The organism is Vibrio glycogenivorans, assembly GCF_051660965.1.
GTDB lineage: Bacteria > Pseudomonadota > Gammaproteobacteria > Enterobacterales > Vibrionaceae > Vibrio.
On sequence record NZ_JBPVIS010000019.1, the window covers coordinates 1 to 56,303 of the forward strand.

Annotated in this window: 45 protein-coding genes, 1 tRNA gene, 3 rRNA genes and 1 other RNA gene; 35 read left to right on the plus strand and 15 right to left on the minus strand. The window is 50.2% G+C overall.

What is annotated here, in order from left to right:
* The 4 genes from ACSTTG_RS22185 to rrf (ACSTTG_RS22200) form a co-directional block, all read left to right on the plus strand.
* Positions 1-89: ribosomal RNA gene (locus tag ACSTTG_RS22185) — 23S ribosomal RNA — on the plus strand; the annotation flags it as partial.
* An 85-nt stretch (positions 90-174) separates the two neighbouring features.
* Positions 175-290: ribosomal RNA gene (rrf, locus tag ACSTTG_RS22190) — 5S ribosomal RNA — on the plus strand.
* A 59-nt stretch (positions 291-349) separates the two neighbouring features.
* Positions 350-425 (plus strand) — tRNA-Thr (locus ACSTTG_RS22195).
* Between the two features lie 55 nt (positions 426-480).
* Positions 481-597, plus strand: a 5S ribosomal RNA gene (rrf, locus tag ACSTTG_RS22200).
* A 243-nt stretch (positions 598-840) separates the two neighbouring features.
* Here rrf (ACSTTG_RS22200) and ACSTTG_RS22205 read toward each other — a convergent pair.
* From ACSTTG_RS22205 to leuA, 5 genes are all read right to left on the minus strand, one after another.
* Positions 841-1,620 (minus strand): DUF547 domain-containing protein, encoded by a 780-nt coding sequence (locus ACSTTG_RS22205; protein ID WP_438461334.1) that lies wholly within the window; start codon positions 1,618-1,620, stop codon positions 841-843.
* A gap of 117 nt (positions 1,621-1,737) precedes the next feature.
* Positions 1,738-2,340: a 3-isopropylmalate dehydratase small subunit gene (leuD, locus tag ACSTTG_RS22210; RefSeq protein WP_438476380.1), complete on the minus strand. Its 603-nt coding sequence runs from the start codon at positions 2,338-2,340 to the stop codon at positions 1,738-1,740.
* A gap of 11 nt (positions 2,341-2,351) precedes the next feature.
* Complete coding sequence (leuC, locus tag ACSTTG_RS22215; protein WP_438476382.1) at positions 2,352-3,752, minus strand: 3-isopropylmalate dehydratase large subunit; 1,401 nt, start codon at positions 3,750-3,752, stop codon at positions 2,352-2,354.
* Positions 3,753-3,829: 77 nt separating this feature from the next.
* Positions 3,830-4,921 (minus strand): 3-isopropylmalate dehydrogenase, encoded by a 1,092-nt coding sequence (leuB, locus tag ACSTTG_RS22220; protein ID WP_438476384.1) that lies wholly within the window; start codon positions 4,919-4,921, stop codon positions 3,830-3,832.
* Between the two features lie 67 nt (positions 4,922-4,988).
* A complete protein-coding gene (gene leuA / locus ACSTTG_RS22225) occupies positions 4,989-6,536 on the minus strand; it encodes a 2-isopropylmalate synthase (protein WP_438461330.1) in 1,548 nt (515 codons plus the stop codon).
* 474 nt (positions 6,537-7,010) lie between these two features.
* Here leuA and ACSTTG_RS22230 point away from each other — a divergent pair, with 474 nt between their 5' ends.
* From ACSTTG_RS22230 to ilvN, 8 genes are all read left to right on the plus strand, one after another.
* On the plus strand, positions 7,011-7,664 hold the full coding sequence (locus tag ACSTTG_RS22230) for a TetR/AcrR family transcriptional regulator (RefSeq protein WP_438476386.1): 654 nt from the start codon (positions 7,011-7,013) through the stop codon (positions 7,662-7,664).
* 11 nt (positions 7,665-7,675) lie between these two features.
* Positions 7,676-8,986: an efflux RND transporter periplasmic adaptor subunit gene (locus ACSTTG_RS22235; protein WP_438476388.1), complete on the plus strand. Its 1,311-nt coding sequence runs from the start codon at positions 7,676-7,678 to the stop codon at positions 8,984-8,986.
* A complete protein-coding gene (locus ACSTTG_RS22240; RefSeq protein WP_438476390.1) occupies positions 8,983-12,087 on the plus strand; it encodes an efflux RND transporter permease subunit in 3,105 nt (1,034 codons plus the stop codon). Before ACSTTG_RS22235 ends, ACSTTG_RS22240 begins: the two co-directional genes overlap by 4 nt.
* 173 nt (positions 12,088-12,260) lie before the next feature.
* A complete protein-coding gene (locus tag ACSTTG_RS22245; RefSeq protein WP_438476392.1) occupies positions 12,261-12,788 on the plus strand; it encodes a phosphatase PAP2 family protein in 528 nt (175 codons plus the stop codon).
* Between the two features lie 3 nt (positions 12,789-12,791).
* On the plus strand, positions 12,792-13,835 hold the full coding sequence (locus ACSTTG_RS22250; RefSeq protein WP_438461325.1) for an MJ1255/VC2487 family glycosyltransferase: 1,044 nt from the start codon (positions 12,792-12,794) through the stop codon (positions 13,833-13,835).
* 274 nt (positions 13,836-14,109) lie between these two features.
* Positions 14,110-15,912, plus strand: a complete 1,803-nt coding sequence (locus tag ACSTTG_RS22255; protein WP_438461324.1) for an AMP-dependent synthetase/ligase — start codon at positions 14,110-14,112, stop codon at positions 15,910-15,912.
* A gap of 514 nt (positions 15,913-16,426) precedes the next feature.
* Positions 16,427-18,190 carry an acetolactate synthase 3 large subunit gene (locus ACSTTG_RS22260; protein ID WP_438476393.1) on the plus strand — a complete coding sequence of 588 codons (1,764 nt, stop codon included), beginning with the start codon at positions 16,427-16,429 and terminating at the stop codon, positions 18,188-18,190.
* Between the two features lies 1 nt (position 18,191).
* Complete coding sequence (gene ilvN, locus ACSTTG_RS22265) at positions 18,192-18,686, plus strand: acetolactate synthase small subunit (protein ID WP_438461322.1); 495 nt, start codon at positions 18,192-18,194, stop codon at positions 18,684-18,686.
* Positions 18,687-18,781: 95 nt separating this feature from the next.
* On the opposite strand, the gene serA is transcribed toward ilvN, so the two are convergent.
* The 5 genes from serA to ACSTTG_RS22290 form a co-directional block, all read right to left on the minus strand.
* Positions 18,782-20,014 carry a phosphoglycerate dehydrogenase gene (gene serA / locus ACSTTG_RS22270; RefSeq protein WP_438461321.1) on the minus strand — a complete coding sequence of 411 codons (1,233 nt, stop codon included), beginning with the start codon at positions 20,012-20,014 and terminating at the stop codon, positions 18,782-18,784.
* 260 nt (positions 20,015-20,274) lie between these two features.
* On the minus strand, positions 20,275-20,931 hold the full coding sequence (rpiA, locus tag ACSTTG_RS22275) for a ribose-5-phosphate isomerase RpiA (protein ID WP_438461320.1): 657 nt from the start codon (positions 20,929-20,931) through the stop codon (positions 20,275-20,277).
* A gap of 208 nt (positions 20,932-21,139) precedes the next feature.
* A complete protein-coding gene (locus tag ACSTTG_RS22280; RefSeq protein WP_438461319.1) occupies positions 21,140-21,766 on the minus strand; it encodes a 5-formyltetrahydrofolate cyclo-ligase in 627 nt (208 codons plus the stop codon).
* Positions 21,767-21,801: 35 nt separating this feature from the next.
* A non-coding RNA gene (gene ssrS / locus ACSTTG_RS22285) (6S RNA) lies at positions 21,802-21,986 on the minus strand.
* Between the two features lie 30 nt (positions 21,987-22,016).
* Positions 22,017-22,334 carry a cell division protein ZapA gene (locus ACSTTG_RS22290; RefSeq protein ID WP_438461318.1) on the minus strand — a complete coding sequence of 106 codons (318 nt, stop codon included), beginning with the start codon at positions 22,332-22,334 and terminating at the stop codon, positions 22,017-22,019.
* A 249-nt stretch (positions 22,335-22,583) separates the two neighbouring features.
* Between ACSTTG_RS22290 and ACSTTG_RS22295 the strand changes: the two genes are divergently transcribed.
* The 3 genes from ACSTTG_RS22295 to ACSTTG_RS22305 are packed head-to-tail and all read left to right on the plus strand — an operon-like array spanning position 22,584 to position 25,639.
* Complete coding sequence (locus tag ACSTTG_RS22295; RefSeq protein ID WP_438461317.1) at positions 22,584-23,159, plus strand: YecA/YgfB family protein; 576 nt, start codon at positions 22,584-22,586, stop codon at positions 23,157-23,159.
* A 41-nt stretch (positions 23,160-23,200) separates the two neighbouring features.
* On the plus strand, positions 23,201-24,394 hold the full coding sequence (gene ubiH / locus ACSTTG_RS22300; RefSeq protein WP_438476395.1) for a 2-octaprenyl-6-methoxyphenyl hydroxylase: 1,194 nt from the start codon (positions 23,201-23,203) through the stop codon (positions 24,392-24,394).
* Between the two features lie 15 nt (positions 24,395-24,409).
* On the plus strand, positions 24,410-25,639 hold the full coding sequence (locus ACSTTG_RS22305) for an FAD-dependent 2-octaprenylphenol hydroxylase (protein WP_438476397.1): 1,230 nt from the start codon (positions 24,410-24,412) through the stop codon (positions 25,637-25,639).
* A 49-nt stretch (positions 25,640-25,688) separates the two neighbouring features.
* Here the strand turns inward: ACSTTG_RS22305 and ACSTTG_RS22310 are convergent, their stop codons facing one another.
* From ACSTTG_RS22310 to ygfZ, 3 genes are all read right to left on the minus strand, one after another.
* The gene (locus tag ACSTTG_RS22310; protein ID WP_438461314.1) at positions 25,689-25,892 is read right to left on the minus strand and encodes a DUF1107 domain-containing protein; all 204 of its coding nucleotides are present in this window, start codon (positions 25,890-25,892) and stop codon (positions 25,689-25,691) included.
* A gap of 544 nt (positions 25,893-26,436) precedes the next feature.
* Positions 26,437-26,913 (minus strand): aminoacyl-tRNA deacylase, encoded by a 477-nt coding sequence (locus tag ACSTTG_RS22315; RefSeq protein WP_438461313.1) that lies wholly within the window; start codon positions 26,911-26,913, stop codon positions 26,437-26,439.
* Complete coding sequence (gene ygfZ, locus ACSTTG_RS22320) at positions 26,906-27,871, minus strand: tRNA-modifying protein YgfZ (RefSeq protein ID WP_438476399.1); 966 nt, start codon at positions 27,869-27,871, stop codon at positions 26,906-26,908. The genes ACSTTG_RS22315 and ygfZ overlap by 8 nt, the downstream gene beginning before the upstream one ends.
* 180 nt (positions 27,872-28,051) lie before the next feature.
* Between ygfZ and ACSTTG_RS22325 the strand changes: the two genes are divergently transcribed.
* Positions 28,052-28,312, plus strand: a complete 261-nt coding sequence (locus ACSTTG_RS22325; RefSeq protein WP_438461311.1) for an FAD assembly factor SdhE — start codon at positions 28,052-28,054, stop codon at positions 28,310-28,312.
* Positions 28,313-28,732: 420 nt separating this feature from the next.
* Here ACSTTG_RS22325 and nadB read toward each other — a convergent pair whose 3' ends face one another.
* The gene (nadB, locus tag ACSTTG_RS22330) at positions 28,733-30,346 is read right to left on the minus strand and encodes an L-aspartate oxidase (RefSeq protein ID WP_438461310.1); all 1,614 of its coding nucleotides are present in this window, start codon (positions 30,344-30,346) and stop codon (positions 28,733-28,735) included.
* 377 nt (positions 30,347-30,723) lie between these two features.
* On the opposite strand from nadB, the gene rpoE reads away from it, so the two are divergent.
* The 11 genes from rpoE to acpS all read left to right on the plus strand — a co-directional run bounded on the left by rpoE (position 30,724) and on the right by acpS (position 39,971).
* Positions 30,724-31,302 carry an RNA polymerase sigma factor RpoE gene (rpoE, locus tag ACSTTG_RS22335; protein WP_438461309.1) on the plus strand — a complete coding sequence of 193 codons (579 nt, stop codon included), beginning with the start codon at positions 30,724-30,726 and terminating at the stop codon, positions 31,300-31,302.
* Between the two features lie 39 nt (positions 31,303-31,341).
* Positions 31,342-31,968: an RseA family anti-sigma factor gene (locus ACSTTG_RS22340; protein WP_438476401.1), complete on the plus strand. Its 627-nt coding sequence runs from the start codon at positions 31,342-31,344 to the stop codon at positions 31,966-31,968.
* Positions 31,965-32,927, plus strand: a complete 963-nt coding sequence (gene rseB, locus ACSTTG_RS22345) for a sigma-E factor regulatory protein RseB (protein WP_438461307.1) — start codon at positions 31,965-31,967, stop codon at positions 32,925-32,927. The genes ACSTTG_RS22340 and rseB overlap by 4 nt, the downstream gene beginning before the upstream one ends.
* Positions 32,924-33,400 carry a SoxR reducing system RseC family protein gene (locus ACSTTG_RS22350; protein ID WP_438461306.1) on the plus strand — a complete coding sequence of 159 codons (477 nt, stop codon included), beginning with the start codon at positions 32,924-32,926 and terminating at the stop codon, positions 33,398-33,400. Before rseB ends, ACSTTG_RS22350 begins: the two co-directional genes overlap by 4 nt.
* Positions 33,401-33,514: 114 nt before the next feature.
* Positions 33,515-35,308 carry a translation elongation factor 4 gene (gene lepA / locus ACSTTG_RS22355; RefSeq protein WP_438461305.1) on the plus strand — a complete coding sequence of 598 codons (1,794 nt, stop codon included), beginning with the start codon at positions 33,515-33,517 and terminating at the stop codon, positions 35,306-35,308.
* 143 nt (positions 35,309-35,451) lie between these two features.
* Positions 35,452-36,348, plus strand: a complete 897-nt coding sequence (lepB, locus tag ACSTTG_RS22360; RefSeq protein ID WP_438461304.1) for a signal peptidase I — start codon at positions 35,452-35,454, stop codon at positions 36,346-36,348.
* 35 nt (positions 36,349-36,383) lie between these two features.
* Positions 36,384-37,061, plus strand: a complete 678-nt coding sequence (gene rnc / locus ACSTTG_RS22365; RefSeq protein WP_438461303.1) for a ribonuclease III — start codon at positions 36,384-36,386, stop codon at positions 37,059-37,061.
* Positions 37,054-38,028, plus strand: a complete 975-nt coding sequence (gene era, locus ACSTTG_RS22370) for a GTPase Era (RefSeq protein ID WP_438461302.1) — start codon at positions 37,054-37,056, stop codon at positions 38,026-38,028. Before rnc ends, era begins: the two co-directional genes overlap by 8 nt.
* Before the next feature lie 97 nt (positions 38,029-38,125).
* A complete protein-coding gene (gene recO / locus ACSTTG_RS22375; protein ID WP_438461301.1) occupies positions 38,126-38,848 on the plus strand; it encodes a DNA repair protein RecO in 723 nt (240 codons plus the stop codon).
* A complete protein-coding gene (pdxJ, locus tag ACSTTG_RS22380) occupies positions 38,845-39,576 on the plus strand; it encodes a pyridoxine 5'-phosphate synthase (protein ID WP_438461300.1) in 732 nt (243 codons plus the stop codon). Before recO ends, pdxJ begins: the two co-directional genes overlap by 4 nt.
* 17 nt (positions 39,577-39,593) lie before the next feature.
* Positions 39,594-39,971: a holo-ACP synthase gene (gene acpS / locus ACSTTG_RS22385; protein WP_438461299.1), complete on the plus strand. Its 378-nt coding sequence runs from the start codon at positions 39,594-39,596 to the stop codon at positions 39,969-39,971.
* Positions 39,972-40,161: 190 nt separating this feature from the next.
* Here the strand turns inward: acpS and barA are convergent, their stop codons facing one another.
* A complete protein-coding gene (gene barA / locus ACSTTG_RS22390) occupies positions 40,162-42,936 on the minus strand; it encodes a two-component sensor histidine kinase BarA (RefSeq protein WP_438476403.1) in 2,775 nt (924 codons plus the stop codon).
* A 129-nt stretch (positions 42,937-43,065) separates the two neighbouring features.
* On the opposite strand from barA, the gene rlmD reads away from it, so the two are divergent.
* The 8 genes from rlmD (at position 43,066) to ACSTTG_RS22430 (ending at position 56,089) form a co-directional block, all read left to right on the plus strand.
* Positions 43,066-44,403 carry a 23S rRNA (uracil(1939)-C(5))-methyltransferase RlmD gene (gene rlmD, locus ACSTTG_RS22395; RefSeq protein WP_438476405.1) on the plus strand — a complete coding sequence of 446 codons (1,338 nt, stop codon included), beginning with the start codon at positions 43,066-43,068 and terminating at the stop codon, positions 44,401-44,403.
* Between the two features lie 141 nt (positions 44,404-44,544).
* Positions 44,545-46,764 (plus strand): GTP diphosphokinase, encoded by a 2,220-nt coding sequence (gene relA, locus ACSTTG_RS22400; RefSeq protein WP_438460901.1) that lies wholly within the window; start codon positions 44,545-44,547, stop codon positions 46,762-46,764.
* Positions 46,765-46,833: 69 nt separating this feature from the next.
* Positions 46,834-47,634: a nucleoside triphosphate pyrophosphohydrolase gene (gene mazG, locus ACSTTG_RS22405; RefSeq protein ID WP_438460902.1), complete on the plus strand. Its 801-nt coding sequence runs from the start codon at positions 46,834-46,836 to the stop codon at positions 47,632-47,634.
* 169 nt (positions 47,635-47,803) lie between these two features.
* Positions 47,804-49,444, plus strand: coding sequence for a CTP synthase (pyrG, locus tag ACSTTG_RS22410; protein WP_438460903.1), 1,641 nt, complete (start codon positions 47,804-47,806; stop codon positions 49,442-49,444).
* A 79-nt stretch (positions 49,445-49,523) separates the two neighbouring features.
* A complete protein-coding gene (gene eno / locus ACSTTG_RS22415) occupies positions 49,524-50,825 on the plus strand; it encodes a phosphopyruvate hydratase (RefSeq protein ID WP_438460904.1) in 1,302 nt (433 codons plus the stop codon).
* 369 nt (positions 50,826-51,194) lie between these two features.
* Positions 51,195-52,277, plus strand: a complete 1,083-nt coding sequence (locus ACSTTG_RS22420; protein WP_438476407.1) for a hypothetical protein — start codon at positions 51,195-51,197, stop codon at positions 52,275-52,277.
* Positions 52,274-54,187, plus strand: coding sequence for a DUF3857 domain-containing transglutaminase family protein (locus tag ACSTTG_RS22425; RefSeq protein ID WP_438476409.1), 1,914 nt, complete (start codon positions 52,274-52,276; stop codon positions 54,185-54,187). The genes ACSTTG_RS22420 and ACSTTG_RS22425 overlap by 4 nt, the downstream gene beginning before the upstream one ends.
* Positions 54,188-54,346: 159 nt before the next feature.
* Positions 54,347-56,089 (plus strand): RCC1 domain-containing protein, encoded by a 1,743-nt coding sequence (locus ACSTTG_RS22430; RefSeq protein ID WP_438476410.1) that lies wholly within the window; start codon positions 54,347-54,349, stop codon positions 56,087-56,089.
* Positions 56,090-56,303 lie beyond the last annotated feature (214 nt).

Below are 56,303 nucleotides of genomic sequence, written 5' to 3' on the forward strand. Positions count from 1 at the left end.
GTTCGAGACTAGAACGTTGATAGGCAGGGTGTGTAAGCGTTGTGAGGCGTTGAGCTAACCTGTACTAATTGCCCGTGAGGCTTAACCATACAACACCCAAAGGGTTTTGATGGACTCAAGACAAGAACATGAATGTGTAGAGAACACAAACAGCTTTCCGAATTAAAGAATTTGCTTGGCGACCATAGCGATTTGGACCCACCTGATTCCATGCCGAACTCAGAAGTGAAACGAATTAGCGCCGATGGTAGTGTGGGGCTTCCCCATGTGAGAGTAGGACATCGCCAGGCTTTAAATTATATAAGATACGTTAATATAACGGATCTTAGTCCCAAGCGGACACCATGATGCTGATATAGCTCAGGTGGTAGAGCGCATCCTTGGTAAGGATGAGGTCGGCAGTTCGAGTCTGCCTATCAGCACCAGTTTCATGACAATTTAGCAGCCATCTCCATTTGAGGTGAGCAGCAACCCAATTTTCTTGGCGACCATAGCGATTTGGACCCACCTGATTTCCATGCCGAACTCAGAAGTGAAACGAATTAGCGCCGATGGTAGTGTGGGGCTTCCCCATGTGAGAGTAGGACATCGCCAGGTTCTATTTTAAAACCCGACCTAGTGTCGGGTTTTCTCGTTTCTGAGGAAACGAGACAAAGGGTGCGAGTACGTTGCACTCCGAGTACGCTATCGCTTCGGGGCGCGAGTAGTTCTTTGGTGCTTTACGAACGAAGATTGTTGATACTGTCTTTGTATGAGCTTGGCTACGATATATTAGTTTCTTAACCCCGCAACTCCTCGCTCCTCGTAGTGAAACGTCCTCGAACCTCGCCCCTAAGATGACTAGCGATCATTTAACGTCCAATCATACTCATAACTGACCTTCCCGCGATACCCCGCCAGATCCGGTCGGTATTTGCCGAGATGCTGGAAAAGCTTTTGTTGGGTGCCAAAATCATCGCTGAACCAGTCGTAGATCTCTGACAAGGTGAGTTTGCCGTTGCTGAGTGATGCGCCTTTTTCGCTATTGATAAACTCTGTTGCTGCTGCATCGAGGAGTGCTGGGGTATTTTGTGCGGTGAAGGCCTGAGGCTGAAGGTTTGGACAGCCTAGGCTGGCACAGTTTACAGCATAGTGGATGCGTGGGTCTTGCCAGATTGGGCGCAGGATTCGGTGCTCAATGTCATTGAGGGTGAGTGGCTTACCATTAATCGTAATGATCTCTTGCCCCCATGGCCCAAAGGTAAATAGTCCACCTAACTTAGTGATAGATTTGACCGGGTAGTTATCAATGATCAAATCAACCGTCAAAGCATTATACAAATTCACCCAATACGCATATTGCTCAGCACGAGGGTAATCACGTGGGTCGAGCTGGCTGAGTTGATTAAGATAACCTTTTAGTTGCTTGCGATCTTGCTGGGTGACAGCGCGATAATCAAACAGGCGATGCTGACCTCGCTCATGTAAATATTTATCAAGCGTGTTTTGCCAAGCTTGGTGAGAGATGGTTTGGCTATTGGCTTCGTTAGAGGCTGACCAGTATGGCCACAGTTCTGATTTCGGTGCTGCAAAGCTGGCAAAAGAAATAGTAGTCAATAAAAGGATGATAAAGCGCAACATAGGTAGGTCCGTGTCCGTGTTTGATACCTATATGACCCAGATAAATCTCAGGTTATTTCAAGCACAAACAAAAAAGGTTGGCCAAGCCAACCTTTTCTAATCTATCGCTTTTGTTGCTTAGCGCAAGAAGCTTGGGATTTTGTCCTCAAACTCGGCAATCTTGCTCTCATGTTGCAGAGTCAAACCGATATTGTCAAAGCCATTCAACAAGCAGTGACGACGAAACTCATCAATCTCAAATGAGTACTCTTTGCTATTCGCGCGTACTAGGTTAGCCTCTAGGTCGACCTCAACCTCTGCGCCCTCGTTTGCCTCAACAAATTGGAAGATTTCATCGACTTCCTGCTCTGTCAGGCGCACTGGTACCATTTGGTTGTTGATCGAGTTGCCGTAGAAGATATCGGCGAAGCTTGGCGCAATCATGGCTTTGATGCCGTAATCGGCCAGAGCCCAAGGGGCGTGCTCACGTGACGAGCCACAGCCAAAGTTTTCTCGTGCAATCAAGATCGAGGCGCCTTGGTAGCGAGGGGCGTTCATAACAAACTCTGGGTTTGGCTGCTCACCCGCATCATCAAGGAAGCGCCAGTCATGGAAGAGGTGCTTACCAAAACCAAGACGAGAGACTTTCTGCAAAAACTGCTTAGGGATGATGGCATCGGTATCGACGTTCGCGGCGTCTAGAGGAACCACCAAGCCTGTGTGTTGTTTAAAACCTGACATCTGTGCTCTCCTTAGTCCAATTCACGAATATCAACAAAGTGACCAGCAATTGCAGCGGCGGCTGCCATCGCCGGGCTCACAAGGTGGGTACGACCATCACGACCCTGACGTCCTTCAAAGTTGCGGTTTGAGGTCGATGCACAGCGCTCATGGGGACCTAGGCGATCGTTGTTCATAGCTAGACACATAGAGCAGCCTGGAAGGCGCCACTCGAAGCCTGCCTGTTTAAAGATCACGTCTAAACCTTCCGCTTCCGCTTGGGCTTTGACTTGCTCTGAGCCCGGAACAATCAAGGCTTGAACATTGTCTGCGACTTGGCGACCTTTCGCGACTTGGGCTGCGGCGCGCATGTCTTCAATTCGTGAGTTGGTACAAGAGCCAACAAACACCTTATCGACCTTATAGTCTGATAAGGCTTTACCGGCCTCAAGGCCCATATACGCGAGGGCTTTTTCAGCCGATGCTTTTTCTACAGGATCAGTAAAGCTCTCTGGTGCTGGGATCGGTTGATCAACCGCAATCACTTGACCTGGGTTAGTCCCCCAAGTGACTTGCGGTTTGATGTCTGCAGCGTTTAGGGTAACCACTGCATCAAACTCTGCATCCTCGTCGGTTTTGAGCGACTTCCAGTACTCGATGGCTGCCTCAAGGTCTTCGCCTTGCGGTGCGAACTTACGTCCCTTGATGTACTCGAAGGTGGTTTCATCAGGGGCAATAAGGCCCGCTTTAGCGCCAAGCTCAATCGCCATGTTACACACGGTCATACGACCTTCCATAGTGAGATCAGTGATGGCTTCACCACAGAACTCAACCACGTAGCCAGTACCACCGGCAGCAGTTGTTTTGCCGATAATTGCTAGAACGATATCTTTAGCTGTGATCCCAGGGGTAACCTTGCCCTTAACCTCGATCTTCATCGTTTTAGCGCGAGCTTGTTTCAGCGTTTGTGTCGCTAGAACGTGCTCCACTTCTGATGTGCCGATACCAAATGCCAGTGAGCCAAACGCGCCATGGGTAGCGGTGTGTGAGTCACCACAAACGATAGTCATGCCTGGCAGGGTAATACCTAGCTCTGGCCCCATCACGTGGACGATGCCTTGGTACTTGTGGTTTAGATCGTATAGGGTGACACCAAACTCTTCACAGTTCTTCGATAGTGTTTCCATCTGGATGCGTGCCATATCACCGGAAGCGTTAATATCTTTGGTGGTCGTAGACACATTGTGGTCCATAGTAGCGAACGTCTTACTGACTTGGCGAACGCTACGACCTTTTTCGCGCAGACCATCAAATGCTTGAGGTGAGGTGACTTCGTGAACTAGGTGACGGTCGATGTACAAAATTGGGTTTTCGCCCTCTGCTGCCACAGCAGCGTGAGCATCATAAACCTTTTCGTATAATGTTTTGCCCATTGTGATTTCCTTGGGATAAATCCATTGTTTACTCAGGCGTGAAGTGGGTGGTCACTCACGCCTCCAGTGTTTATAGCTTATGAGTTTAAGATGTAGCTTGCGATCTTATCGCCCATCTCTGAGGTTGATAGCGCTGGGTTATCGCCTGCCAAGTCACCAGTCAGTTCGCCGGCTGCCAGTGCTTTAGAAACCGCGGTTTCAATATCTTGCGCGGCACTCTCCTCACCAAGGCTGTAGCGCAGCATCAGTGCCGCTGATAGGATTTGCGCGACTGGGTTAGCGATGTTTTTGCCTGCGATATCTGGCGCACTGCCGCCTGCTGGCTCATACAGGCCAAACTTGCTCTCGTTAAGCGATGCTGATGGCAGCATGCCCATTGAGCCGGTGATCATCGCACACTCATCTGAGATGATGTCGCCGAAGATGTTTGAGCACAGCATCACATCGAACTGGGCAGGGTCTTTTATAAGCTGCATGGTTGCGTTGTCGATGTACATGTGGGATAGCTCAACGTCAGGGTAGTCTTTGGCGATCTCTTCAACCACTTCACGCCATAAAATTGAGCTTTGTAGAACATTGGCCTTATCGATAGAGCATACTTTCTTACGACGTAGGCGCGCAGACTCAAAGGCAATCTTAGCGATACGCTCAATCTCATAGCGATGATAAACCTCAGTATCAAAGGCTTTCTCATTCGCGCCTTCGCCCTCACGGCCCTTTGGCTGGCCGAAGTAGATACCACCGGTTAGCTCACGCACTACAACAATGTCAAAGCCACGGCCAGAGATGTCAGCGCGTAGAGGAGAGAATGCCTCGAGACCGGCGTGGATTTGCGCCGGACGCAGGTTACAAAATAGCTGGAAGTGCTTGCGCAGCGGCAGTAGTGCGCCACGCTCAGGCTGATCATTCGGCGGCAAGTGCTCCCACTTAGGGCCACCAACCGAGCCAAATAACACCGCGTCTGATTGCTCACAAGCGGTTACCGTTGAAGCTGGGAGTGGACAGCCGTGGTTATCGATGGCAATTCCACCCACATCGTGCTGCTCACACTCAAAGGTGATGCCGTGTTTGGTTTCAATCGCATCCAATACCTTGTTTGCTTGCGCCATCACCTCTGGGCCAATGCCATCTCCCGGTAGTACGGCAATCTTGTATGCTTTATCAGTCATGTTAATCCTTTAAATCTATTGTATTTGGTGAGATGAGCTGCATGGGTTACAGCTCATCAGAACTCGGTTAAACCGTGGCCACTTTCTTTTGCTTAATGGCTTCCACCTTATCGGCGCGATGAATGCTGTTGATCACGTGCAGTAGCGCTTGACCTGAGGCCTCAACAATATCGGTTGAGACGCCCGTGCCGTGGTACTTGCGACCTTTGTAGTTGGCGATGATATCGGCCTGACCTAGGCCGTCTTCGCCTTCGCCCTTGGCGGTTAAGTCAAACTTATCCAGAACAATATCGTAACCGGTCACGCGGTAAATACACTGATACAGCGCATCAACCGGGCCATTACCTACGGCTGCTTCGGCTTTTTCTTCATCACCACACTGCAGTTTGACGCTAGTGGTCGCCATCACACTGCCAGACTGCACGCTTAGGTAGTTAAGCTTAAAGAAGTCATCCTCTTCGCGCAGGTTGGAGAAATGCATCAAGGCTTCAAGGTCATAATCAAACACCTGACCCTTGCGATCAGCAAGCTTCAAGAAGGCATCGTATAGCGCATCCAAGTTGTACTCTTCGTCTTTATAGCCCATCGAGTCCATATGGCTTTTCACTGCAGCGCGACCTGAGCGGCTGGTAAGATTCAGCGCTTGGTTCTTAAGACCAATCGACTCTGGGGTCATGATCTCGTAGGTGTTCTTGTTCTTAAGCATCCCATCTTGGTGAATGCCTGAGGAGTGGCTAAAGGCATTGGCGCCGACGATCGCCTTGTTATCTTGGATTGGCATGTTGCATAGCTGGCTAACTAGCTTACTGGTGCGGTGTATCTCGTCGTGCTTAAGGCCGGTATGGACACCAAGTAGCTCCTGGCGGGTCTTGATGATCATCGCGATCTCTTCTAGCGAGCAGTTACCCGCGCGCTCGCCAATGCCATTAATCGTGCCCTCAACCTGACGTGCGCCCGCTTGTACCGCGGCGATGGAGTTCGCTACCGACATACCTAGGTCATCATGGCAGTGAACCGAAATTACCGCTTTATCGATATTCGGCACTCGGTTAAATAGGGTTTGAATGATGCCACCAAACTCGTTCGGCACGGTGTAGCCAACGGTATCAGGAATGTTAATCGTGCTCGCACCCGCATTGATTGCCGCTTCGACCATGCGGCACAGGTTATCGATTGGAGTTCGGCCAGCGTCCTCACATGAGAACTCGACATCGTCGGTGTATTGACGCGCGTGCTTGACGGCATTCACACCCATCTCAATCACATCGTCATAGCTACGACGCAGCTTGTCTTGCACGTGGATGGTTGAGGTTGAGATAAAGGTATGAATACGAAACGCTTCAGCGACCTTGAGAGATTCTGCTGCTACATCAATGTCTTTCGCTACGGCGCGCGACAGGGCACACACGCGGCTGTTCTTAATGTGCTTAGCAATGGTTTGTACCGACTCAAAGTCGCCTGGTGATGAGACAGGGAAGCCCGCCTCAATAACATCGACACCAAGACGCTCAAGTGCGAAGGCGATCTGCAGTTTTTCTTTTACGGTCAAACTTGCTGATAACGCTTGCTCGCCATCACGCAAGGTGGTGTCGAAGATGATCACTTGATCGTTCATGTGTGCTTCCTTTTCATGTGCTGCCGTTAAGGCTCGAGTAAATCGTTTTGTCCGGTCGATAACTACAAAAAAGCCCGCATCTTAGTGCGGGCTTGAGACAATTCTTGTGTGGTTGTCTTTCTTACACTGCTTACCCGCGCGAACTGGTCACGATAAGGAGGAGTTTGAGCAGGAGAGAAAAGCGCATAGCCATTGTTAATTGAATCCTACAGGCGTTAGTTAAACCACAAAATTTAGTTAATAGATTAGTACCGCACTCCAGCGAGCACGTCAACCCTAAAGCGTGATTTTTATGCATATCGGATCTCTTCAATAGGTGGCACGGTTAACGTAAAAATGAGTAAAAAGATTACCTTCTATAAATATCAATTAGTTATAATTCATCAGATGTTGGATAAATGATGAATATATTCGCTAGGTGCAGTCGGCTTGACTAACATAAAATTCAACGGTTGATGAATTTTGGACAAAGCTATGACAGAGATTCGAAAAGTGGGTCGCCCCTCAAGAAGCACCGATGTGCGTGGACAGTTAATCCATCAAGCGACCAAGCTGTTTGGCGCAATGCCGTATGACAAGGTATCGATTCGCTTGGTGGCACAAAAAGCGCAAGTGGATAGTGCGATGGTGCGATACTACTTCGGTAATAAGGAAGGGCTGTTTGAGGAGATGATGCGCGAAACGGCGCGGCCAATGCTCGATAGGATGAGTTCAGTCATGGCAAATGCTGATGATAAGAGCCTGGAAGAGATCATGCGCAGTCATTATGACACCATGCTCAAAATGCCGCGCTTCACGCGAGTGATCAGTCAGGCGATGTTGATGCCAGCTGACGATAAGTCGCGCCAATTAGTCGAGCGAGTGGTCAAACAGGTGGTAAAGCCCAGTGGTGACCTTATGTTCGCTCGTTTAATTGAGCAGGGGATCATCCGCTCAGACTTAGATCCTAACTTGTGTCGTTTGACATTCAAGAGCTTGTTGATGTTTCCCTTTATTGCGCCGCCAGCGTTAATGGCAGTGCTTGGCTATGAGCTTAACGAAGAATTTATCGAATCGCTGATTGAGCACAATATCCAGTTGCTTAAAGGTGGCATGCTGATGAGCGCTCAAAATCTAGATAATAAATAGGATTTTATTAGATGAAACTGAACCGCAAATTACTGTTTTTCCCTGCACTGGCGGTTGGAATTTTGGTCTTGGTGGTGGCGATCAAGATGCGCCCCGATCTGCCCTCGCGCCCTGCAGGAGAGCGGGCGAAGCTAGTCGATACCACACCGCTGTATCTTAAAGCTATCGCGCCAGAGGTGATTGGCTTTGGTCATGTGCGACCCAAAACCGAGTGGAAGGCCATTGCAGAGGTGTCAGGTAAAGTCGTTTTTCGTCATCCTGACTTGGAAAAAGGGCAGGTTCTTCCTGCAGGCACTGAGGTGTTGCGCATTGATCCGCTCGACTATGAATTAAAGCTGGCACAAGCACAGGCCGACCTCGCCTCCAGTCAAACCTCGTTAGAAAAGCTCAATCAACAGCAGCGCAATCTCGAGCAGTCGCAGGCAATTGAGAAAAATCGCCTAGAGATCACCCGCCTTGAGTTGGAGCGAAAACGCAACCTCAAACAACGCGGTTTGACCTCTGAGTCCGATGTGGATCAGCAGCAACAAAATGTGCTCTCACAGCAAAAGCTGCTGCAGGATATCGAAAATCAAATCGCTTTACTGCCCGATGAGCGCCGTGTGGCGCAAGCGGTGGTGAAAGTCAGCCAGTCAAAGCTTGAAGAAGCCCAGCGTGCCCTTTCTCGCACTAAGATCATTTTGCCGCAAGACTTGCGTATTGCCGAGGTCGAGATCGAGCAAGATCAGGTCGTAAATCTGCAACAGACGATGTTCGTGGCGCATGGCATAGATGTGATGGAGGTTGAGGCGCAGCTCTCTATCCATGATGTACAAGTAGTGATCAGCAGCCTAGGTCAGTTTGAGCGCAGCGGTGCGGGGATCCCACAAAGCGACGGCACCGACATTAGAGCCCATATTTCCTTAAATAGCGGCGCTCTGTCAGCACAGTGGCCCACGACGGTCGCACGCCTCTCTGAATCGGTTGACTCATCTCAAGCAACCGTCGGGGTGATCTTAGAGGTTGAGCAAGACCTCTCGAGCCTGACACCAGACTCTGTACCAGCGCTAGCAAACGGCATGTTTGTCCGCGCAACTATCGAAGGGCAGGAAAATCCGAGCTGGGTGATCCCTGAGCGAGCACTGCATGGTGATAGGATTTACATTATGAACGATGAGGATCGCTTGGATATCCGCCCTGCTACTGTGCTTTATCGACGTAATAACCAGGTTGTTATCGAGGCGGAGCTGACACAGGGCGAGAAATTGATTCTCAACGATTTACTACCCGCTATCGATGGCATGCTGGTGCGTGAGGAGAGCGATGCGGAGGCTGAGCAATGATCCGCTTTTTTGCTAGACACCCGACGGCTGCCAACTTAGTCATGCTGATGCTGTTGGTGCTTGGGATCTCCTCACTGGGTAATATCAAGCGTGAAACCTTTCCTGAGTTTAGCCCCCCGTATATTTTGGCCGCGGTTGTCTATCCCGGGGCATCACCGCAAGAGGTGGAAGAGAGCATCTGTGTCCGGCTTGAGGATGCGGTGGATGGCCTTGCTAATATCCGTGAGACGCGCTGTGAGGCGATAGAGGGCTCAGCACGCCTGACCCTGAAGCTGACTGACCAAGCAGATATTGGTCGCATGCTGGTGGATGTGCAAACCCAGATTAACGCGATTAATGATTTTCCTACTGAAATTGAGTCGCCAATTGTTCAAGAGCTGGATTGGAACGAGCCGGTGGTCGATGTGGCTATTACCGCGGACACGAGTTGGCCGCAGCTTAAAGCCTATGCTGAGCAGCTCAAGCGCACGCTGAAACTGGATTATGGTGTGTCTCTGGTTGAGGTCGGTGGCTTTTCGGATCACCAGTATCGTATCGAGCTCAATAGTGATGCGATCCGTCAGCTTGGGGTGAGTGTCAACGAGATCGCCAATCAGATTGGTAAGCAGAATATCAAGTTGCCCAGTGGTAATGTTGAGACGCCAGACAAGAACTTTTTGATCCGCTTTGACGAGCGCCGAGTGACACCGCAAGAGCTCGAGTCCTTGGTGATTGCTTCAGGGGAAAATGGATCGCTGATTCGCCTGCGTGATGTGGCTACCATTACCGACCGTTTTGAGCTCGATGAGCAGAAGATCATCTTTGATGGCAAGCCGTCAGCGGTACTAAAAATCAGTAAGAATAAAGAAGATGATGCGCTGCGGATCAAAGAGCAAGTCTCCAGCTTTGTTGAGGATCAGCGCCTTATCGCACCTGATGGCGTGACGCTTGAGATGACCAACGATCTCTCCTCGGTACTGTGGGATCGCTTGACCATGATGGTGCGCAATGGCTGGCAAGGGATCGTACTTGTTTTTGCCACCATGTGGTTGTTCTTTAGCTTTCGTTACTCGTTTTGGGTGGCTGCGGGCCTGCCGGTGGCTTTTCTTGGTGGCTTGTTCTTGATGGCCAACCTTGGCCTGTCGATCAATATTATGTCGCTGGTCGGGCTGTTGATGGCGATTGGTATCATGATGGATGATGCGATAGTGATCGCCGAGTCTATCGCGGCGCACCTTGATCGGGGCCAGAAGATCGAAGATGCGGTGATCAATGGGGTTAAGAAGGTCTTACCAGGGGTGGTATCGTCGTTTTTAACCACAGTGTGCATCTTTGGCAGCTTGCTCTTTCTCGAAGGGGAGATGGGGGCGGTGCTGCGGGCAGTACCCCAAGTGTTGATCTTGGTACTGAGCTTAAGTCTTGTCGAAGCCTTTTTGATCTTGCCGAATCACCTGTCGCACTCGCTGCATAAGGAGCGAAAAGATGGCCAACCGCTTAAGTTTAAGCGGGTGCTACTCGACAAGTTTGAGCAGTTTCGCAATACCACTTTGGTGACTGCCGTCGATAGGGTTGTACGTTATCGCTACGCATTTATTGGTGGCGTCCTGTCACTGCTGTTGATCTCGGTAGCGATAATTGCGGGAGGCGTGGTCAAATTTATCCCATTCCCTGAGCTAGATGGGGACATCGCTGAGGCGCGGGTTATTCTGCCGCCTGGCGCATCACTCTCGCAGACTGAGCGGGTAGTGGCTGAGATTGAGGCTGCGGCGCACCGCCTCGACAAGCGCTGGAGTGAAGAGGTTGAGGGAGGACGAAACCTCATACTGCATACTACCAGTCAGTATAACTTTAACCGTGATGCCAATGAGTCGGGCCCGCATATTGCCACAGTGCGACTTGATTTGCTCGGAGCAGAGCAGCGCAATACGGTGATCGACGAGTTTGTTAATGCCTGGCGTGAAGAGGTTGGAGAGCTTGCTGACCCTATCTCTTTGGTGTTTAAGCAGCCGACGATGGGACCAGGCGGGCGGGCAATTGAGATCCGCGCCAAGCATGATGATTTGGATGAACTGAAGTCCGCCTCCTTAGAAATCCAGAGCTACCTTAACCAATTTGATGGGGTGCATGGCGTGCTTGATGATATGCGCAAGGGTAAAGAAGAGGTGTTAGTCAGACTGCGCCCTGGTGCTGAGAGCTTTGGGGTTGATGGACAGACGATTGCTAGTCAGCTGCGTGCGGCATTCTTTGGTCAGACGGCAGATGAAATCCAACTTGGGGTGGAAAACATCAAGATCGAGGTTCGACTCGATAAGGTTGAGGCGGGCGACCTGCATCAACTCGCCAACTTCCCCGTTATTTTACCCAATGGCAGTCAGATCCCACTGGCGAGTGTGGCAACGCTCGACTTTCAACGTAATTATGTGCGCATCCAAAGGGTGAACGGTTTACGTACTGTGAGTGTGTTTGGCGACATTGATAATACCAAGGCCAGCTCGTCTGAGATCATTGCTCAATTTCGTCGTGATGAGGCGTCTAACCTGATGGCCAAATATCCTGGGTTGCGGTTTGATTTTGAGGGTGAGGCCAAAGATACCGCTGAGACCGGTGCATCGATGGGCAAGGGTTTCTTGCTTGGCCTGTTCGGTGTATTTGCCATTCTTAGCTTTCAGTTTCGCAGCTATATCGAGCCATTTGTGGTCATGCTCGCGATTCCCCTGGCCTTTATTGGCGTGGTGTTTGGCCACCTAGTGCTGGGGCACTCATTGAGTATGCCAAGCCTGATGGGCTTCGTTTCTCTGGCGGGTATTGTGGTTAATGACTCCATCTTGTTGGTGCAGTACATTCGCCACCATGTCGATGAGGGGGACTCGATTCATGACTCAGTGGTTAAGGCCAGTCGTGAGCGCTTTAGAGCGGTATTTATCACCTCGATGACGACCGCAGCTGGCTTGCTGCCACTGCTAACCGAAACTAGCCTACAAGCACAGGTGATCCAGCCACTGGTGATCTCGATAGTGTTTGGCATCTTCGCCTCTACCTTGTTGGTGCTGTTTATGATCCCTGCCGCGTACTCGATCTTGGCTGATTTTAATCTGGTGAGAAAACACCAACCGGTCACCTAAAACCCCATCGATAAACCTCTTCCCTGCTTGCCTCATGACGATGATCACACAGATCGTTGTCATGAGCGCAGGCTGGGAAAACTTCATTTGTTAGAAAACAAACCTTAACCGCTTCGTCATCTTGACTGATTAACTTTAAACCTAGTGGACCTCGGTCTAACAAGGAGTAAGTTATGCGAGTTATGAATCCCATTGCTAAGTTCGACTTGGCCTTTTCTCTATTTTGTTTACAGCATAAGTTTAACAATGAGGTTGCGCGCCTTAGCCGAGCTATCTCTCATACCGGTGATGGCCATTTATATGTCGTTATCGCACTGGTTGCGTACTTAGGTGATGAAACCCTAGGTAAAATCTTTGTCGGTTGTGGCCTGCTTGCCTTCCTAATTGAGCTGCCGATTTATTGGACGTTAAAAAACAGTTTCAAACGCCGCCGACCACCTGAGCTTAGTGAACAACTGGTCTCATTTATTACCCCTTCTGATCGCTACAGCTTACCCTCAGGCCATACTGCAGCTGCCTTTCTGATGGCGAGCTTGATCAGCCAGTTTTATCCATCGCTTGCGCCGTTAGCCTTGATTTGGGCCGCTCTGATTGGCCTATCACGCATTCTGCTTGGGGTGCACTTTATTACCGATGTATTGATCGGGATTGTATTAGGTGTTGGATGCGCCGAACTAGCTATGCAGTGGATTGGAGTTTAGACGATGAAAATTCTCTATGGTGTGCAAGGAACGGGAAACGGCCATATCGCTCGCGCCAGAGCAATGGCTAGGGCATTCGCCAACCAACCAATAGAAGTCGACTTTCTCTTCTCGGGGCGTGAGTCCGATAAGTATTTCTCTATGAGCGATTTTGGTGACTATCAAACTCGTCGCGGGGTGAGCTTTGTGTGCAAAAATGGCGCGGTTGATCACATGGAGACGGTGCGCAAGAACGATCTCAAGCAGCTTTTTAAGGATATTCAGCAGCTCGATGTGTCGCAATACGACTTGGTATTAAACGATTTTGAGCCGATCACTGCCTGGGCCGCGAAGCGTCAGTCGCTACCGTGTATCAGTATCAGCCATCAAAATGCCTTTCGCTATTCCGTGCCTATACGCGGCGCCAGTTGGTTAGACAAAAGGCTGATCCACCATTTCGCGCCCGCAAATCACAATCTTGCTTTACACTGGTATCACTTTGATCAACCGATCTTGCCACCGATCATTCAAGCTGAGCATGGCAAGGTGGAAACGGCGGGTTACGTCTTAGTGTATCTGCCCTTTGAGGGTTTCGATGAGATCATCGACTTACTGATTCGGTTCAACAAGCACCAGTTTATTTGCTTCCACCCAGAGGTGAAACAAGATATGGATATCGAGAATATTCGTTGTCGTCCGCTTAACTATGATCGTTTTCAAGACGCATTGCATAGCTGTGATGGTGTGATTGCCAATGGCGGTTTTGAGTTGCCATCCGAGGCGTTATCGCTGGGTAAAAAGTTATTGCTCAAGCCACTTAATGGTCAGTTTGAGCAGATGAGTAATGTGGCGACGCTAGAAATGCTTGGCTTAGCCTCAAGCATGGACCGGCTCGATTCGCTACAGGTGGGGCAGTGGCTTGAGGATCATGATGCCGAGAAAGTGCATTATCCAGATGTGGCCGGTGCGATTGCCAAATGGATCATCGCTGGAAAATTGGATGACTACGCTAGCCTGCACGATGATCTTTGGTCTCAGGTAGACTTTCCCGACTATGCAACATTCTAGTTAGTCATAACTTAATCTAACGATCTATGGCGATAGCCATAGATCGTTAAGCTTGCCGATGATTGAAATAAATAGTTACATACGCTTTATAAGTGCATTCATTCGAACTTCATGCTTGTTTTTTATACAGTTAGCTTATAAAAGCCTGTAAAGATCTGGTCTAACCTCACAGAATATTACAAATAACCACCGACTCGTTGTTGAGTTTTCACTAAGTGAATGTACACTTGTGCGCTGAAATTATAGCTTACATGTGTAAGCCAAAGGTGGACTCATGGCCAATATTGATTTTCATATCGTTAAATGTATTCGTGACCGAATTGCTCAAGGTGGTAACAAAGCTGCGCTGAAACACAAAGTAGGCTCGGCTTGGGAAAGTATCTCTTGGCAGCAGTTTGGTGAGCAACTTGATGCTGTATCCCTTGCTCTGTTGGCTCAAGGACTGAAAGTCCAAGAAAAGATCGGTATCTTCTCAAACAACATGCCAGAGTGGACTCTGGCAGACATCGCAGCGCTGCAAGTGCGTGCGGTGACCGTACCTATCTACCCGACCAATACCGCAGCACAGGCAGCGTACATCCTACAAAATGCCGATGTGCGCGTGTTGTTTGTCGGTGAGCAAGACCAATACGATGCTGCGGTCAGTATCTTTGACGAGTGTGAACAGTTAGAGCTGGTTGTTGCGATGTCAGAAGATATTGAGCTTGGTGAGTTCGCCCATGCAACGGACTGGAAAACGTTTGTCGCTGGCGCTCATGATGAGCAACGTGCCGAGCTAGACGTGCGAGTGGCACAGGCGAATCTTGATGATCTGCTTACACTTATCTACACCTCTGGCACCACAGGTCAGCCGAAAGGGGTAATGCTCGATTACGCTAATATTGCCGCGCAGCTGGTGGATCACGATGCACGCCTGAGCTTGAGCAGCGACGATGTCTCGATGTCATTCCTGCCTTTGTCGCATGTGTTTGAGCGCGCATGGACCTTTTATGTGCTTTATAAGGGCGCGACCAACTGCTACCTAAAAGATACGATGCAGGTGCGTGATGCACTCAGTGATGTACGCCCGACGGTCATGTGTGCCGTGCCGCGTTTCTACGAGAAGATCTTCTCTGCTATCCATGAGAAAGTCTCTAAGGCACCGTTTATTCGCAAAGTGCTGTTCACTTGGGCGGTCAACATGGGCGCAAGAATGGCAGCGTGTCATCAAGAGGGCCGTAAGCCTTCAATGATGCTTAAGCGCTCTCACGCGCTAGCCGATAAGTTGGTACTGAGCAAGTTGCGTCAGCTATTGGGCGGTCGTATTAACTTTATGCCATGTGGTGGCGCGAAACTGGACGAGACGATTGGTCGCTTCTTCCACGCACTGGGTATCAACGTCAAGCTTGGTTACGGCATGACAGAGACCACGGCAACGGTTTCTTGCTGGGATGATCGCGCGTTTAACCCTGACTCAATTGGCATGTCGATGCCAAGTGCTCAGGTTAAGATCGGTGAGAACAACGAGATCTTGGTTCGCGGCCCGATGGTGATGCGTGGCTACTACAAGATGCCTGAAGAGACAGCAAAGACCTTCGATGAGCATGGCTTCCTGAAAACGGGCGATGCCGGTCATATTGATGATAACGGCAACCTGTTTATTACCGATCGCATCAAAGAGCTGATGAAGACCTCAAACGGTAAGTACATCGCACCTCAGGTTGTTGAGGGCGCAATTGGTAAAGACCACTTCATTGAGCAAATCGCGGTTATCGCTGACACGCGTAAGTTCGTTTCTGCGCTGATTGTTCCATGCTTTGACAGCCTGGAAGAGTACGCCAAAGAGTTGAATATTAAGTATAAAGACCGTGTTGAGCTGATTAAACACCACCAAGTGGTAGAAATGATCGAAAAACGCGTCGAAGAGCTACAAAAAGAGCTAGCTAAGTTTGAGCAAGTGAAAAAGTTCAAGCTACTGCCAAAGGCTTTCTCAATGGAGCAGGGCGAGCTAACCCCAACGCAAAAACTGCGTCGTAAGGTAATTAGCGATAAATACCAAGATGAAATTGAAGAAATGTACACGGATAAGCAGAAATAAACGCAGTTTTTTCTGAGAAAATTTTCAATGTGAATAAAAAATCCCCACTTGCGGCTTTCGCTAGTGGGGATTTTTTTGTCCACCAGAAACACAGGTGCGGGGTACGGGTTTCACTTCGTTCCGAGTAGCGAGGAATTCACCACGCGCGGTGTTTTCCTCGCCACTCGTAGGGCAACGCCCGTCCCCGTACCTCGCACCTTTTTTTAGACGTAAGTTTCGTCTTTAGGAGGATTTTAGTGTTACTCGCTGAATATGTTCGATTGTTCATAACCTATCTCTAAGTCTGCTCTCTATTGCCAGATTATCCGCTGTCTGTGAGCTGGGTTGGGTTCGCAACCTTGCAAAGAAACAGTTACATTTGTTAGGTAACTTGACTGCTTGTTATGACAGGCTCAAGGCATAGCCAAACTGATGTTTTTAATAATTAGGCTACAAATAAGACCTAGACTATGTGAAACCAGTCCAAATCTGCTGCGTACAAGTGTAATTTGGGGAGCTGGTTAAGGAGAACAATATGACCGACATATCTCGCGATGATGGCCACGGGACGCAGGCGCTTGCTCAATTATCAGGTGCTGAAATGGTGGTGCAATCACTGATCGAAGAGGGCGTAGAGCAAATATTTGGATACCCAGGTGGGTCCGTTTTGGATATCTATGATGCCCTGCACGCAAAAACCGACTACATCAAACACGTTCTAGTGCGCCATGAACAAGCCGCAACGCACATGGCCGATGGCTACGCGCGCGCGACGGGCAAGACCGGTGTGGTACTGGTATGTTCAGGGCCCGGAGCGACCAATACCATTACAGGAATTGCGACCGCCTATATGGACTCGATCCCGATGATCGTGATTTCGGGTAATGTACCCAACAACCTTATTGGTAATGATGCTTTCCAAGAGTGTGACATCGTGGGGGTTTCCCGTCCGGTGGTAAAACACAGCTTTCTGGTAAAGAAAGCCGAGGATATCCCGGAAACGATAAAAAAAGCCTTTTACATTGCCAACACTGGACGTCCAGGCCCAGTGGTGATCGATCTGCCCAAGGATGTGATGAACCCGCAGATCAAATTCCCGTATCAATACCCTGAAACCATCAAACTGCGCTCTTACAACCCCACAACTGCGGGTCACAAGGGACAGATCAAAAAAGCACTCAAGGCATTGGTTGAGGCGAAAAAACCGGTGTTGTATGTCGGTGGTGGTGCCATCATTTCTGAGGCGCATGAGTACATTCGTGAGCTATCAGACCAGCTTAACCTGCCAGTAGTCAGCACCTTAATGGGGCTTGGCGCCTTTCCAGGCACGCACAAGAATTCACTAGGCATGCTTGGCATGCATGGTACCTATGAAGCTAACATGGCCATGCACGAGGCAGACTTGATCTTTGGTATTGGGGTGCGATTTGATGATCGTACGACCAACAATCTTGAGAAGTATTGTCCCAACGCCAAGATCATGCACATCGATATCGATCCATCATCGATCTCCAAGAACGTAAAGGTGGATCTACCGATCGTTGGCTCAGCGGAGAAAGTGTTGGCTACTATGGTAGGGCTGTTGCATGACAAACCACAAACTAACGATCAACAAGCGATTGAGCTGTGGTGGCAGGATATCGAGCAGTGGCGCGCACGCCAATGCTTGGCCTATGACACGACCTCTGAGCGAATCAAGCCGCAGCAGGTGATTGAGACGCTACACAAACTGACTAATGGCGATGCCTATGTTGCCTCTGATGTCGGTCAGCATCAGATGTTTGCTGCACTCTACTATCCGTTTAATAAGCCACGCCGCTGGATTAACTCTGGTGGCCTAGGCACCATGGGCTATGGCTTGCCTGCAGGTATGGGGGTTAAGTTTGCCAAGCCTGAAGAAGAGGTGGTTGTGGTCACGGGTGATGGCAGTATTCAGATGAATATCCAAGAGCTGTCGACGGCGATGCAGTACGATATTCCGGTTAAGATCATCAACCTTAACAACCGCTTTCTCGGTATGGTTAAACAGTGGCAAGATATTATCTATCAAGGCCGTCACTCCAACTCTTACATGAGTTCTGTTCCCGACTTTGCTGCTATTGCTGAGGCTTACGGTCACGTGGGTATTCGGATTGAAACCCCAGACCAGCTTGAGGCTGGCTTGCAGCGCGCATTGGATATGAAAGATCGCCTGGTGTTTGTCGATATCAACGTCGATGAAACAGAGCATGTCTACCCAATGCAGATCAAAGGGGAAGGGATGAACAACATGTGGCTGAGCAAGACGGAGAGAACCTAATATGAGACATATCATTTCATTACTACTAGAAAACCAGCCGGGTGCTTTGTCTCGCGTCGTGGGGTTGTTCTCTCAGCGCGGCTATAACATCGAGTCATTGACGGTCTCACCCACCGATGATGAGACGCTGTCGCGTCTCAATATCACCACGCTGTCGGATGAGATGCAGCTTGAGCAGATCCAAAAGCAGCTGCATAAACTGATTGATGTGCTTAAGGTGCAAGAGGTGTCGGAGCTTGAGCATATTGAGCGTGAGCTGATGATGGTCAAGGTCAAGGCGTCTGGGTTCGCTCGCGCCGAGGTCAAGCGTACTACTGATATCTTCCGCGGCCAGATTGTTGATATCACCAACTCGCAGTACACGGTTCAATTGACTGGGGCGAGTGAGAAACTGGATGCCTTTATTGAGGCGATCTCAGAGGTGACGGATGTGATTGAAGTTGCACGCAGTGGTGTAGTCGGTATCGCCCGTGGTGAACGAGCTCTCAAAGCCTAATATCTAGTCCTAATGTTAAAACAATAAGGCCACCGCAAGGTGGCCTTTGTTATGTCCAGCAATAATTTAGCTCAGTAACTTATTGGCGCAGTCATTTATGAGTGCAGAACACGAGCGCGAATGGTGCCCTCGATGCCCTTAAGCTTGTCCAGCGCTTCAACTGCACGGCTGGTCTCGACATCAATCACGACATAGCCAATCTCAGCAGAAGTTTGTAGATACTGCGCGGCGATGTTAATGCCATCCTCGGCAAAGATGGTGTTGATTTGCGTCAGGATACCTGGGCGGTTTTTGTGGATGTGCAATATGCGCGAACACTCGCGATGCTCTGGCAGAGAAACCTCTGGGAAGTTGACGCTCGATAGAGTTGAGCCATTGTCAGAGTACTTAGCCAGTTTACCCGCGACCTCAACCCCAATGTTTTCCTGCGCTTCTTGGGTTGAACCACCAACGTGTGGGGTTAGGATCACATTGTCAAATGGCTGCAGTGGCGACTCAAAGGTATCGGCGTTAGTTTTTGGCTCGGTAGGGAACACGTCCACCGCCGCCCCTGCTAAGTGACCCGATTCAATCGCTGCGGCCAAGGCAGGAATATCCACCACGGTGCCACGTGCGGCGTTGATAAAGATAGAGCCTGGCTTCATCAGCTCAAACTGCTCAGCGGCCATCATGTTCTTGGTTCCGGCTGTCTCAGGTACGTGCAGTGAGATCACATCACACTTATTGAGCAGCTCAGTCATGGTGTGTACTTGAGTGGCGTTACCCAGTGAGAGCTTGTTCTCGATGTCGTAGTAGTAGACGCGCATTCCGAGGTTTTCCGCGATGATACCTAGCTGGGTACCAATGTGACCGTAGCCAATGATACCCAGGCGCTTGCCGCGCGCCTCATAAGAGCTATCGGCACTTTTTTTCCAAACGCCGCGGTGAGCCAGGGCATTCTTTTCTGGAATACCGCGCAGGAGAAGTAGGATCTGTCCGAGTACCAACTCTGCGACACTGCGCGTGTTAGAGAAGGGTGCGTTGAATACAGGGATACCACGCTTGGCTGCGGCGCTTAAATCAACCTGGTTGGTACCGATACAGAAACAACCGATCGCCACGAGTTTTTCAGCCGCATTAATCACTTGCTCACTAAGATTGGTCCGCGAGCGAATGCCGATAAAGTGAGCGTCTTTGACCTTCTCTAGCAGCTCGTCCTCTGATAGCGAGCCCTTGTGATATTCGATATTGGTGTAGCCTGCACCTTGCAAAACCTCTACTGAAGAAGGGTGGAGACCCTCAAGTAGCAGTATCTTGATCTTCTCTTTTTCCAGTGAAACTTTGGCCATTGATTTCGTCCTTAAAATGCTAAAGGTGGGGCGCACTTGGAACAAACGGTTCCAACCTTGAGAAACGTGCCTTTTCGATCAGTTTCTGTTCATCCTTGTGCGTTATCTGGCTATTAAACTATCAGAAATTATTTGTCATGGGTAAGAAAATTACGGAATAAGAACTAACTTTTCGCCTGAAAACGACAAAAAACGGCGCCCTGGGGCGCCGTTTGGTCATCAAGTCACAAAAAACTGTAATTTATCCAGAATTGTCGAGATTAGTCCTCGATTTTTGCACCCTCAGGGGTACCCGTGATCACCACGTCAGCACCGCGATCAGCGAACAGGCCTACAGTGACCACACCCACGATCGCATTGATGGTGATCTCAAGGGCTTTGGGATCAGTGATAGCCAAACCGTGAACATCAAGAATGTCACAGCCGTTATCTGTTACCACGCCTTCGCGATACACGGGCTGACCGCCAAGTTTGGTTAGCTCGCGCGCCACATGCTCACGGGCCATTGGAATAACTTCAACTGGAAGTGGGAACTTACCCAGTACGTCAACGGCCTTAGTGCCATCAACGATGCAGACAAACTTATCTGAGATTGCCGCGACGATCTTCTCACGCGTCAGCGCGGCACCACCGCCCTTGATCATGTCGCGAGTTGGGTTGATCTCATCAGCGCCATCGACATAAACGTTAAGTTTCTCAACGTCATTACAGTCAAATACTGGAATGCCTAGTGCTTGCAGTTTCTCTGTTGAGGCAACCGAGCTTGAAACGGCACCTTTGATCTCATCTTTGATTGTGCCAAGAGCATCGATGAAGTGGTTGACCGTAGAGCCGGTGCCTACACCAACAATTCCACCTTTCTCTACATAGTCCAGCGCAGCCCAGCCCGCCGCTTTTTTCATTTCATCTTGAGTCATGCTCATCTCCAGGGTTTGAGTAAATAATCGCCTACGCAATCGTTTGGGTGGGATTATATACCCAAGTAAACTCAATATACAGGCTCATTTCCGCGTCAAATGACTTTAAAAGGGGCCTACCATTTCTACCGGCATTTATATCTTGTATGAGCCTGTATATTGACTCTGTAGTCTGTATCTTGAGATCACTTGGTGTAGCGATATAAACCTAGGATTTCCATGCCCAAATCTGGGTTGGAGTGATGATTTTGTCTAGCGGCACATCCCAGCTTTCAACAGGCAACTGCTCGACGCGTTGACAGTCATGGGCAAGGCCGATTGCTTTTGGGCCATCTGTAGTGTTTTCCCATTGGGCGAGGGTACGGTCATAATAACCGCCGCCCATACCCAAGCGTTGACCCTGTGCATCGAAGGCGACCAAAGGCGTGAAGATCAAATCGAGCTTCGCCACTGGGATGATTGCGTCAAGCGTCAGCCTTGGCTCGATGATACCGTAGCGGTTATAGCACAGGTCAGAGTCTGGCGTATAAGCGAGAAACAGTAAGTGACCCTTGGCAAAGGGATGAATGACAGGGACATAAACCGACTTGCCGGCTTGCCATAGTGCTTCAATCAAGGGCTGGGTATCTAACTCACCATCAGTGGCGATATACAGTGCGATATGCTGTGCTTGCGCTACTTCTGGCGTAGCCATGACCTGGGCGATCAAGTCTATGCTGGCTTGGTACTGCTCATCGCTGGCAAGTTGATTGCGCCTAACACGAATTTGCTTGCGCAGTTGGTTGCGCGTATCGGTTTTCGGCATGGATGGATTGGCTGAATGACTTGAGGCCATGGATTACCCTTGCTAAATAAAAGCGGGTATCGAGAGGATACCCCAGAGTGCCGTTGGGGAAGGTGGCCCTTGAACCAGCTGGTTCAAGGCGGATCAGCAATGTTAACCGTAGGCTTCTCGGTACGAGCCGAGCTTGCTCAATAGCTATCAAGTACTAACCCTTTAGTATTGCTTATCGGCTCAGGGACTTACATCCCGCTGACGCACACTCCAGGGTAAATTGTCGCTAACAGGCCAGAGCCTATCAGTCTTATTCGCTGTGTTGCGTTCCTTGCTTCACGTTGGTAAGCGCATTGTCGATGGAAAGCGTGAGCTGTTCAAGCTTTTTCGTCACCGACGCCAAATTTTGCTCAGCCTCACCACCTTTGTTATGCAGTTCATAGCAGATGTTCAATGCTGTAAACGTCAGCAGTTGCACTTCATTGGTGATCTTGGTTTTTGAGCTCATCTCTTTGAGACGACTGTCCAAGTCACGTGCGGCCTGGGCGAGAGACTCTTCTTGTCCGGCCGGGCAATTGACTCGGGTTAGCTTACCTAAAATCTCTACTTCTACCGCTTGGCTACTCATGATGACTTAACTCGTTTCGCGCTGTTTGGTCGCCCAACCTTGGGTGACCGAGGAGAAAACTATAGAAAAACCCCCATTAAGATTCAAGCTTTTCCTCTGCTTGGGTGGTGAAAGCGTAAGCGAACGAACACTTCTGGGTTAGTTCGTGCTCGCTTCGATTAAGCACTAATCAATTCTCAGCGCGAGAGTTTCTGCTCTGTAGTGAAAATGGTAGGATGTGTGCTCAACAAAATAACACTGGGGTTGACCATGACAACGAACTCACTACCTTCATACTTCGATGCTGCGCAAACCTTACAGCAGTCTTCTGTGGCCATTTCTCCAGCGGAGATGCACGGTTTGCTGGTGGGGATGATCAGTGGCGGAATCAATGTGAATGACCAGAGTTGGCACGGGGCACTATTCGATTATACCAATGAGGGGATGGGTTGGCCTCAAACGGCCCTGTCTATTGCTCAGGCAAGTTTTGATCTCAGCAAGACCGAACTGATGGGCAGTGGTATGGAGATCACCTTGTTGTTGCCTGAAGACGAAGAGGCCACGCTCATGGAGGTGGCGGACTCTGTGGCAGAGTGGGTCAACCATTTTATCTCTGGGTTGGGTCTGGCTAGCAACAGTTTGTCAAAACTGAGCAGCGATGCCAAAGAGGCGCTGAGCGACCTCGAGGAGATTGCTAAGCTTGGTATTGATGAAGACGACGATATGGAAGAGCAGGCGCTCCTGCTCGAGCAGGTGATTGAGCACGTCAAAGCATGTGTGTTGACGGTTCACGCTGAGCTTGGGCAAAAGCCAAGTCAGGACGCTGAAAAGCCAACTCTCCACTAACCAGTTCCCTAGGCAAAAAGAGCAGCAAAAGGATAGGCAGTATGGTCAAACAGTTCGATATCGTGATCTCGGGTGGTGCTATGGCGGGCGCAACCCTGGCATTGGCACTCAATCACGCTTTGGCAGGAAAAGTCTCGATCGCCATCGTTGAGTCTTACCAGGTTGATCATACTCAGCACCCTGGCTTTGATGCGCGGGCGATTGCTCTGGCTCATGGTACGGTAGAGATCTTGCGTGGCTACCAGTTGTGGGAGAGCATTCAAGATAAGGCCACCGCCATCAAGCACATTCATGTCTCGGATCGTGCCCACCTCGGCATGACTGAGATTGCGAGTGACGATATTCCTGTCCCAGCACTAGGCTATGTGGTCGAGTTGGCGGATGTCGGGCATGCCTTCCATCAATTGATTTCTCTGGCCCCCAATATTGAGCTGTTGTGCCCTGATGCGATTAGCCAAATTACTCGCCATTCGGATTATGTTGCCCTCGACTTAGACTCTGGAGAGTCGCTTGAGACTAAGCTGCTGGTTTCTGCTGACGGTGCAGACTCAGACTGCTGCGCCATGCTGAATCTTGCTCAAGAGTGTGTCGATTTTAATCAATCCGCTATTATCGCCAATATCGTTTGTCAGCAGCCGCATCAAAACCGCGCGTTTGAGCGCTTTACTGAGCACGGACCGGTGGCGTTGCTGCCGATGACGGACAACCGGATGTCTTTGGTCTGGTGCTTGCCACCGGAGCAAATTGATAGCGTGATGAAGCTTGGTGATGAGGCGTTTTTACACCAGTTACAGCAGGCCTTTGGCTGGCGTCTTGGCGCATTGACCGCAACGGGGCAGCGTAGCGCCTATCCATTAATGTTGCGCTACCGTGAACAGATTGTTTCTCATCGTTTTGCTGTCGTGGGTAATGCCGCCCAAGCCCTGCATCCGATCGCAGGACAGGGGTTTAATCTTGGTATTCGTGACGTGGCGAGCTTGGTCGATGAAATCGCCGCGGCTTATCATTCGGGGTTGGATGATCTCGGTGACTACTCAATACTGTCTACGTATCAAGCTCGACGTGGATACGATCGCACCGCCACCATGGCTCTCACCTCAGGTTTGGTTAGACTTTTTTCCAATGACTGGTGGTCAACTCGCTTGGGGCGTAACCTAGGTTTACTGGCGGCTGATAATTTGCCCCCGCTCAAACAGCCGTTATTACAGCGCACGTTGGGCTTAGTCGCGCGCTAATTTAAGGAAGTAACTATGATGCAAAGTGTCGATATCGCTATTGTTGGCGGTGGAATGGTTGGACTCACGCTCGCGGCGGCGTTGAAAAACACCGATCTCAGGATTGCGGTCATCGAGGGGCAGGAGCCACAAAGTGAACTGAGTGAGCTGCCAGATGTGCGCGTATCAGCGCTGAGTCGCTCAAGCGAAATGGTGCTAGAGAATATTGGCGCATGGCAGGGTATCGCCAGTCGACGTCTTTCTCCGTATATGGCGATGGAGGTGTGGGAGCGAGATAGTTTTGCTCGGATAGAGTTTAATGCCAAGCACCTTGCTCAGCCAGACCTTGGGCATATTGTCGAGAATTGTATAGTGCAGTTGGCCTTGCTCGAGCAAGTTAAAAACCAAGCCAATGTCAGCCTTTTTGTTGCCACGCGTTGCCAGTCGATGGTCATGAGTGAGCGTGAGGCATGGCTGACGCTAGATAACGGGCAGTCACTGACGGCAAAGCTGGTAGTAGGCGCCGATGGTGCTAATTCCTGGGTGCGCAAGCAGTCAGATATCCCACTCACCAGTTGGGATTACGGTCACAGCGCTATAGTGGCTAATGTGCGCACCGCAGAGCCACACAACAAAGTGGCGCGGCAAATCTTTACGCCTCAAGGACCGTTGGCATTTCTGCCCCTACAGCCCCCTCACCTTAGCTCGATTGTCTGGTCGATTGAGCCGAATCGCGCTGAGCAGTTAATGGCGATGAGTGACAGTGAGTTTAATAAGGCGCTGATGGTTCAGTTTGATAACAAGTTGGGCTTGTGCCAAGTCGAGGGCGAGCGTGCTGCGTTCCCGCTCAAAATGCGCTACGCGCGCGATTTTGTCGCCCAGCGAGTGGCGCTGGTGGGGGATGCGGCGCATACCATTCATCCATTAGCAGGCCAAGGCGTCAATCTTGGTTTGCTCGATGCTGCCAGTCTTGCTCAGGAAATTGAGCGCCTGTGGGCAGAGGGTAAAGATATCGGCAATCGCCAGCAGCTTCGTCGCTACGAGCGTTGGCGCAAGGCGGAAGCGGCGAAAATGATTGCGGCAATGCAGGGTTTTCGTGACTTGTTTAGTGGTGGCAATCCGGCGAAAAAACTCGTTCGAGGTCTCGGAATGCAGTTTATTGGTCATTTACCGGGGGCCAAAGATGAGATTATGAAGCGTGCTCTGGGATTAAAAGGTGACCTACCGGCCTTAGCTCGTCCCGACTACCACTCAGTGAAACCTTAAGAGTGACACAGATGAAAAAGGAGACCTTGAGGTCTCCTTTTTACCAAATCTAGTAAGCCAACCTGAGTTTCATTACCTCGCTGTTGACCTCATTGACAGCGCGAAAATGGCGCTGATCTGCCTTCTCTGGCAGGACCAATTTACCTTGGTCAAATTCAAACTTGCCGATGCCGTTGATGTATATTCTTCCTTTGAACAATCGAGTTACGTGTTTCGCTATTAAGCCTGGGAGATAGCGTTTGAACAGTCTCATTTATACATTTTCCTTATTCGCGAGTGCCGGACAATTATAAGAAAGTCGTCTCCAAAAAAGTGTGATTTATTGGACGTATCGGTTACAAAAACAAACCCGTTCGGATATTTGTGCTTTGTCAGACAATTTTTAGGTCATAAGTTCCATTTTGCGTGACCTGCCCCTCAAGTTTTTTTCTGATTTCTAACTCTATTATTACCGCCTAGTGAGCGGGCCCAATAGCTGCGGGGGGATGGGGCAGAAATAGTGTTAGCGAGCGGTGAAAAAAAGCCCGCACAGTGAAGTGTGCGGGTGAATAGTCACAGATGCATAACACAAAAGTGGATTTTTCTGAATAATCAGTGGATTCACTTTGATTGATGTCCAAGTCACACTTGGGCGGATACCGCAAAACTCCTCATCAACACGATTACGTTAACGAATTTTTAACCATTATGCTACATCTATTTTGTCTATAAATATCCACGTCATTAATGAGTAAGAAAAGTGTGACGAGTGATGCACTTTGGTCGGTGTGACAGAGTCTTATCCGGTTTTTAAGTCGTTAATCGCGGCAGATATCACCACAACTCGGTGAGCAAAGGCGGACCAGATCGGCTAGCTCAATCGCAAGCCCGGCCAGTCGCGTGCCACTGCTGATGGAGACCACCTGCTGCGAATCAAAGCGCTTATCGAGAATAATCGGCATCGGTTGCTTAAGTCTCAGCGGGGCAACGCAGCCAAGTTGATAGCCAGTGATCGCCTCAAGTTGGCTGTGATCAACACAGGTCATTCGCCGCCAGCCAAGCAGGGCTCGGACTTTTTTCGGGTCAACGCTTTGATCCCCAGGTACGCAAGCCAGCGCGTAGCGATCTGACATATCCCGCAACAGAATAGACTTGACCATTTGCTGACTATCAATGCCCCTGGCTTGCGCTGTGTCTTCGATTGTGATGGTTTCCTGCTTCTGGTTCAGCAGGCGATAACTCACCTGCTGTTGATCGAGGAAGTCCATCAGTGGAGTGCGAAACGGCTCACTCATCGTCTAGGCTGTAGGGTAGAGGTAATAATTGCCAGTGACTCTCGGCTTGCTGAGCAAGACGGAGCTGGGTATCTGGCTCAAGGTTATTGGGCACAATCGCCAGGCCAATGACTCGGCCATCAGCAAATTGATAGTGACATAGCAGGCGACCAAGCGCACGCCAGTTCTCACCCACAGAGCGCTCTAAGATAACCTCCTGCTCAAGCGTTTCTGCGGTTGTGCTTTGCACGATCACCATCTGGCGTTTGTTCATACCGCGGTATTTGGCGCGTGCGACTGTCTCTTGACCGGTGTAGCAGCCTTTAGAGAAGCTGATCCCCCCAACAGCGTGCAGGTTGAGTGCCTGTGGGATGTGCTCATTTTGCATGAAGTCTTCAACAACCGGTTGAGCCTCGCGGATATCCACCAAGGTCCAGAGTGCGCTATCTACCCAAAGCGAAGGGTGGAGCTTAGCAAGCTCGCCGGCTTGGGTTGGTTCAAGCGCCAGTAACCAGCGCTGCTGGCCGACTTTGACTGCCGTGCCGCCTGTGATCTGACGCACGTCGCCACGGTCTTCACTCAGTTGATCGACAAATTGCTCGGCTTGATCACCGATAACACCCAGCAAGGTGTCTTGACTAACTTCGATGGTGACCTTGGAAAATACCGCGTATTTTTTTAGCTCAGCGAGCTCCCTATCCACCGCTGACTGTGGCTGGAGCATGGCGTAGGTCTCACCATGGTGGAAGAGACGAAAAGCCGACCATAGCTTGCCCTTGGCATCACAATGTCCACCGAGCGTCGATTGTTCAGTGGCAAGCGACACCACATCACAGGTAACTTGACCTTGAAGGTACGACTTTCGGTCGTCACCGGATAGGGTGATAAGCCCCAACTGGTTTAGGTGACATAAAGACAGCGCCGGGAGCGCCTCTTCAGGGGTGAGGGGTAACGGTGTGTTGAGCTGATTCCAATCCATGCGCGCGTGACCTTTATGGTTAAGATTTTATTAATGGTAATCCTCAATGTGAGGGCGCATCAAGCTGCTTCAAGTTCACAGTGAGAAAAAATCTTCGGTTGGGCAGAACGTGATTTAGGTTGTGGCTTTTTCAGGGCGGGTTGATACACTCATTACACTGCAATTGGTAGAGGATTATCGATGTATACCCAAGAAGACAAGGCGCGTATTAAGTGGGCGTGTCGCCGTGGCATGTTAGAGCTTGATGTGGTGATCATGCCGTTTTTTGAAGAGTGCTTTAACTCACTGACTGAATCAGAGCAACAGGACTTTGTCTCGCTTCTCGAGTGTGATGATCCTGAGCTGTTCAGTTGGGTGATGGGGCATGGGCGCAGTGAGAACCTCAGTCACGCGTCGATGGTAGACAAGATTGTTGCCCATAACTTGTCCAAGGTACGTTAGTACTCAACCCAACTCCGATTCTCGCGCCCAACTGGTGATGGTGATTGTGACGCCATGGCTGATTTGGGCGCTGTGTGTTTTTTCCCCTTCTCTCGCGCTTAGCTTTTGTTTGCTCTACATCTGGCGGCAGCTGGTAAAAACCCGAGCGATTTTCCCACCGAGCTGGTCTGGACGAATACGCATCGACCCTAGCGGTGAGGTCGGTTTCTATTTAACGGCCTATCACGCGCAGAGTGTTAAACGCGTATTGTGCTGTTATGCCGACATTTTTGTCCTTGTCACCCTAAGCAACAACACGCGCTGGATTCTCTGGCGCACCAGCATGAAAGATCAAGATTACCGCCAACTATTACTCTGGCTAAGGCGAGGACATATACCTCGCCCCTCGTAGGGCTATGCCCGTCCCCGCATCTCGCCCCTTTATTTAAGCGGTTGACTCGGATCCAGAATCGTCGGCCCGCTATCCTTCGCAGGTTGAGGGTAATCAAGCGTGTAATGCAACCCACGACTCTCTTTACGCTGCATCGCACAGCGTACCATCAGCTCTGCGACTTGCAGCAGGTTACGCAGCTCGAGCAGGTTGTTTGAGACCTTAAAGTTACTGTAGTACTCATGGGTTTCTTGTTGCAGAAGTTGGATGCGGCGCAGCGCGCGCTCAAGGCGTTTATCCGTGCGTACGATGCCCATGTAATCCCACATAAACAGGCGCAGCTCATGCCAGTTGTGTTGGATGATCACCTCTTCATCGGAACACGAGACCTGACTTTCATCCCAAGCTGGAATTTTGTCGACCCACTCGACCTGGTCAAGGTGGCGCAGAACATCCTTGGCCGCAGACCAAGCGTAAACTACACACTCCAGCAGTGAGTTGGAGGCCATGCGATTAGCGCCATGCAAACCGGTATAGCTGACTTCACCAATCGCATAAAGGTTTTTGATGTCACTACAGCCTTGCTGGTCAACAATCACACCACCACAGGTGTAGTGCGCCGCTGGCACGATCGGGATCGGCTCTTGGGTCATATCGATGCCAAGGTCAAGCAACCGAGAATGGATGGTTGGGAAATGTTTCTCGATAAAGGCGGTTGGCTTGTGGCTGATGTCCAGGTACATACAGTCAGCACCGAGGCGCTTCATCTCAAAGTCTATCGCACGCGCAACGATATCACGTGGGGCGAGCTCTTCACGCGCGTCGAAGTCAGGCATAAAGCGGCTGCCGTCAGGGCGACGTAAGTAGGCGCCTTCACCACGCAGTGCCTCGGTAAGAAGGAAATTACGCGCCTCAGGATGGAACAGGCACGTTGGATGGAACTGGTTAAACTCAAGATTTGCCACGCGACATCCTGCGCGCCACGCCATCGCGATACCATCACCCGATGAAACATCGGGGTTAGAGGTGTACTGATACACTTTGGAAGCGCCACCGGTGGCCAGTACTACGAATTTGGCCTTAACGGTTTCAACGCGCTCTTTTATCCGGTTCCAAATATAAGCGCCAACCACGCGCTTTTGCCCGTCACTGCCTATTTGGGTAACCAAATCTAGGGCATTATGGCGTTCAAGTACGTGGATATTAGGGTGATTATGAGCATTATCTTGCAGCGAGGTTTGCATTGCCATTCCGGTGGCGTCTGCAGCGTGAAGAATACGACGGTGACTGTGACCGCCCTCGCGCGTTAAGTGATAGCGTGGCTGGTCGTCCGAGTCATCCTCTTCGCGATCGAACGGCACGCCACCATCAATCAACCATTGCACACATTTCTTAGCATTTTTGGCGATAAATTCGACCGTGTCCGCCTCACACAAGCCAGCACCGGCAATCAGGGTGTCCTCTACGTGTGACTCAACGCTGTCAGATTCATCAAAAACGGCGGCGATACCACCTTGGGCGTAAAAGGTTGCCCCTTCACTACGAGGGCCTTTACTTAAGACCATGACCTTGGCTTTGTTGGCCACTCTTAGCGCCAATGAAAGCCCTGCGGCACCACTGCCAACGACTAACACATCACATTGATGTTCTCGGTTTTCACTCATAACTTCAAATCCAATCTCCCAGGTCATCCTGAGCTGGGGCTGTACGGTTGTTGTCTGGCCCTGGCATCAAGGCAAGGCAAACCGCATCACAAATTTATCAATCGCCTCGTATACTAGCAGTTTAGGTCGCTCAGAGCAGTTGATTTCCGTTGCTTTTGTCATTGAATCGACCCAATATTGATATCAAACAGTAATTTTAACCAGCTCACGCTATTAACATCATGAAATAAATTTCTCGGCTCGAGGTGGAACTTTTACTTAGTGCCTGAGTCACAATAAGTGCTCACATACGCGGTGGTGTAGTGACTGCTAAAGCAAGATGACGCTCATATCTGTGAGGATAAGAGCCATAATAACAAATGGGAGTAGCCGCTCGAATGAACGAGCAGACTGATCAGGTTCTTGTAGAGCGAGTTCAGAACGGAGATAAGCAAGCATTTAACTTATTGGTGATTCGTTATCAAAATAAGGTGTGCAACCTGATATCTCGGTATATCAATAATTCTGGTGACGTTGCCGATGTCGCTCAAGAGGCGTTTATTAAGGCCTATCGAGCGCTGCCATCGTTTAGAGGCGAGAGTGCATTTTATACCTGGTTGTACAGAATCGCTGTCAACACGGCGAAGAACCACATCGTTGCCCAGAGTCGTCGGCCGCCAGCCACAGACGTTGATGCTGAAGACGCTGAATTTTACGAGACCGGCAGTGCGTTAAAAGAAATATCGAACCCTGAGAATCTGACGTTGTCCAACGAGTTGAAACGAACGGTTTTTGCGGCGATTGAAGCATTGCCAGAAGATTTGAAGACAGCAATGACCTTGCGTGAGCTCGACGGGCTCAGCTATGAGGACATTGCTGAAGTGATGGATTGCCCGGTTGGGACGGTGCGCTCGCGAATTTTTCGCGCCCGCGAAGCAGTAGAGAAGAAGATTGCCCCTCTATTGCAGCGACACTGACCAGGCAGTTAAACTAATCAAGATTTGAACCAATAAACAATGGTGAAAAGAATGGCTGACAAAGAAAAACTTTCAGCACTCATGGATGGTGAAGCGTTAGACGACGAGCAACTCATTGCTCTGGCTGAGAGCGATCAGGCCGCGCTAGAAAGTTGGAAGCACTACCATTTGATTGGTGATGTGATGCGTGGTGAAGGCCCTGAGCAAGCCAATTGGGATATTGCCAGTTCGGTTGCCATGGCGCTGGAAGACGAGGCTCCTCATCAAGGAGTCACGGTCGCTCCGATGCTTGAGGCACAGCCAGCGCCTGCGGTGGCGAAAAAGCAGCTTCCGGCGTGGCTAAGTCAGTTTGGTCAAGTGGCCGTGGCTGCGTGTGTCTCTTTTGTGGTGATCCTCGGGGTACAGCAATACAGTGGTCAAGATGGCCAAGCGACACCTGAAGTGGCGCAGTTGCCTGTTCTACAAACCATTCCGCTAGCAGGAAGCGCAGAGCCTGTCAGCCTGACTCGAGAGTCAGTCCAGGGCGGCGCTGCAACCAATGAAGCGAATGTTCAAGAGCAACACCGACGTATTAATGCGGTACTTCAAGATTATGAACTCCAGCTGCGATTAAACAGCGGGAATGAGATTGCTTCTAAGCTCAATCAAAAGCCGATAGTTGAATGAAAAAAATACTGATCAGTGCCCTGACACTGTTCGGCCTAGGCGTCCACTCAGCCTCTGCAGAACAACCTGCAGAGGTCTTGTTACAGGAAATGCATCAGGCCAGTGAGCAATTAAGTTATGAGCTCTCTTATATCCTAATCAAAAAGAACAGCATTGAGCCGCTGTTGTATCGCCATGCCTCCCTTGAACAGCAACAACTTGCCCACCTTTTGTACCTCAGCGGCCCTGTTCGTGAGGTGATTCGTCGTGGTGACGAGGTGAGCTATGTTGAGCCGGGTATCGAGCCCTTCACCGTCGAGTCGAGTGATATGGTGGCACCCACTATTCCGCTTTTGCACAGTGACATCGACTATCTGAGCATGAACTATGACTTTGTTAGTGTCGGTCGTGCACGCGAAGCGGGCAGTGCGACTCAGGTGGTGCGCATCGTACCAAAAGATGGGATGCGCTACTCTTATGTGCTGTGGATTGATGAAACCACGCGCTTGCCACTACGCGCTGATTTGCTAGATCGCGATGGCGAGGTGCTTGAGCAATACCGCACGATTTCCTTTGTGGTCAACGAGCAGATCTCGGAGATCATGTCGGGGCTGCGCAACGTGACACTGCCCGATGTACTCAGCCTGCCTAAGGGCAATGTTAATCGTGCTGATTGGAACGTCGGTTGGGTACCGAATGGCTTTGAACCGACGGATGTGAACCGCTATCGTATGGCGAGTACCGATCGTGTGGTCGAGACGCAGATGTACACCGATGGCCTGTTTAACTTCTCCATCTATATTGCTGAGCGAGATGAAAACTCACTGCCAGGACAGGTGGTGCGTCAAGGGCGTCGCACGCTGCACACCTTTGTCAAAGGCAGCGCCGAGATCTCGGTCGTTGGCGATATTCCACCCTCAACGGCGCAGCGCATTGCCCAGTCCGTCTCATTTGATCCACTTAAGGCACCAGAACAATGATCACCGCATTAGCCCAAGTCGTCTCTGTTGAGCCATGCGCTGTGGGTTGGCGCGCGCAATTGCACTGTGAGCAGCAATCGAGCTGCAGCGGCTGCGCGCAAAAAAGCAGCTGCGGGACTGGGATTGTCTCTGGCGCAGTCGGCAATAAGACCCTAAGCTGGACACTGGATACCGAGCAAGCAGTGCAAGTTGGGGACACGGTCGAGATTGGCCTACCTGAGCGTCAGTTGCTCAGTTTTGCTGCCGCTATTTACTTACTTCCACTACTTTTTCTGCTCCTTGGCGCTGTGATGGGGCAGGTCTGGGTACAGCCTCTTATCGGCGCGGGCGAGGGGGCCATTATTCTTGCTGCGGCGCTGTTTGCTTTTGCGGGCTTTGTTCTCGCTAAGTGGTTGGTACGACGAAAAGAGCGCGCGACATCTGAGCAGGTGATCCTGCTAAGAATTTTGGGCAGCCAGATACCAGTTGTCTAAAATGGATGCGAAGCGCAGAGAAATTCGGTAGAATCTGCCCACTTATTTGTTGGCTCGCAGCGAACCGCTCGTCAACAACGTCATTTTGATAACAGAGTTTAGTCACACCATCCTATGAAGCACATTCGCAATTTTTCGATTATCGCCCACATCGACCACGGTAAGTCGACTCTATCAGACCGCCTAATTCAAGTTTGTGGTGGCCTTAGTGAGCGTGAAATGGACGCGCAAGTTCTCGATTCTATGGATCTTGAGCGTGAGCGTGGCATTACCATCAAGTCTCAGAGTGTGACGCTTAATTACAAAGCGAAAGATGGTGAGACTTATCAGCTTAACTTTATCGACACCCCAGGACACGTCGACTTCGCCTACGAAGTATCGCGTTCACTAGCCGCTTGTGAAGGTGCGCTACTGGTTGTTGATGCCGGTCAGGGCGTTGAAGCGCAAACTCTTGCCAACTGTTACACCGCGATCGAAATGGATCTCGAGGTTGTGCCAATCTTGAACAAGATTGACTTGCCAGCTGCCGATCCTGAGCGCGTCTCGGAAGAGATCGAAGAGATCGTTGGTATCGACGCGATGGAAGCGACTCGCTGTTCGGCGAAAACCGGTATCGGTGTTGACGATGTACTTGAGAACATCGTTTCTGCTATTCCTGCGCCAGAGGGCGACCCTGAAGCGCCACTGCAAGCGCTGATCATCGACTCTTGGTTCGATAACTACCTTGGCGTTGTCTCGCTAGTACGTATTAAAAATGGCGTGCTGAAGAAGAACGATAAGATCAAGGTAATGAGCACCGGTCAGGTGTGGGGTGTAGACCGCTTGGGTATCTTTACGCCTAAGCAAGAAGACACCACTGAGCTGCAAACTGGTGAAGTAGGCTGGGTTGTATGTGGTATCAAGGACATCCTTGGTGCGCCAGTTGGTGATACCCTGACGCTGGCGAAAGGCGGCTGTGAAGAAGCGCTACCTGGTTTTCAAAAAGTAAAACCTCAGGTTTATGCCGGTCTATTCCCAGTCTCTTCAGATGACTACGAAAACTTCCGTGATGCGCTAGGCAAACTGAGCCTCAACGATGCTTCTCTGTTCTATGAGCCAGAGAACTCAGCGGCACTAGGCTTTGGTTTCCGTTGTGGTTTCCTAGGTATGCTGCACATGGAGATCATCCAAGAGCGTCTCGAGCGTGAGTACGACCTTGACTTGATCACCACGGCGCCGACGGTAGTTTACGAGGTTGAGCGCACTGATGGCGAACTGCTGTATGTCGATAGCCCGGCGAAACTGCCTGCGGTAAACGATATAGAAGAGATCCGTGAGCCGATTGCTCGCTGTAACATCCTTGTGCCATCTGAGTACCTAGGTAACGTGATCACCTTGTGTGTAGAGAAGCGTGGTATTCAGGTAGATATGGTGTATCACGGCAACCAAGTTGCAGTGGTTTACGATATCCCAATGGCAGAGGTTGTGCTCGATTTCTTCGATCGCCTGAAGTCAACCTCACGTGGCTATGCGTCACTGGACTACAACTTCCAGCGCTTTGAAGCATCGAATATGGTACGCGTTGACGTACTACTGAACGGCGATACCGTGGATGCTCTGGCGATGATCACCCACAAAGACCAGTCTCAGACGCGTGGTCGTCAGCTGGTTGAGAAGATGAAAGAGTTCATCCCTCGTCAAATGTTTGATATCGCGATCCAGGCGGCAATTGGTAACCACATCATCGCTCGCTCGACCGTGAAACAGCTTCGTAAAAACGTAATCGCTAAGTGTTACGGTGGTGACGTGAGTCGTAAGAAGAAGCTGCTTAAGAAGCAGAAAGAAGGTAAGAAGCGCATGAAGCAGATCGGTAACGTAGAACTGCCGCAAGAGGCGTTCTTGGCGATTCTGCACGTGGGTAAAGACTAATTACTCCTGCTTGGACTGCCGCTCAATGTGTGTGGTGGTCTGAGACAAATAGATCGAACAAGTGTTTTGTTACGATAGTGATTTGTTATGAGTGAAAGGGTTTCGGCTCTTTCACTTTCGTATTTTTAAGATAAGGGAAGTCAATGGCAAATACGTTTTCACTCATTCTTGTCATAGTGACATTAGTGACGGGTATAGTATGGGCGCTAGAGAAATGGGTTTGGGCGAAAAAGCGCGCGCAAGTGCTTGCTGCCGCTGAAGCACAAACCGAGCAACTCGATGCCCAGGTGGTCGAGAAACTGCAAACTCAGCCTTGGTGGGTTGAGAACAGCGTCTCAATTTTCCCTGTGATTGCGATTGTGTTGGTATTGCGCTCCTTTATCTATGAGCCGTTTCAGATCCCATCAGGGTCAATGATGCCAACCCTGCTGGTGGGTGATTTTATCTTGGTAGAGAAGTACGCGTACGGGATTAAAGACCCGGTGTGGCGCAAAGAGTTGGTTGCCACGGGCAAGCCTGAGCACGGCGATATCGCGGTGTTTAAGTACCCACCACAACCAAATATTGACTACATTAAACGTGTCATTGGTCTACCTGGTGATACCGTTCGCTACAGCGCGCAGAAAGAGCTGTGTGTCCAGCCGCAAGGTGAGCGTACTTGCCGCCCGTTGCCGCTGTCTAATGTTAGAGAGAGTGAGTTCTTACAGAACAATATCCCTCTGATGCAAATGAATGAAACCCAGGGCGAGTTGCAATACGAGGTGCTCGCGCACCCACTGCGTCGTGATCGCGTAGAGGCGTATATGCCGCGACCTGGCGTCAATGAATGGGTTGTCCCACAAGGTCAATACTTTGTAATGGGTGACAACCGTGATAATAGTGCCGATAGCCGTTACTGGGGCTTTGTGCCTGAGGAAAACCTAGTTGGTAAGGCGGTCGCTATCTGGATCAGCTTTGAATTTGAGCGTGATCCAAGCAGCTTCTTACCAGGTTGGATTCCAACAGGGGTTCGCTTTAACCGCATCGGTGGTATTCAATAGTCTGGCCAAGGCCAGCATTAACACCACGAGAGAGTATGAATTCTCAAATTGAAAAACTACAAAGAAAGCTCGGCTATCAGTTTAAAGATGGCGAGCTTTTGAACCTGGCACTGACTCACCGCAGTGCCAACGGTAAACACAATGAGCGTCTTGAGTTTCTGGGCGATTCAATTTTAAGTTTTGTCATTGCTGACGATCTTTACCACCGCTTCCCTAAGGTAACGGAAGGGGATATGAGCCGCATGCGTGCCACCTTGGTGCGTGGTAATACCCTTGCGGAGTTGGGTCGTGAGTTTGAGCTGGGTGACTACTTAAAATTAGGTCCAGGCGAGCTTAAGAGCGGCGGTTTCCGTCGTGACTCGATTCTTGCTGATGCCGTTGAGGCGATCATGGGGGCCATCTATCTCGATAGCGACGTAGAGACTATCCGTGGCATTATTCTCGATTGGTATAAGTCGCGCCTTGAGGCTATCGAGCCTGGCGTTTCACAAAAAGACCCAAAGACTCGCCTTCAGGAGTTTTTGCAAGGCAGAAGAAAACCCCTGCCAGTCTACACAGTGACTAATATTAAAGGTGAAGCACACAACCAAGAGTTTACGGTGTCGTGTGAGGTTGCAGGAATAGGAAAGCCTGTTGTCGGTAAAGGTACCAGTCGTCGCAAGGCAGAGCAAGCGGCCGCTGAGACAGCACTAGGGCAGTTGACCAATGGCTGATTCTACTGAAAACAACGAATTCGATATTGATGCATTCTTCTCCTCAACCGGTGAAGTCTCATCGCCTGAGAACCAACACTGTGGCTTTATCGCCATCGTGGGTCGCCCGAATGTGGGTAAATCAACGCTACTGAACAAGATCCTGGGTCAAAAGATCTCGATCACGTCACGTAAGCCGCAAACCACACGTCACCGCATTATGGGTGTCGATACCGAGGGTGATTACCAAGCGATTTATGTCGACACTCCGGGTCTGCACATCGAAGAGAAGCGCGCCATCAACCGCTTGATGAACCGCGCGGCGAACTCTTCGCTGAGTGATGTGAACTTGGTGTTCTTCTTGGTTGACGGTACCCACTGGACCAAAGACGACGAGATGGTGCTGACCAAGCTGCAGAAGTCGAACTTCCCAGTCGTGCTGTGCGTCAACAAGGTTGATAACGTGCAAGACCGTAACGACGTGATGCTGCATATGCAGGAGATGTCGAAGAAGATGGAGTTTGTTGATGTGGTGCCAATCTCGGCTAAACACGGCAAAAATATTGATGTGCTGCGCAAGCACGTGCGCGAGCACCTGCCAAAAGCTACTCATCACTTCCCTGAAGAGTACGTGACTGACCGCTCGCAGCGCTTTATGGCCTCTGAGATCTTGCGTGAGAAGCTGATGCGTTTCACCGGTGACGAGCTGCCATATTCAGTGACAGTAGAGATTGAGCGTTTTGACTACAACCCTGAGACTGACGGTTTCCATATTAATGGTCTTATCTTGGTTGAGCGCAGTGGCCAGAAGAAGATGGTCATCGGCAAAGGTGGCGAGAAGATCAAAACCATCGGTCGTGAGGCGCGTCTTGATATGGAAGAGCTGTTCGGTCGCAAGGTCTACCTTGAAACCTGGGTTAAAGTGAAATCAGGTTGGGCAGACGATGAGCGTGCCCTGCGCTCGCTTGGCTATATCGACGACCTATAACCGCAGTGAGGCAGCTTGCTTCGCTCCGAGCTTATCATCCTAAGGAGCCTAACGGCTCCTTTTTTATTGCCTATCCGTTAACTATAGAGAAGAGTGGATGTCAGAAGGTCTCCAGCGCTGCTTTGTTTTACATCGGCGCCCTTACAGTGAAACAAGCTTGATCTTGGACGTGTTCAGTGAGGAGCATGGCCGGATAAGCCTGATGTCTAAAGGGGCACGCAGCCGCCGCTCTAACCTCAAAGGGGCACTTCAGCCATTTACGCCACTGCTACTCAAGTGGTCGGGTAAGGGCTCGATGAAAACCTTGCGCCAAGCAGAGCCGATCAGTCTCGGCTTACCTCTTACCGGCATTAATCTCTACTCAGGTATGTATGTTAACGAGCTGATAGGGCGAGTCTTGGCGCCAGAGGTCGCGATGCCGGCGTTATTCCATGACTACCTGCATGCGTTAACCGAATTAGCCCAGGCCAATAATCCTGAACCAGCACTGCGCCGTTTTGAGCTCGCCTTGTTGTCGGCGATGGGCTACGGGGTAGACTTTCTTCATTGCGCCGGAACGGGCGAGCCGATCGACCCTAAGATGACCTATCGCTATCGAGAAGAAAAGGGCTTTATCGCCTCAGTGCGGCGCGATAACTTGACCTTCTTAGGTGATGAGCTGATCGCGATTAGCGAGCGGCGTTTCACGACAAAAGAACAACTTAAAGCGGCAAAGCGCTTTACACGCATAGCACTAAAGCCGTATCTTGGCGGAAAACCATTAAAGAGCCGGGAACTGTTTATCGCAACACTTCCCAAAGCACGGAGTACAACACAATGAGCTCGATTTATTTAGGTGTCAATATTGACCATATCGCGACGGTTCGTAATGCACGTGGAACCAAGTATCCAGATCCTGTACACGCAGCCGAGATTGCAGAGCGCGCGGGTGCGGATGGTATCACTATCCACTTGCGTGAAGACCGTCGTCATATTGTCGATCGCGATGTGCGCATCCTACGCGAGACGCTGCAAACACGCATGAACCTTGAGATGGCTGTGACCGACGAGATGATTGACATCGCATTGCAAACGCAGCCAGAGTACGTGTGTTTGGTACCAGAAAAGCGTGAAGAGCTGACTACTGAAGGCGGCCTTGATGTGGTGGGGCAACTTGACAAGATCAAGGCAGCAACGGAGAAGCTGGCTGCTGCTGGGATTAAGGTGTCTCTGTTTATCGATGCTGACCGCCAGCAAATCGATGCGGCGAAAGCCTGTGGCGCACCGTTTATCGAGCTGCACACTGGTCAGTACGCTGAGGCAGAGAACGATGAAGATCAGCAAGATGAGCTGAAGAAGATTGCTGCAGCGGCAAGCTACGCACACGATCTTGGCATTATGGTTAACGCCGGTCACGGCCTGACTTACCATAACGTTGCCCCAATCGCGGCACTGCCTGAGATCTATGAGCTGAACATCGGTCACTCGATCATTGGTCGCGCACTGTTTGATGGCCTGCACAAAGCCGTCGCAGATATGAAAGCCGTTATGGTTGCTGCGCGTAAGTAAGCGCCTAGGATAGCCCAATGCCTGTAGTAGGAATCGGTACGGATATCGTCGAGATTGCCCGAGTCGAAAAGGCACTCGAGAAAAGCAATGCCCTGGCTTATCGCATACTTAGCGAGGCCGAGCAGGTGGTGTTTAACCAAAGTAAACAGCCCGCTCGCTACCTTGCCAAGCGCTTTGCCGTCAAAGAGGCGGCAGCCAAAGCACTTGGCACTGGCATCGCACGCGGGGTCAGCTTTCAAGATTTCACCGTCACCAACGATGAACTCGGCAAGCCAGAGCTCAGCTTAACTGGCGCTGCTCAGCAGTTCGCCGACGCCTTGTCTGCCCACTCCATCTTAGTCACGATAGCGGATGAAAAGCGCTATGCGGTGGCGACGGTCGTTATGGAGTCGTAGCTTCTGCGGTTGTCTTGTCCTTTTGTCGAATGAAAAGCCAATGGTGGGTGCCATTGGCATTTTTTAGGAGCGAGCTGCGGGTTTCACTTCGTTCCGAGGGGCGAGTAGTCCGCCGACGCTATATTAGATTGCCGCTCCACTCGCACCTCGAAGGGCAAAGCCCGTCCCCGCAGCGCAGCGTCCCCGAACCTTAAACAAGGTAAGGCTCAGCCGCCGCGATCACCTTCTCCATCTCATCTTGCAGTTCGAATAGTTCAGGCTCTAGGTCTTCGATGCTCATGTCTGAGCGAAGGCCTTTTTCGAGTTCGGCGCAGACTTTTTTCAGGCGTGGGACACCGCTGTAAGAGCAGCTACCGTTGAGTTTGTGGACGAAATGGAGCAGGTCCGGTTGCGTGTGGGTTTGTGGATCAAGGACGCTATCGACTACCTCACTGACTTCAGGGATAAACTCAATCAGCATCCGCAGCATGTCTTTGGCCAGATCTTGCTTGTTGGCGGATTGTTTGAGTGCCAACTGCCAGTCGATGATAAGATTTTGGTTGCTGGTTTGTGTCAGCGGCTCAGTCTTGATGGGCTCAAGCTCGATCGCCTCGACTTCGCTCTCATCGCGGTTAGGGTTCCAGCGTACCAAGACCTGCTGCAGGATGTGCTCCTCGATGGGTTTGGTGAGGTAATCGTCCATTCCCGCATCCAGTAAGCGCTCGCGCTCTCCCTGCATCGCATGGGCCGTGACGGCGATGATTGGCGTGTCACCATTCAGATCTGAGGTCTTAATCGCCTTACAGGCGGTGACGCCATCCATCCTCGGCATCTGAATGTCCATCAAGATGATGTCGAATTTCTCTTGCTGCGCGCACTCGACCGCTTCGATGCCATCGTTACACGCCACAACCGTTTTGACTCGCTCTTGAAGAAGCGCTGAGATCAGCTTGAGGTTGGCACTGTTATCATCCACCGCCATTACAGTGAGAGGTAACAGCTCTTTTGGTGCGTGTTGACTCACAGGTTCAATCACCAGTTCAGGCTGCAACACCACAAGGTTTTGCAACAGCTTACGTCTTGAAAACGGTTTAGGAACACACGGTACGTTGAGCTCTGCCGTGATCTGAGTTGCCAGCGCCAACTCAGTGCTTGGCAGACCGACCGAGACATGAGTGGCCATTTTTTGCGCCAGAATCACTTGCTCGCGTACCTCGTCAAAGGAGTGCTCGGTGTTTGGGGCAAAGTTGATGATAGCGTAGTCGTAGTGGCCAACTTCATCAGGCATGGTTGAGCGATAGCTAACCTGTAGGTTGGAGATTGAAAGCATCTGCTGAACCACGGTCGCAGCCTGAATATTCGGCTCGACCAAGAGCACGGTACGGTTGGCTAGGCAAGCGGTATCAACCAAATCAGACACTGGCATGTTGGTGGTGGCTAATTGAATCGTGTACCAGAAGGTTGAGCCTTGGTGCAAGCGGCTGGTGAGGCTTATCTCACCGCCCATCTGGCTAACTAGCTTCTGGGTGATCACTAGGCCAAGCCCGGTGCCGCCGTAGCGACGTGAGATACTGGCATCAGCCTGAGAGAAGGCTTGGAACAACTGGGCTTGCTGGCGTTCGGAGATCCCGATACCGGTATCACGGACCATAAACTGCAGCTCAATCATATCCTCTTTCTGCGAGCGCAGCTCAACACTGATATCGATATTACCGCGGTCGGTAAACTTAATCGAATTGCCCACTAGGTTAGTGAGAACCTGTTGAATACGCAGCGGATCACCGACCACGCCTGCTGGAATTTTCGGATCGATCTTGAGTGTCAGCTCGAGGCCTTTCTCGTGGGCTGAGGTTGCCTGCAGGCTGACTACCTCTTCGAGGCTCTCTTGGAAGTCAAACGGGATATTCTCAAGGGCAAGCTTACCGGCCTCTAGCTTAGAGAAGTCGAGGATATCATTGATGATGCTAAGTAGGTTATTGGCTGACTTTTCGATGGTTTGCAGGTAGTCAGTCTGACTCGCGGTCAATTGAGTTTTCAGCATTTGGCGCGAGAAGCCAATCACGCCATTAAGTGGCGTTCTCAGCTCATGCGACATGTTGGCTAGGAACTCAGATTTGACTCGCGCCGCCTCTTGGGCGCGTTTTTTCGCGATATCGAGCTCAACGTTTTGGATCTCAAGCTGCTCAAGGGTTTCACGCAAATCAGAAGTCGCCTGATCAATGCTGTGCTGCATCTCGGTATGATAGGCCGATAAGGACTCGGCCATCGCGTTGATACCATTTTTCAGCGAGTCGAGCTCGCCATGCATCTTACCATCAATCCGCACATCGACGTGACCGCGGCGGATCCGGCCAACCACCTCGCGCATGTGATCAATCGGTCTTGTGACGTCGTGCATCAAGCGCAGGGCAAAGGCGGTAGAGAGCGCCAGGCCAAGGATCATCACTGAGATAGCAATAATGATTTCGCGATACTGTTGCAGGCGCAATGATGAAAGATCCAACTCCATAGAGATGTAGCCAAGGGCTTTCGCATCGTGCTCACTGAGATCTGGCAGGGCGACAAAGCGCGTCTCAGGGATGATCGGCGCGCGCAGGATCAGGGTGTTATCTTCAATCTGAATCGAAGGCAGCAAGGGGATCGGCTCGCTGCGATCATAGGTGAGCGACTGAAACTGAGGGTGAAAGTTTGAGGTCACAAACAGTTCATGGCTGGAGTCGAACACCGCAATACTGCGCACGATACGTGAGTTTTTGCGGTGCGCGTAGCTGATGATGCGTCTTACTGACTCGCGACTTTGGGTCATCATGCCATCTTCACTGGCAATTGCCATAGGCTCGATAATACTTAAGCCTGAGTTGATAACTTGTCTCTCGAGGTCGTGATAGCGAGTGAATGAGAAAAAAGCACACAGTAGCAAACCAATAATTAGGGTTGGGGCGAGGGTCAGGGTGATTACCCGAGCGCGTAAGCCATATCGTGTCATTATTCTCTAAACTTAACCGGTTGGATGTGGGACAATACTCTCTCTTTTATATCACAGATATGCACAGAGCGGATCGATTTGCGCTTCTGTGTACGACATCAAACGCATCCTTCAGATTAGGCAACACTCATGGCGCGTATTTTCCAAGCAAAGAAAAAATCCCCTTTAAATACCAAACACTTTGAGGTCAAGGTTGAAAAACTCGACGCCCATGGTGCCGGCATCGCTTACCATAACCGTAAGCCGGTCTTTATCGAGGGAGCGCTGCCACACGAGCGTGTGCTGATCCAACTGGTAGAGCAGAAGAGCAAATACGCCCGAGCGAGCCTGATCAAAGTACTCGAGTCAAGTGACAAGCGTATCGCACCATTTTGTCCCCATTACGCCCAGTGTGGTGGGTGTAATATGCAGCACCTCAACGTGCAAGATCAGATTGAGTATAAGTCGCAGGCGCTCTCTGGGCTGTTTAAAAAATTTGCCAAGCAAGAGTTGCCCTTATCGACCCCGGTGGCCGATAGCCAGCCGGATTATCGCCGCCGTGCACGCTTTAGCGTGTTTTGGGATAAAAAGCGTGCGCAGCTTAATTTTGGCTTTCGCAAGAAAAACAGCAAGCAAATCGTTGATATCGATCAGTGTCCAATCCTCGATAGCAGCCTCAACCAGTTGATGGCGCCACTGCAGCAAATCCTGCGCGGCTTCCAACACCCTGAGCGCCTTGGCCATGTTGAACTGGTTAAAGGAGACAATACTGCAATCGTATTGGTGCGCACGATTAAGCTGCTTGGCGAGTCTGATCGCAATGCGCTTGAGTCGCTATGCCGTGAGCTCGCGGTGACACTGTACTTGCAGCAAGCTGACCAAGCGCTAGAGCATGTGCTAGGTGAGCCGGGTTACTATCAAGAGGTCGGAGCACAAATTCCTTTTGAACCTGTCAACTTTATTCAGGTCAATAAAGGGGTCAACCAGCAGATGGTGGCGCAGGCGCTGGATTGGTTGGCACTGGAATCAAGTGATCGCGTTCTCGACCTGTTTTGCGGGTTGGGTAACTTTAGTCTGCCGATCGCCAAGCAGGTTGACTCTGTGGTGGGGGTTGAGGGCGTGCAGGTCATGGTTGATAAGGCGCAAGACAACGCGAAGCACAATCAATTGAGTAACGTTGAGTTCTACCAGGCAAACCTAGAGCAAGATATCTCGACGAAGCCATGGGCGGCAAAACAGTTTAATAAAGTCCTGCTGGATCCGGCTCGAGCCGGAGCAACAGGCATCGTCGATCACATTGCCAAGCTTGGCGCGGAGCGAGTGGTGTATGTTTCTTGCAATCCTGCTACTCTTGCCAGAGACAGCCAAAGTCTGTTGGCACAAGGCTACACCATGACTCGGTTGGGTATGCTGGACATGTTCCCCCATACCAGTCACCTCGAGTCGATGGCTCTGTTTGAGAAAACGGCTAATTCGAACAAAAAGTAGCTCGCAAAACAGTTGGCTCAAAGACAATTAGTCCGTAAACAGTTAGTTCGTAAACAATATAGTTCGAAAAACACGAAAGTCTGAAAAATAAAAACAACGACAGCGAATTGAACTCGCGAAGAAAACAAATAGGAATTTGAGATGGTTGCGGTACGAAGTGCGCATTTAAACCAGGACACCGAATTTGAGCTTGAGCGCTGGATAACAAGCTTGAATCAACCCGCTAAGGCGGCAAAGGCCCTAACTCAGACCTACCAGTTGTGCGAGCAACTGGTGGCCGAGCACCCTGATGGCCAGCGTTTGCTGTGGCGTGGCCGTGAGATGAACGAAATTCTGGTCACCTTGTCGATGGACAAGGCAACCTTAGTCGCGGCACAGCTGTTTCCCGTGGTGTCGAGTGGCTTGTTTGACCAAGAAGCGCTGAGCGAAAAGTACGGCAAAGAGATCGTTAAGCTGATTGAGGGCGTTGATGAGATGGCGGCCTTGGGACAGCTCAATATCACCCTTGAGGGCAGCGCTGCTTCTTCTCAGGTGGATAACGTGCGCCGCATGCTGCTCGCGATGGTGGATGACTTCCGTTGCGTGGTGATCAAGCTTGCTGAGCGGATCACCAACCTGATTGAGGTGAAAAAGGCCCCCGATGAGGTGCGCCGCGCGGCGGCGAAAGAGTGCGCCAACATCTATGCGCCACTGGCGAATCGACTGGGTATCGGTCAGCTAAAATGGGAGATTGAAGATTACGCCTTTCGCTACCAACAGCCGGAGACCTACAAGCAGATCGCCAAGCAACTCTCTGAGCGACGCATCGTGCGTGAGCAGTACATCACCGACTTTGTCGATGATCTGACCGCTGAAATGCAAAGCTCGAATATCCGCGCCGAAGTCAGCGGCCGACCAAAACACATCTACAGTATCTGGCGCAAGATGCAGAAAAAGAGCCTTGCCTTTGATGAGCTGTTTGATGTGCGCGCGGTGCGGATCATCGCTGATCGCCTGCAAGACTGTTACGCCGCACTCGGCGTGGTGCATACCAAGTACAAACATCTGCCAAGTGAATTCGATGACTATGTCGCCAACCCTAAGCCGAACGGTTATCAGTCGATTCATACGGTCGTGTTAGGGCCGGAAGGCAAAACGATTGAGATCCAGATCCGTACTAAGCAGATGCACGAAGAGTCGGAGCTTGGTGTGGCTGCGCACTGGAAATACAAGGAAGGTGGCAGTGGTCGCAGCGGTTATGATGAGAAGATCACCTGGCTGCGTAAACTGCTTGATTGGCAGGAAGAGATGTCAGACTCGGGTGAGATGCTCGATGAGCTGCGCAGCCAAGTGTTCGATGATCGCGTCTACGCCTTTACCCCACGCGGGGATGTGGTGGATTTGCCGATGGGGGCCACCCCACTGGATTTTGCCTATCACATCCACTCAGAGGTTGGCCATCGCTGTATAGGTGCTAAGGTCGCGGGGCGTATCGTGCCATTTACCCACAAGCTGGCCATGGGCGATCAGGTTGAGATCATTACCGCCAAAGAGCCGAATCCATCGCGTGATTGGCTCAATCCATCACTGGGCTTTGTGACCTCAGGACGCGCTCGCGCCAAGATCAATGCCTGGTTTCGCAAGCAAAGCCGCGAGAAGAACCTAGAGGCTGGGCGCGAGATCCTCGAGGCCGAGCTGACCAAGATTGATGCCACACTCAAAGATGCAGAGCAGTACGCCCTTAAGCGTTTTAACGTCAATACGCCCGATGAGCTGTTTGTTGGCATTGGCAGTGGCGATCTGAAGATTAACCAGATCATTAATCACATCAATGCGTTGGTTAATAAGCCCACCGCTGAAGAAGAGGATCAGCAAGCGCTTGAGAAGCTGCAAGAAGCAGAGCATCGAGCGCCAGCGCAGAGTCAGCCGAAGAAAGATGCGGTTGTGGTAGAAGGGGTAGATAACCTGATGACCCACCTCGCGCGCTGCTGCCAGCCCATTCCGGGCGATGCGATCAAGGGCTACATCACTCAAGGACGTGGTATCTCGGTCCACCGCAGTGACTGTGAGCAGCTCGAGGAGCTGAGCCACCATGCGCCAGAGCGGATCATCGATACCGTCTGGGGGGCCGGCTTTGTTGGCTCGTATGTCTTGACCTTGCGCGTGGAGGCGATGGAGCGTGGTGGTCTACTTAAAGACATCACCTCACTGTTTGCTAATGAGAAGGTTAAGGTCAGCAGTATGAAAAGCCGTGTCGACTATCGCAAGCAGCTGTCGATCATGGACTTTGATCTTGAGGTGACCAATATTGAGGTTTTATCGCGGGTGATCACCCGGGTCGAGCAGATCAAAGATGTTATGTCGGTCAAGCGCCTTGGCTAAGTAACCCAAACTTATTTATAAAGCGGGCAGGGTATTACTGCTCGCTTTTTCTATTTTAAGGAACCAACCATGAGCCATCCGATTGAACAGCTAGAGCAGATCATGAGCCAACTGCGCGACCCAAAAACAGGTTGCCCTTGGGATCTCAAACAAAGCTTTGACACTATCGTGCCTCACACCATCGAAGAAACTTATGAGGTGGTGGATGCGATCCAAAATCGGGACTGGAGCAACCTCAAAGAGGAGCTGGGCGATCTGTTGTTTCAGGTAATTTTCTACAGCCAACTGGCCAAAGAGCAGCAGTTGTTTGATTTTGCCGAGGTGGTTGAGACGGTTAATGAGAAGCTGACTCGCCGCCACCCGCATGTATTCTCCGATGTTGAGTTTGCCAGTGAAGAAGAGATCAGCGCCAACTGGGAAGCCGAGAAGGCAAAAGAGAAGGCCCAGGTAGGCAAAGCCGGGCAAAGTATCCTAGACTCAATACCAAAATCACTGCCTGCGATTTCGCGTGCTACAAAGATCCAAAAGCAGTGTGCTAAGGTCGGTTTTGACTGGCACTCGCTAGGACCTGTGGTAGAGAAAGTACAGGAAGAGATTGAAGAAGTCATGGAAGAGGCGCTGCAGGTGAGCCCTGACAGCGACAAAGTTGAGATGGAGCTGGGCGATCTGATGTTCGCTGTAATCAACCTCTCTCGCCATCTGGATACCAATCCAGAGGTGGCGCTTGGCAAAGCGAACCAAAAGTTTGTTGAGCGCTTCAAAGGGGTTGAAAAGCTGGCTGAAATTCAGGGTAAGTCACTGAATGAAATGACATTAGATCAAATGGAGGCGCTGTGGGTCGAGGTCAAAGCACAGCGGGGTGGTCAATGACAGTGAAGCGCGGCGTTTACAACATCAAGGTTACGAGTTTGATTTGAAGCAAAAAACTTAAAAATGCACTGTGATAGATTTCACGTTGTGGCGGTAAGGGTCTTCTGGTATATTTTCGTCCCGTCCAGATGACTTCCATTTCCCTCATTCAACCAATTTCAGGTTAAACATGACGACAAATTACATTTTTGTTACTGGCGGGGTTGTATCCTCTCTAGGTAAAGGCATTGCAGCAGCATCTCTTGCAGCGATTCTAGAAGCTCGTGGTCTTAAAGTGACGATCATGAAGCTCGACCCGTACATCAACGTTGACCCAGGCACCATGAGCCCGATTCAACACGGTGAAGTATTCGTGACGGAAGATGGCGCTGAGACTGACCTTGACCTTGGTCACTACGAGCGATTCATTCGTACCAAGATGACCAAGCGTAACAACTTTACAGCCGGTCGTGTCTACTCTGACGTCCTTGCCAAAGAGCGTCGTGGTGATTACCTAGGTGCAACCATTCAGGTTATCCCTCACATCACTAACTCTATTAAAGACCGCGTAATCGCTGGTGGTGAAGGCCACGACGTCGCGATCGTTGAAATTGGTGGCACAGTAGGTGACATCGAGTCACTACCATTTATGGAAGCTATCCGTCAGCTAGCCGTTGAGCTAGGTCGCGAGCGCGCGATGTTCATGCACCTGACTCTAGTGCCTTACCTTGCCGCTGCCGGCGAAGTGAAAACGAAGCCAACTCAGCACTCTGTAAAAGAATTGCTTTCTATTGGTATCCAACCTGATATTCTAGTTTGCCGCTCTGATCGTGCGATTCCAGCCAACGAGCGTAAGAAGATCGCTCTGTTCTGTAACGTTCAAGAGAAAGCGGTAATCTCAATGAAGGACGTAGATTCTATCTATAAGATCCCTCAGTTGATTAAATCACAAGGTCTTGATGACCTAGTGTGTGCTCGCTTTGGCATCAACGCGCCAGAGGCTGACCTTTCTGAGTGGGAACAGGTAATCTACGAAGAAGCGAACCCAACCGCTGAAGTGACTATCGGTATGGTGGGTAAGTACATCGAATTGCCAGATGCTTACAAGTCAGTGAACGAAGCACTGAAACACGCAGGCCTTAAGAACCGTCTAAGCGTGAAGATTAAATACGTTGACTCACAAGATGTTGAGAGCAAAGGCGAAGAAGCGCTAGCAGACCTAGACGCTATCTTGGTACCAGGTGGCTTTGGCGACCGTGGTGTTGAGGGTAAAATTCGCGCCGCTCAATACGCACGTGAGAACAACATCCCATACCTTGGCATCTGTCTAGGTATGCAAGTGGCTCTTATCGAGTACGCGCGTAATGTGGCTGGTCTTACCGGTGCACATTCAACAGAATTTAATAAAGAGACCAAGTACCCTGTGGTAGGCTTGATCACGGAATGGGTTGACGGCGAAGGTAAAGTTGAAGAACGTACCGAAACCTCAGACCTTGGCGGCACAATGCGCCTAGGTTCACAGCTGTGTCACCTAGAGAAAGGCACCAAAGCTCGTGAACTGTACGGCAGCGCAACCATCCATGAGCGTCACCGTCACCGTTACGAAGTGAATAACGTCCTTCGTCCGAAGATTGAAAAAGCCGGTCTTAAAGTTTCTGGTCTGTCAGCAGACAAGAAGCTTGTGGAAATGATTGAGAACCCAGCACACCCATGGTTTGTTGCGGCTCAGTTCCACCCAGAATTTACCTCGACGCCTCGCGATGGTCACCCACTATTCGCAGGCTTCGTCAAAGCCGCTGGCCAATACCAGCGCGGTGAATTTGAGAAGTAAATAAAAGGATGTAGGCGGCAGCGGGACTGGCTGTTGCCTTTAAATTTGACATTTAATTTTAAAACGAGAGGAAACATTAATGTCTAAGATCGTTAAAGTGCTAGGTCGTGAAATCATCGATTCACGCGGTAACCCAACTGTTGAAGCTGAAGTACACCTAGAAGGTGGTTTCGTAGGTATGGCTGCTGCTCCATCTGGCGCATCTACTGGTTCTCGCGAAGCTCTTGAGCTACGTGACGGTGACAAAGCACGTTTCCTAGGTAAAGGTGTTCTTAAAGCTGTTGAAGCTGTAAACGGCGCAATCGCTGAAGCACTAGTTGGTAAAGATGCGAAAGCTCAAGCTGACATCGACCAAGTTATGATCGACCTAGACGGCACTGACAACAAATCTAAGTTCGGTGCTAACGCAATCCTAGCTGTATCTCTAGCAAACGCGAAAGCAGCTGCTGCAGCGAAAGGCATGCCTCTATTCGAACACATCGCTGAGCTAAACGGCACTGCTGGCGTATTCTCTATGCCTCTACCAATGATGAACATCATCAACGGTGGTGAGCACGCAGACAACAACGTTGATATCCAAGAATTCATGATTCAACCAGTTGGCGCTAAGACTCTTAAAGAAGCTCTACGCATCGGTGCGGAAGTATTCCACAACCTAGCTAAAGTTCTTAAGTCTAAAGGTTACAGCACTGCAGTTGGTGACGAAGGTGGTTTCGCTCCTAACCTTAAGTCTAACGCTGAAGCTCTAGAAGTTATCGCAGAAGCTGTTGCTGCTGCAGGTTACGAGCTAGGTAAAGACGTAACTCTAGCGATGGACTGTGCTGCATCTGAGTTCTTCGACAAAGAAGCTGGCATCTACAACATGAAAGGCGAAGGTAAGACTTTCTCTTCTGAAGAGTTCAACCACTACCTAGCTGAGCTAGCTAACCAATTCCCAATCGTTTCTATCGAAGACGGTCTAGACGAGTCTGACTGGGATGGCTTCAAGCACCAAACTGAACTACTAGGTGACAAGCTTCAACTAGTAGGTGACGATCTATTCGTTACAAACACTAAGATCCTTGCTGAAGGTATCGAGAAAGGCGTAGCTAACTCTATCCTTATCAAGTTCAACCAAATCGGTTCTCTAACAGAGACTCTAGCTGCAATCAAGATGGCTAAAGACGCAGGTTACACAGCAGTAATCTCTCACCGTTCTGGCGAAACTGAAGACGCAACTATCGCTGACCTAGCGGTAGGTACTGCTGCAGGTCAAATCAAGACTGGTTCTATGAGCCGTTCTGACCGTGTTGCTAAGTACAACCAGCTAATCCGTATCGAGGAAGCTCTAGGTGAGCGCGCTCCTTACAACGGTCTTAAAGAAGTTAAAGGTCAAGCTTAATTCTTTATTGAATTAAACTGAGCTTAATGCTTTTGAGAACGCCCCGCTTTTGCGGGGCGTTTTTTTGCATTCAAAAGTGCTAGACCGGAACGTTTGCCACTTATCAAAAATCTTGGTGCCGCCTCGGTTTTAACCTACCAAGCAATACATACCCTGTGTGCTTGAGCAACCCATATAGCCGCGGCTTGTCTAACTTTTGCTGATGTCTTAGTTTTATCAGTCTGATTTAATTGACTAAGTACCCTCGAGATGCGATCTTTTTCAGTTAGCCTACTGAGAATATCAATACGTGTAGAAAGGAAGCTGCCGATTTCTTTTAGTGGGGAGACGTCACTCGCTTAATAATTTTGATACAACGGATGTGATCAAATGAATGAGAAATCTAACCTCGATTTATCGATAGATAGTCAAGCGACAGCAGCAACACCTCGTATCGAGATGAGTACACCCAACACTATTTTGTGGGAGTGCCTGCTGATGGTCAGTACGTTCGGCTTCTATGCGAATTTTTGGCTCTATTTTCGGATTAAAGAGCTACGTAAGTTAACGGGCAGAGAGCTTCGTCCAGCATTGTGGTTTTGGGTGCCATTTATTGCTTTTGCCCAGATTTTTGCCCTTCCAAGACTAAACTCAATCCTATCCCAACTTGAAAATGCCAGCTCTCAGCAAGTTAAAACAGGTCGATTTGGTTATCTAGTTGGCAGCATCGGCTTGATTTTGACCACCTTCTACATTGCTTACTCCACAGCTCAACTGACCTCTGGGGTAGCCGATGCAGTCGCATTTGGGGTGTTTGTTGGATCATTTGTCTTGATCGCTAAAAGGGTTAGACGGCTCAAGCTCACCAGTGATCGCATCGCTCTGAGTCCAAGACACCGACGAACGGTAGTGATGCAGCGGCTTTTGGTCGTCCCTATGTTTCCATTGATCACCCTGCTGTATCTTTTTGGAGCCCTTGCCCCCATGTTTGAGGGGCGACTTGAGACTTACCCCGCCGACACTCTCTACCTGTCTGATGATGGCGCCTTTCAAATGCCCTTTCATGGGGGGGATTGGTATCGAGTAGAAAATGGAACCAATAGCGATGGTAGTGCGTTGGTCGAGTTTGTGAATGATTTACCCAATTCGTATTTGATCGTATTTGATGGTGATAAGTTCTCTCGGAAGGAACTTGATAATCATCTCGCTGAACGTAGGGATTGGATTCACGATAATCTGACTAAAACGACATGTGCCCAGCAGCGTAGCTTTACCCCTAACTCGATGGACTTACGATTGAAGCTGACATGTCGCGGTTCGATGATGTTGGAACCTGCCTCAGTGCATATTGTGATTGTTCAAAACGAGAATCATAGATACGAGATGATTAGCCTACTCAGGGCACCAAAGAGTACTTACCGGGAGTGGTTGCCTGCTTTTGAGAAGATTGGCAAGGGGTTCACCATCCTATGAAAAAGAGAAGGATCAAAATAAGCTTTTTGGTGTGGTTGTTGCTCAGTTCTGCATTACCGCTATATGCCAAAGAGACAAAGAACGTTGAGTGGCGACTTGATAGTGTCGATCCTGCTCAAATCATCAAGTCTTTGGACATCACCGAGTTACCAAAGGAGATGGTGCAACTGCGGCGTAAGATCCAAATTGATGTTAGTAAAGATAAGGTGACGACCCACTATCAACGAATAAACTACTTTCCACGCTTTGTGGATGCTGAGAAGTATGGCACACAAAGTGTGCGTTATAATCCTAACTATCAGCAGGTACAAATCCTTGCTGCCTCGAGTGTTTCACCCACTGGATCGGTGAGTACGGTGAAAAAGGAGGCGTTGCAAGCTCTAGAGACCAGTGAGTTCAATACCTTTAGTAGCGAGAAAGTGTTGGTTTTTCCGTTTCCAGGGCTAAGAGAGGGTAGCTTCTCGCTGCTTGAATATAAAGTGATCAGTGACCTTAATCGGATGGAGACCGATTGGTCCAACAGGCTTTCTGTTCAGAGCTCATATCCGATTGGTCATTTTCAGCTTGATGTGTCATGGGATGAGAGTTACCCAATTCAGTGGGCCAAGGATAGTGAGCAGCTCCATTGTCAGATTGCAGTAAACGCTTTGCAGTGCGAAGGTAGAGAGATCGGTGCGTACAGGAGTGATCAAAGCGAGCTGTGGCGTGATCATATTGAGATGATCGCTCTTGGTCAGCTAAATAGTTGGCAACAAGTTATTGCTCGCGCTAATCAGGCAATGGAGAATGCGAATAAAGATCGGCAGGGTTTAGATGTCCTCCTAGAGCGCCTTACTAAGGGGACGGATAGTATTGAAGAGCAGATAGACAGAATCTTGAGTTTTGTTGCGCGTGATATTCGCTATGTCTCATTTTCTCAATATGGTCATTCTGTGACTCCTCACACTTTGGCTGAGACAATAGATAATCGTTACGGAGACTGTAAGGATAAATCGACCCTACTCAAGGCCTTGCTTGAAGGGATTGGATTAGATCCAACTCTCGTCCTAGTCTCAACTTACCGCAGTAATAGTGAACGTTTGCTTATTCCGACGATGGCAAGCTTTAATCATATTGTGGTGTGTTTTGCACTGGATGGTAGTCGTTATTGTCTTGATCCGACCGATACTCAGGTTCACTGGCAGTATGTACCGAGTTGGATTCAGCGCAAGGTCAGCTTGCCTCTGGTGCAGGGTGCAGTGCCAGAGGTAATGTCTGCGAGCCTGTTTCGTTGGCGAATGAAAAGCGAGTTTGATATTAAGTTTACACCTGAGGGCGCTCAGCATGAGCGCAATCAGCGCACCTACTATGGTGAGTATGCTGGCTACTTTCGTTCGTTTCTTTATTCGAAAAACGCAGAAGAGCGGGAAGAGTACTTAATAGAGCAGTACCAAGACTTGGTCACAAGCTTAGGTAAACCTGCCTTTACCCTTTGGCATTTGGATACAATGAATGATGAGCTCAAGGTGCAGTCTGAGAATACCTTGACTCCATTTCTTGACCTGACCCGGGTCACTCAATACACCGAGCAAGATGCTTGGTTACATTATGAGTTACGTAACCTTGACCTGCACAATCGGATCTATCCAGAGTACTTCCCTGGGGCACTAATAGAGTCGACAATCAACTTTGATACTCAGGGGAATTGGATCATTGTTGATTTGCCCGCAACATTGAATTTCAAACATAAATTCGGCGAGTTGACTAGGCGAGTGTTGCGCGTTTCTCCGAATAAAATTACGGTTCACTCGACGTTACGCATGCCGGCACGAACGGTTTCAGTCGAGCAAAGAGAGCAGTTCAACCAGTTACTGGCCACGTATGCCGAGCAGTCACCTATTCAGTTCTTCGGGCGGCCAGCAACTCAGTAGTAAAGCCAGTGTAGGCCAGGGTTTGGTGTCATGATTGGCGACCCAAAAATATCAAACTATCGTGGAGGGTGAACATTCGTGCTTAAAAGGTAGGCAAGTATTATTGTCTCAGATATTCTACCGAAGAAGTTTTATTAAGTGGATCAATGGAATGATGTCATGATAATTAAGTTGCTCACTCTGCTCTTGAGCTCTGTGTTGATCTTATTAGGTTGCGGCTCAGAGCGAGAGGTAACGCAGAGCCCGGCGCTAATGGTTAGCGATCTCTCAGTCGAGGGGGAGTGGGAAGAGGGAGGGGTGTTGCGCGTGAGTGCTTCGTGCCAAGGGTGTCAAGATAACTTAATTGAATATCATTGGTCACAAGCCGGGGAGTCTTTGGCTAGAGGCAGTGAACTGCTGCTGTCGAGTCTCATCGACTTTGAGCAGCCCCTTACTCTTACCGCCAGTGTCGAAGTAGGTAATGATACAGCGAAGGTGGTGGCTGATGTCGCAGCAAACCCAGTCGTAGAACTTTTCGGCCATCCTTATTATCAGCCGTATTTCTCTGGGGGGAGAGCCTTTAGCGCCCGTAAAAGTGATGGCAGTGTCATAGCTTGGGGTGATCCTAAAGCAGGGGGAGATACGAGCCAGATTTCAGACCAACTCACCCAAGGGGTGAAACTGTTTGGTGACTTTAACTCTCTCGGCGTGGTGAAAGACGACTCTATTGTTGTGTGGGGATTTGATTCTGAGCATGCATGGATTGAGCTTGAGAATCACTCATTACCCAGCCAAGTTATCTCCAGTAGCTATAATTATCTGTTCTATTTTGATGAGTACAAGCCAGTAAAGGCCAAGACCTATGACTTTGGTCTCGGTTATGGCTGGGACAATAGTGCAGTTAGCCATCTGTTAGAGGAAGGGATCCTTGAGGTGATGGCGCACCGAGAAGGGTTTGTTGCACGAAGTAGAAAAGGTGCCCTTATTGCGTGGGGTGCTTATGAGCATATTCCGCATGCTGAGCTGGCCTCGGGCTTCTTGCAACTCCCTGTTTCAACCGATATCGCCCTGAGTGCATTGAGGAATAATGGTGAGATAGTGACCTGGGGTAAGTATGGTTATCGAAACGCACCAAGCTCAGCGTTTGGTGACTTTGTTAGTATTCACTCAGATCCTAGTGGAGAGGGCTATGGCTTTGCGGCAATAACCGACACCGGTAAAGTGGTCTACTGGGAAGCGTTCGGAACGTCGGTAGACTTGGTGATTGAGCAAGGTGCGGTTGATGTTGCCGTGGCGAAGAACAAGCGCGCAGCAGTGGTTCTGATGAGTGATGGCCAGGTAGTTTCTTGGAACGTCCCAACGCAGGGCGTGGAAGATGAGCTGTATAACATTACTTCTATCCAACGCTTGGGGCGAAGGAATACCTTTCTCGCGCAACGCAGTGATAACCGCCTAATCATTTGGGGTGATACAGACCAGGGTTATCAATCTGGCCTGGTCCCCGGCGTTGATGCGCGAGTCATGGCGCAGTGTGAAAGCCAAGCGGCAATGGCATTAGTGCTCGAAAGCGGTAAAGCGGTGGTGATAGGTCGAATGGGCAGTGGCGCTAACACTGCACAGATTGATGAGCACCTTAGTGAAGGTGTGATTGATGTCGCTTGCGTGCGTAATGGTTTTGCGATCACCAAGAAAAATGGTGAAGTCGTCTCGTGGGGTTATGATACTTACGGCACAGAGAAAATCTGGACACAAGTGCACCAGAACATTCAATCTTTGGCGAGCAACGGCTACGCGTTTGCTGCTCTCACCACTGACGGTCATGTACTGGCTTGGGGTGGGGAGTCCGACACCGGTAATGCCGGTGCAGACTTATCCGGCGTCGCGCAGAAACTCAAGCCAAACGCACATATCCAGCCCCTTTAGGGGCAGAGTCGAGAGTCGAGAGCGGGCCTTGCCCTGCGAGAATGCTTCGCTCGAGGTGGAGAAATACTTGACAGCGGTTGTCAGAGTTGGAAAATTTTTCTCGCTTCTCGCTTCTCGCTTCTCGCTTCTCGCTTCTCGCTTCTCGCTTCTCGCTTCTCGCTTCTCGCTTCTCGCTTCTCGCTTCTCGCTTCTCGCTTCTCGCTTCTCGCTTCTC

Excerpts from the sequence above, each read along its gene's own strand:
- ACSTTG_RS22205 (WP_438461334.1), bottom strand. The coding sequence starts at position 1,620 with ATGTTGCGCTTTATCATCCTTTTATTGACTACTATTTCTTTTGCCAGC.
- leuD (WP_438476380.1), bottom strand. The coding sequence starts at position 2,340 with ATGTCAGGTTTTAAACAACACACAGGCTTGGTGGTTCCTCTAGACGCC.
- leuC (WP_438476382.1), bottom strand. The coding sequence starts at position 3,752 with ATGGGCAAAACATTATACGAAAAGGTTTATGATGCTCACGCTGCTGTG.
- leuB (WP_438476384.1), bottom strand. The coding sequence starts at position 4,921 with ATGACTGATAAAGCATACAAGATTGCCGTACTACCGGGAGATGGCATT.
- leuA (WP_438461330.1), bottom strand. The coding sequence starts at position 6,536 with ATGAACGATCAAGTGATCATCTTCGACACCACCTTGCGTGATGGCGAG.
- ACSTTG_RS22230 (WP_438476386.1), top strand. The coding sequence starts at position 7,011 with ATGACAGAGATTCGAAAAGTGGGTCGCCCCTCAAGAAGCACCGATGTG.
- ACSTTG_RS22235 (WP_438476388.1), top strand. The coding sequence starts at position 7,676 with ATGAAACTGAACCGCAAATTACTGTTTTTCCCTGCACTGGCGGTTGGA.
- ACSTTG_RS22240 (WP_438476390.1), top strand. The coding sequence starts at position 8,983 with ATGATCCGCTTTTTTGCTAGACACCCGACGGCTGCCAACTTAGTCATG.
- ACSTTG_RS22245 (WP_438476392.1), top strand. The coding sequence starts at position 12,261 with ATGCGAGTTATGAATCCCATTGCTAAGTTCGACTTGGCCTTTTCTCTA.
- ACSTTG_RS22250 (WP_438461325.1), top strand. The coding sequence starts at position 12,792 with ATGAAAATTCTCTATGGTGTGCAAGGAACGGGAAACGGCCATATCGCT.
- ACSTTG_RS22255 (WP_438461324.1), top strand. The coding sequence starts at position 14,110 with ATGGCCAATATTGATTTTCATATCGTTAAATGTATTCGTGACCGAATT.
- ACSTTG_RS22260 (WP_438476393.1), top strand. The coding sequence starts at position 16,427 with ATGACCGACATATCTCGCGATGATGGCCACGGGACGCAGGCGCTTGCT.
- ilvN (WP_438461322.1), top strand. The coding sequence starts at position 18,192 with ATGAGACATATCATTTCATTACTACTAGAAAACCAGCCGGGTGCTTTG.
- serA (WP_438461321.1), bottom strand. The coding sequence starts at position 20,014 with ATGGCCAAAGTTTCACTGGAAAAAGAGAAGATCAAGATACTGCTACTT.
- rpiA (WP_438461320.1), bottom strand. The coding sequence starts at position 20,931 with ATGACTCAAGATGAAATGAAAAAAGCGGCGGGCTGGGCTGCGCTGGAC.
- ACSTTG_RS22280 (WP_438461319.1), bottom strand. The coding sequence starts at position 21,766 with ATGGCCTCAAGTCATTCAGCCAATCCATCCATGCCGAAAACCGATACG.
- ACSTTG_RS22290 (WP_438461318.1), bottom strand. The coding sequence starts at position 22,334 with ATGAGTAGCCAAGCGGTAGAAGTAGAGATTTTAGGTAAGCTAACCCGA.
- ACSTTG_RS22295 (WP_438461317.1), top strand. The coding sequence starts at position 22,584 with ATGACAACGAACTCACTACCTTCATACTTCGATGCTGCGCAAACCTTA.
- ubiH (WP_438476395.1), top strand. The coding sequence starts at position 23,201 with ATGGTCAAACAGTTCGATATCGTGATCTCGGGTGGTGCTATGGCGGGC.
- ACSTTG_RS22305 (WP_438476397.1), top strand. The coding sequence starts at position 24,410 with ATGATGCAAAGTGTCGATATCGCTATTGTTGGCGGTGGAATGGTTGGA.
- ACSTTG_RS22310 (WP_438461314.1), bottom strand. The coding sequence starts at position 25,892 with ATGAGACTGTTCAAACGCTATCTCCCAGGCTTAATAGCGAAACACGTA.
- ACSTTG_RS22315 (WP_438461313.1), bottom strand. The coding sequence starts at position 26,913 with ATGAGTGAGCCGTTTCGCACTCCACTGATGGACTTCCTCGATCAACAG.
- ygfZ (WP_438476399.1), bottom strand. The coding sequence starts at position 27,871 with ATGGATTGGAATCAGCTCAACACACCGTTACCCCTCACCCCTGAAGAG.
- ACSTTG_RS22325 (WP_438461311.1), top strand. The coding sequence starts at position 28,052 with ATGTATACCCAAGAAGACAAGGCGCGTATTAAGTGGGCGTGTCGCCGT.
- nadB (WP_438461310.1), bottom strand. The coding sequence starts at position 30,346 with ATGAGTGAAAACCGAGAACATCAATGTGATGTGTTAGTCGTTGGCAGT.
- rpoE (WP_438461309.1), top strand. The coding sequence starts at position 30,724 with ATGAACGAGCAGACTGATCAGGTTCTTGTAGAGCGAGTTCAGAACGGA.
- ACSTTG_RS22340 (WP_438476401.1), top strand. The coding sequence starts at position 31,342 with ATGGTGAAAAGAATGGCTGACAAAGAAAAACTTTCAGCACTCATGGAT.
- rseB (WP_438461307.1), top strand. The coding sequence starts at position 31,965 with ATGAAAAAAATACTGATCAGTGCCCTGACACTGTTCGGCCTAGGCGTC.
- ACSTTG_RS22350 (WP_438461306.1), top strand. The coding sequence starts at position 32,924 with ATGATCACCGCATTAGCCCAAGTCGTCTCTGTTGAGCCATGCGCTGTG.
- lepA (WP_438461305.1), top strand. The coding sequence starts at position 33,515 with ATGAAGCACATTCGCAATTTTTCGATTATCGCCCACATCGACCACGGT.
- lepB (WP_438461304.1), top strand. The coding sequence starts at position 35,452 with ATGGCAAATACGTTTTCACTCATTCTTGTCATAGTGACATTAGTGACG.
- rnc (WP_438461303.1), top strand. The coding sequence starts at position 36,384 with ATGAATTCTCAAATTGAAAAACTACAAAGAAAGCTCGGCTATCAGTTT.
- era (WP_438461302.1), top strand. The coding sequence starts at position 37,054 with ATGGCTGATTCTACTGAAAACAACGAATTCGATATTGATGCATTCTTC.
- recO (WP_438461301.1), top strand. The coding sequence starts at position 38,126 with ATGTCAGAAGGTCTCCAGCGCTGCTTTGTTTTACATCGGCGCCCTTAC.
- pdxJ (WP_438461300.1), top strand. The coding sequence starts at position 38,845 with ATGAGCTCGATTTATTTAGGTGTCAATATTGACCATATCGCGACGGTT.
- acpS (WP_438461299.1), top strand. The coding sequence starts at position 39,594 with ATGCCTGTAGTAGGAATCGGTACGGATATCGTCGAGATTGCCCGAGTC.
- barA (WP_438476403.1), bottom strand. The coding sequence starts at position 42,936 with ATGACACGATATGGCTTACGCGCTCGGGTAATCACCCTGACCCTCGCC.
- rlmD (WP_438476405.1), top strand. The coding sequence starts at position 43,066 with ATGGCGCGTATTTTCCAAGCAAAGAAAAAATCCCCTTTAAATACCAAA.
- relA (WP_438460901.1), top strand. The coding sequence starts at position 44,545 with ATGGTTGCGGTACGAAGTGCGCATTTAAACCAGGACACCGAATTTGAG.
- mazG (WP_438460902.1), top strand. The coding sequence starts at position 46,834 with ATGAGCCATCCGATTGAACAGCTAGAGCAGATCATGAGCCAACTGCGC.
- pyrG (WP_438460903.1), top strand. The coding sequence starts at position 47,804 with ATGACGACAAATTACATTTTTGTTACTGGCGGGGTTGTATCCTCTCTA.
- eno (WP_438460904.1), top strand. The coding sequence starts at position 49,524 with ATGTCTAAGATCGTTAAAGTGCTAGGTCGTGAAATCATCGATTCACGC.
- ACSTTG_RS22420 (WP_438476407.1), top strand. The coding sequence starts at position 51,195 with ATGAATGAGAAATCTAACCTCGATTTATCGATAGATAGTCAAGCGACA.
- ACSTTG_RS22425 (WP_438476409.1), top strand. The coding sequence starts at position 52,274 with ATGAAAAAGAGAAGGATCAAAATAAGCTTTTTGGTGTGGTTGTTGCTC.
- ACSTTG_RS22430 (WP_438476410.1), top strand. The coding sequence starts at position 54,347 with ATGATAATTAAGTTGCTCACTCTGCTCTTGAGCTCTGTGTTGATCTTA.